Source organism: Stenotrophomonas maltophilia group sp. vghtpe118 (assembly GCF_052605195.1).
In genome coordinates this window covers 1409387-1467057 of the sequence record NZ_CP199672.1, presented here as the reverse complement: position 1 = coordinate 1467057, position 57671 = coordinate 1409387, and the positions used below count along the sequence as shown (strand labels likewise).

Here is a 57671-nt window from a genome sequence, read left to right as displayed (position 1 = left end):
GTCGGAGCTTCGGGCTTGGCGTGCAGGGACGGGGAAACACTGGCCAGGGCCGCCAGCAACAGGGTTCGCTTCATTGCAACCTCGGAATGCAGTGGCAGCTGCCTGTGGAAAAGGCAGTGCCTGAAATGGAACCGCCGCCCCGAAGGGCGGCGGTTGCAGGGAGCAGGATCAGAACGAACGCGTGATGTTCAGGAAGTAGCTGCGACCGAAGTAGTCAAAGCCGCTGTACAACAGCGCGTTGCCGACGGTGCTGTAGACACCCTGGGAGATGGTCGGCGGCTTGCGGTCGGCGAAGTTGCGCACGCCACCGGTGACCGACCACTTATCCGCTTCATACTTCACCGAGATGGCCTGCAGGAAGTAGTTCGGGGTGTACAGCTTGTACGCCGAGGTAGCCGGATCGAAGTCACCCGGGTTGCGCTCCTCGTAGTACGCGTAGCTGTCCATCTTGTCGATCCAGTCCAGGCCGTAACGCACCTGCCAGTTCTTCCACTTGTAGCTCAGGTCCAGCGAGGCGGTGTTTTCCGGACGCGACAGCATGCCGTTGTAGTCCACCAGCGGATCGTCGGAGAAGACCTTGCTGGCCTGTTCCAGGTAGTGGGTGAACTGCAGCGTGGTGCGCAGGGTGCCCGGGCCGATTTCGCGGACATAGCGGGTGGTGAAGTCCAGGCCACGGACCTTGTCGGTGGACAGGTTGATGAAGCCGTTGGTCACCACCAGCTGGTTGTTGACCGGGTTGCGGGCCACCAGGCGGCACAGACCCGAACCGGAGGAGAAGTCGGCACTGCCGCTGTCATAGCAGCGCGACAGGATGTTCGCGCCGCCCGCGCTGTCGACGCCGTTCTTCACTTCGATGTCGAAGTAGTCGGCGGCGAAGGACAGGTCACCGAAGCCGCTGCCGAATTCTGGCTGGATCACCACGCCCAGGGTCTTGGCCTTGGAGGTTTCGGCTTCCAGGCCGGCCTCGGCACCACCCTGGGTGACCACGGTCACGCCCTGGGTGGCTAGGTAGTCCGGTGCCAGGCCCAGCGATGCGCAGTTCTGGTAGCGCGGCGAGCTCGGGTTGCGATCACCATACTCGTTGCAGGGGTCGGCACTGCTGCTCAGGAAGCCGGTGGTGCCGCCCAGGAACTGTTCGAACAGCGCCGGTGCGCGGTAGGAGGTGCCGTACGAAGCACGGAACGACAGCCACTTCACCGGCGTCCACAGCGCGCCGATCTTGTAGGTCTCATCCGAGCCGTAGGACTTGTAGTCGGTGTAGCGGCCGGACAGGTTGACCGTCAGTTCCTCGGCAGCGGTGACGCCGGACAGCAGCGGCAGTTCCAGTTCGCCGTAGGCCTCGAGCACCGAGTCCGAACCGCGGGTCGGGGTGGCGTTGGTCAGGTTGTACAGGTCGGCATTGATCGAGTAAGGCGACGGGGTGTCGTCGATCCGTGCCTTGCGGTACTCGACGCCGAACGCGCCGCCGGCCGAGCCGTAGGGCATGTCGAACAGCGGGCCGTTGACGTTGAAGTTGACCGTCGTTTCCTTGTACAGCGTGTTGCCGGTGACCGGCACGAACACCCAGTCCTTCCAGTCTTGCGGCAGCTTGCCGCCGATGGTGTTGGTGTTCAGCGCCGGCGCGGCGATGCAGCCGTTGGAAGCGTCGCGGCAGACATAGCCACCCGCACCGTTGGAGACCACGTCCAGGCTCTGGCGCAGGCGGCTGGTCAGGAAGCTTTCAAAGGTGTAGTCGGCGTCGCTGCGGGCGTGCATGACGTTGAAGTCATAGTTCCACTCCGAGCTCAGGTGGCCACGCAGGCCGGCATTGAAGCGCAGGAAGTCGACGTTCTGCTTGTTGGTGTCGTTGCCGAAGCCGATGAACGCACGCACGCCCAGGTTCCTGCCGCTGGTCTGGTCGGTCGGGGCGCCGGCTACGCTGTCACGCAGGTTGGCCGGGATCAGCGGGCTGCCCACGGCGTAGTCCAGGGTCAGCTGGCGGTAACCGGTCTGGGTCGACTTGCGCTTGTTGCCCAGGAACTCGTAGTACAGCTCGGCATCACCCAGTGCATTGAGGTCGAAGCCGCCCTGGAAGTACAGGGTGTGGGTCTTGGTCGGCGAGATCAGCGACTCGTTGCGCATGGCCGGGTCGAAGGTGTCGCGGGTGTTCAGGTCCACGCCTTCGTAGCCGACCAGGCCGGTGGTGATCGCCGCGTTCGGGCGCCAGCGGTTGAAGCGGGTGCCGACGCCGCCCGGAGCGGCCACACCGGTACGGGTGTTGGTGCCGATGGTGTTCAGGGTGGTGCCGCCGGCATCGAGCGACCAGCACTTGGGCTTGCCGGTCAGCGGATCGATGAAGTCACCGCTGCCCCAGGAGTCGCCGGCCTCGATGTCACGGTACATGTCGGTCGGGCAGCCGCCTGCCCAACTGCGGTCGGCCAGGGTCAGTTCGTTGCGGGTGTAGTACTCATACGAACCGGAGAAGTGCGAGCGCTCGCCGGTGGAACCGAACATGATCGAGTAACGGCGCTCTTCACCGCCGCCACCGTCGGTGGCGTTGTGCTGCGCTTCGAAGGTGACACCGTCGACCTTGGTCTTGGTGATGATGTTGATCACGCCGGCCACGGCGTCGGAGCCGTAGATGGACGAGGCGCCGTCCTTCAGGATCTCGACGCGGTCGACGATCGAGTTCGGCAGCACGTTCAGGTCGGTCGAGCCGACCGAGCCGCGGGTACCGGCCGGCGATACGCGGCGGCCGTTGAGCAGGATCAGGGTGCGGGTCGGGCCGAGGCCGCGCAGGCCCAGGGTGTTGGCGCCCGGGCCGCCGTCGGTGACGTAGCCGCCGTAGGCGTTGTTGATCTGTGCCGCACCGGCGGTGACCGCCGTGCTCTGCAGGGCGGCGGTGGTCGAGTTGAAGCCGGCCAGGGTGGTTTCTTCACGGGTGACGACCTGCACCGGCGAAACCGAGTTGAACACGTCGCGGCTGATGCGCGAACCGGTGACGGTCACCGTGTCCAGGTTGGTGGCCTTCGACTTGGGCGCTTCCTCGGTCTGCGTCGTGCTGGAGGCGTCCTGGGCGATCGCCGGGGCGGCTGCGGCGAGCAGCACGGCAGAGGCGAGGGCGAAGCTCAGCGGATGCTTGCTGAGCGACTTGCGATTGATCATCTGAAATCCCCTTGAATCGAATGATTGCGTCGTACACCGGGACTGGTCCTTGTCGACGTCTCCGTGTGTCCCTTGCCCAGTGTCGGCAGCGTGCCGCCGCCCGGCGCTGGTACCGGCTTCACGTGCCGATGACTCGAGATTAACATCACATTAACCAAGGCTGTCAAGCATTCATGATGCAGTCATGGAGGTGTGATTCGTCAGCCGCGCTGACTGCGAGAACGCGCGTCGAAATCAACGTATCTGGTTGATCTGTATCGCATTGTCACCATTCCGTTCGAAAGTGACTTTTTTCTGAACGGGACGGTTCGGCCTGATCGTAGGCAAAAAAAAGGCCCCGCCGAAGCGGGGCCTGGTCCAGACACGGTCCGGAATACGACGGGATCAGAAGTCGTACTTGACCTGGGCCGAGATCTGACGGCCGTAGACGCTGTAGAAGCCGTCGTTGAACGGGGTCGATTCGTTGCCCGGGTAGTTGTAGCGCTGGCCTTCCGGCAGCTTGTTGAACACGTTGTTGACCATCAGCGACAGGGTCAGATCGTCCTGTGCCTGGTAGTTCAGGCTCATGTTGTACGTGGTGTACGAGCCCCACTTGCCGGCCTTGGCGCCGGAGGAGTGGACGTAGTCATAGCTGCGGCCGGTGTAGGCCAGGTAGTTCGGGGTGCTGCCGACGTAGTTGGCGTACAGGGTGGTGGTGAACTTGGAGATGGCCCAGCCCACCGACACGTCGCCGCGTACCTTGGCGAAGTTGTCGTAGTACCACATGTTGTACGGATCGCTCAGCAGGTCCAGCTTCTGCGCACCCGGCAGGGCCACCACTTCACGCTTGAGCATGTTGGTGTAGTTGCCGGAGAACATCAGCGAACCGAAGCGGCCCAGGTCCTGCTGGTACTTGGCACCGACGGTCACCGCTTCCAGGTTCTGGCTGGCCACGTTGAGCTTCGGGGTGTACACGCGGGTCAGGTTGCCACCGGCGTCGCGGGTGACCCAGTCGGTCACGTTCTGGCAGCTGGCCGAGGTGTTGTTCGGCAGGCCGTTGTGGCACTGGTACTCGGCCAGCAGCAGCTGGTCGGTGCTCAGGGTCTTGACCTCGTTCTTGATCTTCCAGTTGTAGTAGTCGACCGACAGCGAGAAGTTGCTCACCGGGGCCCACACCACGCCTGCGCTCCACACGTCGGCGGTGATCGGCTTCAGGTCCGGGTTGCCGGACTTTTCGCTGTACACCGAGGTGGTCTTGTAGAACGAGCAGGCTTCGTCACGCAGCGCGTAACCCATCTGGCTGCAGCGGTAGTAGTCGTTCTGGCCGGAGGCGAACGAGCCGCTCATGCCCTGGAAGGCATCGGACAGGGTCGGCGCGCGGAACGCGGTGCCGTACTTGCCGCGCAGCAGCAGGCTTTCCACCGGACGGTATTCCAGGCCGATGCTGTAGGTGGCCTTGTCGACGGTCTTGTCGGCGATCTTGAAGGCGTCATAGCGGCCCGAGGCGCTGATGGTCAGCGACTCGAACACCGGCATGCGCAGTTCGCTGGTCACCGCGTAGTTGCTGCGGTGGCCGGCACCGGCCACGGCGCTGGCGCCCCACGCGTTGCCATCGACGAAGGCCTGGTCGGGCGAGTAGTCCCAACCTTCGCTGCCGCCTTCCAGCACGACGGCCAGGCCGGCGTCGCCGCCCGGCAGGGAGAACAGCGAACCGTTGGTCACCTGCACGCGACCGAGGTTCTGCCAGGTCTTGCTGCGGTGGGTGCCATAGCCGGTGAAGCTGGCGAACTGGTCCGGGGTGATCGGCGAGTAGAAGGCGGTGTAGTTCGGGTTGTAGATGCCGAAGCCATCAGCAGTGGTGCCCAGGCGCGGGCCCAGCACGGTGTCGCCGAAGAAGCCTTCGATCTTGTCCTTCCAGCGCGCGAAGCGGTTCTGGTCCAGACGGTATTCGCCGCGGGTGAAGCTGGCGCTGTAGTCCCAGTCGCCGACCATGCCCTTGCCGCCCAGGGTGACCTGGTAGGAACGGCTCTCATCGGAGTTCAGGATGTTGTTGTAGTGGCCCGGGCCGATTTCTTCCGGCGCGAAGGCGCGCTGCAGGTTCACGACCTTGCCCAGGCCCTGGTCGTAGAAGCCGCCCATCACCGACTTGGTGCCCCACCACAGGGCGCTGGAGCCGGAGGTGAATTCGGTCTTTTCCTTGCTGTACAGCACGTCGGCGAACAGCTGGAAGTTGTCGTTCACGTCGAAGGTCATCGACGAGTAGAACTGGCCGCTGTTCTTGCCGTTCTTCAGGGTCTTGTAGCCGGCGCTGTACACCGAGCCGCACGATTCGCCCGATGCACGCTTGCCGACGGTGGTGGTGCCGTCGTACAGGCCTGCCACGTTGGCGCAGCGGGTCGGGTCCATCATGTACAGCTTGTTGTCGGCGTTGCCGATGACAGCAAAGTCGTTCGACGGCAACTGCGCGGTGTAACCGACCGGGTTGTTCTGCTTGGTGATGTCACGCTGGTAGCCCCAGATCGGGCTGCCGTTTTCGATCTGCACGTTGACCAGGGCGTGGAAGCGGTCGTCGAACGCGTTGAAGCCCTTGGCGGCGCTGAAGCGGATGTTGCTGCCACCACCTTCGGTGTAGGTACCGCCACGGATCGACATCGTGCCGCCGTCCATGCGTTCCTTCAGGATGATGTTGACCACGCCGGCGATCGCGTCCGAGCCGTACAGCGACGACTGGCCGCCCGGCAGGACTTCGATGCGCTCGACGATGTCGATCGGAATGCCGCTGATGTTGTTGAACGACTCGCTGCCGTTGTACAGCGCCGGATAGGAGAGCATCGGGCGGCCGTTGATCAGGTACTTGGTGTAGCCCGGATTCAGGCCGAACATGCCGGCGGCTTCGGCGCCCTGGGTGAACGCACCCGAGGTCTGGCCACCCTGCAGGCCGCCGGTGGTCAGCGATGACTGCTGCAGCACTTCAGCAACACTGCTGAAGCCGCGGGTCTGGATGTCTTCGGCGGTGATGGACATCACCGGGGTCTGGGTTTCGACCTGGGTCTGCGGGATCAGCGAACCGGTGACGGTGATCTTGTCCAGGTTGGTCGCCTTGTCCTGGGCCATTGCCGGGGCGGCGGCCATCAGAGCGGAAATCAGGGCGACGGCGAGCGTGTTGCGACGTGCGGTATTGCTGACGTGTTTCATGTAGTTCCAATGGAGAGCAAAAAACAAAAACGGCACTGCGCATGCGCCATCGCGCGGGCCGGAACAACGGGCTCCGCAGCTCAAAACAGTGCTGATCGAACGTAACATGAACTTAACAATCTGTGCACGAATCCGTGGCAATCCTGAATTTCAGTCAGGTTACGTCCAGCTTGTATGATGTCGGGTTATCCCCCTGACTCCGCCGGTGCTCGTTGTGAACAGTTCTCCCCGCCGTCCCCATGCCAGCCAGGTCCAGAAGGGACTTACGCCGCATGCCCGCATCCGCAATGTCATCGCGGTCGGTTCGGGCAAGGGCGGCGTCGGCAAGTCCACCACCTCGGTGAACCTGGCTGTGGCGCTGCAGCAGCTCGGTGCGCGGGTGGGCGTGCTCGACGCCGACATCTACGGCCCCAGCGTGCCGGCCATGCTGGGGCTGTCCGGCCGCCCGGAAAGCCCGGACAACAAGAGCATCGAGCCTCTGCGTGCGTTCGGCGTGGACACCATGTCGATCGGCTACCTGATCGAAGAAGACACCCCGATGATCTGGCGCGGCCCGATGGCCACCTCGGCGATGACCCAGCTGTTCAACGATACCCTGTGGGACGACCTGGATTTCCTGCTGATCGACCTGCCGCCGGGCACGGGTGACATCCAGCTGACCCTGACCCAGAAGATTCCGTTGGCCGGTGCAGTGATCGTCACCACGCCGCAGGACATCGCCACGCTGGATGCGAAGAAGGCGCTGAAGATGTTCGAGAAGGTCGAGGTGCCGGTGCTGGGCATCGTCGAGAACATGGCGGTGCACACGTGCAGCAGCTGCGGGCACATCGAGCACCTGTTCGGCGAGGGCGGCGGCGAGCGCATGGCCGCGCAGTACGGCGTGCCGCTGCTGGGGTCGCTGCCGCTGCAGATCGGCATCCGCGAGCAGGGCGATGCAGGCACGCCGATCACCGTGGCCCAGCCGGATTCGGCACCGGCCCAGGCCTACCGCCATGCCGCGCAGCGCCTGATCGAGGAAGTCGGCAAGCGCCCGCGGGCCTCGATCCCGATCCTGTCCTCGCTGCTGTAAGTGCTGGGGCAGGGGCCGCCGGCGCAGGCCGGCCCCCTGCTAGAATCCTCGCGCCCCCTCGTACCCCCAGGACAAAGCATGAGCATCAAGAGTGACCGTTGGATCCGCCGCATGTCCGAGCAGCACGGCATGATCGAGCCGTTCGAGGCCGGGCAGGTCAAGCAGGCCAACGGCCAGCGCATCGTCAGCTACGGCACGTCCAGCTATGGCTATGACGTGCGCTGCTCGCGCGAGTTCAAGGTGTTCACCAACATCAACTCGACGATCGTCGATCCCAAGCACTTCGATCCGGGCAGCTTCGTGGATATCGTCGGCGATGAGTGCATCATCCCGCCCAACAGCTTCGCGCTGGCGCGTACCGTGGAGTACTTCCGCATTCCGCGCGATACCCTGGTGGTGTGCCTGGGCAAGAGCACCTACGCGCGCTGCGGCATCATCGTCAACGTGACGCCGCTGGAGCCGGAATGGGAAGGCCACGTCACCCTGGAATTCAGCAACACCACGCCGCTGCCGGCGCGCATCTACGCCAACGAAGGCGTGGCGCAGATGCTGTTCTTCCAGGCGGCCGCCGATGACATCTGCGAGACGTCGTACCGCGACCGTGGCGGCAAGTACCAGGGCCAGACCGGCGTGACCCTGCCGCGGACCTGAAGATTGCAGGCGATTTGTAGAGCCGAGCCATGCTCGGCTTCAAGGCAGGGCAGCCGAGCATGGCCCGGCTCCACATGAAGGAAGGCGGCGCAATGCGCCGCCTTTCTTATTTGCCGCGACCGAACAGCATCGCGATGCCGACACCCACCAGGGCCACCGGCCACCAGGTCAGCAGCAGCTTGGACAGGTTCAGGTGCGTCCAGCCGAGATTGCTGGCGAGCATGAACAGGCCGATCAGGATCAGCAGGACGGCGGCAACGAGGTTGAATCGCATCGGGTCGGCGAAGGCTCAGGACAGGGCCGGATATCCTAGCCGTTCCTTCCAGTAGGCGACATGCTGGTCCAGCGCCGCCGGCTCGTAGCGGTGCGCCGGGCCGCTGCCCCAGACCGGGCCCGGCCAGGCCGGATCACCGTCATGGCGGCCGATCACATGGAAGTGCAGCTGGCGCACGATATTGCCCAGCGCCCCGATGTTGATCTTTTCCACCCCGTCGGAGCCCTTCAGGGCCTTGCAGGCGCGGTTGAGCTCGGTGCGCAGCTTGTCCTGCTGCTCGCCGTCCAGCTCGATCCACTCGGTGACCCCGGCCAGGCGCGGTACCAGCACCAGCCAGGGGAATCGTTCGTCGTTCATCAGCCGCACTTGCGACAACGGTCCTTCCGCCACCAGCACGCTATCGGTGGCCAGGCGTGAATCGAGTTCGAATTCGCTCATCCAAGATGCTCCGAGAAGAAGTCCAGGGTGCGTTGCAGCGCCAGGGCGGCGCTGTCTGGATCATACGCATGTCCGACCTCCCGGTTGAAGGCATGATCGGCCGGATAGACGTAGGTGGCCATCTGCGGCAGCTTCTCGCGGTGGGCCTGCACGGCTTCCGGTGGGATGCTGCGGTCCTGGGCGCCGAAGTGGAAGATCACCGGCGCCTTGGGTGTCTCATCAAGGAACTGGACGTTGCGGGCGCCGTAGTAGCTGACCGACGGCAGCCCCAGGCGCACTGCGGACAGCATCGCCACCGTGCCGCCCCAGCAGTAGCCGACGGTGCCCACCTTGCCGTAGGGGGCCAGCCGGGTGGCCGCCGCGCGGACCACTTCCAGCGCCCGCTCCATGCCCAGCGCGCCGACCCGTTCCAGGCCCTGCTTCACGCCGTCGGCGTCGTAGGGCAGCGCGTCCGGATCGGCGTCGGGGCCATCGAGCAGGTCAAAGAACGAGGGCGCCAGCACCGCATAGCCTTCCGCCGCGAAGCGCTCGGCCACGCTGCGGATATGCGGATTGGCGCCGAAGATTTCCTGCACCACCACCAGGCCGCCGCGCGCGGTGCCTTCCGGCAGGGCCTGCCAGGCCCGTACCGGGCCGTGATGCGTATCCAGGGTGATCCACTCGGCCATCGTCATCTTCCTCGTTGCTGGAAACAGAACTGCATTGTCGGTGCTGCGCCGGTTAGCGCGGCGTCAGTGGCTGTGCCGTATCGGTCGGCTGGGCATTCAGAGCGCGGCCGCCAACCCCGGTATACTGGCGCCCTTTCAGGCCCCGGCCCCCAGGAACCCCTGCCATGGCGGCAGGGGCCCAGGCCCCCAGAGTCCCGCGATTTCCATGTCCCAGCTGAACCCCAAAGTCGGCTTCGTCAGCCTTGGCTGCCCGAAGGCCCTCGTCGATTCCGAGCGCATCCTCACCCAGCTCCGCTCGGAAGGCTACGACATCGTCCCGTCCTACGATTCGGCCGACGTGGTGGTGGTCAACACCTGTGGCTTCATCGATTCTGCGGTGACCGAGTCGCTGGACGCGATCGGCGAGGCGATGAACCAGAACGGCAAGGTGATCGTCACCGGTTGCCTGGGCAAGCGCCCGGAGCAGATCCGCGAGGCGTACCCCAACGTGCTGGCGGTGTCCGGCCCGCAGGATTACCAGAGCGTGATGGAAGCGGTGCATGAAGCACTGCCGCCCAAGCACGATCCGTTCGTGGACCTGGTGCCCGACTACGGTATCAAGCTGACCCCGCGGCACTACGCGTACCTGAAGATTTCCGAGGGCTGCAACCACAAATGCAGCTTCTGCATCATTCCGTCGATGCGCGGCAAGCTGGTTTCGCGCCCGGTCGACGAGGTGCTGCGTGAAGCCGAGCGCCTGGTGCGTGGCGGCGTGCGCGAGCTGCTGGTGGTTTCGCAGGACACCTCGGCCTACGGCGTGGACGTGAAGTACGCCGAAAAGATGTGGCGCGACAAGGCCTACCAGACCCGTTTGAAGGCGCTGTGCGAAGGCCTGTCGGAGCTGGATGCGTGGGTGCGCATGCACTACGTCTACCCGTATCCGCACGTGGATGAAGTGGTGCCGCTGATGGCCGAGAACCGCATCCTGCCGTACCTGGATATCCCGTTCCAGCACGCCAGCCCGCGCATCCTGCGCCTGATGAAGCGCCCCGGCGCGGTGGAGAAGACCCTGGAGCGCGTGCAGAACTGGCGCCGTATCGCGCCGGACATCACTGTGCGTTCGACCTTCATCGTCGGCTTCCCGGGCGAGACCGAAGCCGAGTTCGAGGAACTGCTGTCGTTCCTTGACGAAGCGCAGCTGGATCGCGTCGGTGCGTTCGCCTACTCGCCGGTCGAGGGTGCCACCGCCAACGACCTGCCTGACGCCGTGCCGGAAGAGGTGAAGCAGGAACGCCTGGCCCGTTTCATGGAGAAGCAGGCGCAGATTTCCGCCGCGCGCCTGGAGGCCAAGATCGGCACCGTGCAGCAGTGCCTGGTCGACGGCATCGAAGGCGACATCGCCGTGGCCCGCTCCAAGGCCGATGCCCCGGAGATCGACGGCCTGGTGCACATCCAGAATGCCGACCAGGTGCCGCTGCGCGTGGGCGAATTCGTCGACGTGGAGATCACCGAGAGCGACGAGCATGACCTGTACGGTGACGCGCTGGCGGCCGCCCCCCGTCCGGTGTTCGACCTCAAGGTGCTGTGATCGCAGCGACGGCCGCCACCGGCAACGGCGGCGGTTCACGGCGCTTCGTACCGCCGCCACGTGCGGCGGTAGCTGCACGGCGGTTCGAGCACCCGCTGTTTGCCGGGCTTCAGGACTTCGGTGACCTGCTGGACGGCACCGCGTGGCCGTCCATCGCGGCGCTCGATGCACGTCTGGCCGTGCCTGGCAAGCGCCTGGTTGAACAGGACGCCGCGCTGCTGGCCGATGGCCTGCATTATGAGGCGCGTATCGCGCAGGGACGCATCGCCACCCGTGCCGGCAACTGGCACGACCTGTTCAATGCGCTGGTGTGGGCCTCACAGCCGCAGCTGAAGCGCGCGCTCAACGTGCGGCAGTGCCTGCATATCGAGGCGATGCCACCCGGCCAGCGCAACCGCGCGCAGGCCGCCTTGACCCAGTTCGACGAAACCGGCGTGATCGTGCGTGTGCGCGATGACTCACTGCGGGCTGCCTGGGACGCACACGACTGGCCCGCGTTGTTTGACCCGGTGAACTGGCAGAGCGGTGACATCGCCATCACTGTGGTATTCGGGCATGCGCTGATGGAACAGGCCCTGCTGCCGGGGCGATTGCTGGTCGGCAAGTGCGTGGTGGTGCAGAGCGATGTCGAAGCCGCCTGTGTCGACGTGGTGAGCGCTGCCATTGCCGAGGGCAGGGCAGTGACCGATCCGCTGCAGCTGCGTCCGCTGCCGTTGGCTGGAATCCCAGGCTGGCACGACGTGCAGGATTCCGCCTTCTACCGCAATGCCGACTATTTCCGCCCGCTGCGTGCAGGGCGCACGTACCCGCCACCGTTGTAGAGCCGAGCCCATGCCCGGCTGCGCGGCGCTTCAGCCGAGCATGCGCTCGGCTCTACAACGGCGGCGAGGTCGGGCATGGCTCGACGCTACACAGGCTCGTACTCCACGCCGATCACTGCAAAGGTGAACTGCCCGCCGGGCAGCTCCACCGAGAACTCATCATCCAGCCGCTTCTTCAGCAGCGCACGCGCCAGGGGGGAATCGATGCTGATCCAGCCCAGGCCCGCATCGGTCTCATCCGGGCCGACAATGCGGTAGCGGCTGGTGTCGCCGCTGTCCACGTTCTCCAGTTCCACCCACGCGCCGAAGAACACTGCCAGCGGATCGGTTGGCGTGGTATCGACCACGCGCAGCGATTCCAGCCGCTTGGTCAGGTAGCGCACGCGGCGGTCGATCTCGCCCAGTTGCTTCTTGCGGTAGGTGTACTCGGCGTTCTCGGAACGGTCGCCTTCTGCGGCAGCGGCGGCGAGCGCTTTCACCACCTCCGGACGGCGCACGCGCCATAGCTCATCCAGTTCGGCCTTCAGTCGCGCATGCCCGGAAGCGGTGATCAGGGCGGTGCTTTTTTCTGCGGGGGGACGCCAACGGGACATGCAATACGACTTCTTTTCTGGATGACGAATGGGGAGCGGGGTCGGAGCCCTCCCTTGCGGGAGGGCTCTGACCCCAGCAGGGGTATCTAGCGCTTGCCGCCGAAGATGCCACCGAGGATGCCACGCACGATCTGGTTGCCCAGCTTGGTGCCGACGGTGCGCGTGGTCTGCTTGGCCATGGTCTCGATCATGCCCTGGCGGCGCTTGGTGCCGAAGATCGCGTCCTTGATGGCCTGGCCGAAACCCCCTTCCTGAGCTTCGTCCTGCTCGCGGCTGCGCGCGGCCGGCGCCTGTGCCTGCTCGATGCTCTTCTGCGCGCGCTGGGCCAGCAGTTCGGCGGCCGATTCGCGGTTGATCGCGGTGTCGTAGCGGCTGCCGACCGGGCTGCCGGCGCGTACCTGTGCACGCTCGGCCTCGGTGATCGGTCCCATCCGGCAGCGCGGCGGCGCGATCAACGTCTGCTGTACGGGCATCGGCACGCCCTTGTCCTGCAGCGTGGATACCAGTGCCTCGCCGGTGCCGAGCTGGCTCAGCACCTTGGCCACGTCCAGCTTGGGATTCGGCACGAACGTCTCGGCCGCGGTTTTCACCGCCTTCTGGTCGCGCGGGGTGAACGCACGCAGTGCGTGCTGAACGCGATTGCCCAGCTGGCCGAGAATGTTGCCCGGCACGTCGTCGGGGAACTGCGAGCAGAAGTAAACGCCCACGCCCTTGGAGCGGATCAGGCGCACCACCTGCTCGATGCGCTGCACCAGCGACGGCGGTGCATCATCGAACAGCAGGTGCGCCTCGTCGAAGATGAAGACCAGCTTCGGCTTGTCCAGGTCGCCCACTTCCGGCAGCTGCTCGAACAGTTCCGAAAGCAGCCACAGCAGGAAGGTGGAATAGAGCTTGGGCTTGAGCACCAGCTGGTCGGCGGCGAGGATGCCGATCATGCCGCGGCCGTCGTGGTTGACCCGCATGATGTCGGCCAGTTCAAGCGCCGGTTCGCCGAAGAAATTCTCGCCACCGTCCTGCGCCAGGCGCAGCACCGAACGCTGGATCGCCGCGATCGACTGCGCACTGACCAGGCCGTACTCGGTGGAAATGTCCTTGCGCTCCTCGGCAACCAGGCCGAGCAGGGCGCGCAGGTCGTCCATGTCCAGCAGCAGCAGGCCGCGGTCGTCGGCCAGCTTGAATACGATGTCGAGTACCCCGGCCTGGGTGTCGTTCAATTCGAGGATGCGCGCCAGCAGGGTCGGGCCCATCTCGCTGACCGTGGTGCGCACCGGGTGGCCCAGCTTGCCGTACAGGTCCCAGAAGATGGTGGGGCTGGCGGCCGGCGCATAGTCGGCCACGCCGATCTCGACGGCACGCTGGAGCAGGTTCTCGGCGCCGCTGCCGGGCACGGCCAGGCCGGAGACATCGCCCTTCACATCGGCCAGGAACACCGGCACGCCCCGTCGCGAGAAGCCCTCGGCCAGGGTCATCAGGGTTACGGTCTTGCCGGTACCGGTGGCGCCGGCCACCAGACCGTGGCGGTTGCCGAGTTTCGGCAGCAGGGTGACGGCCACATCGTCGGTAATGCCTTTGCCGAGCAGAATCGGATCCATTGTCCAGCCCTTGTGATGAATAGCCCAATGTTAACCGCCGGCAGTGACGGTCCGAAGGTCGGCTTGCCCGGACCTTGGCGGCGCCGCTACTCTGCCTGCCTGTTTTGCACACAGTGCCATCAATGCCCGTTCCTGTCCTGATTTCCCGCGGTTGGCCGCTGCTGGCCCTGGCCGGCCTGGTTTCCCTGGCGCCCGACGCCCACGCACAGCGGGTTTCGGCCCGGGACAAGGTGAAGGTGGATGCGCTGCAGCAGCGCATGACCGCCGCCGAAAAGCGCTACGGCGATGCCCTGCTGCTGGTCGCCAATGCCGACCCCAAGGGCAGCAACGAGGCCGATGCCGCGCTGGAGGACATGGAAGATGTCCTCAACGACTGCGTGAAGCAGAAGGGCTGCCAGATGGGGACCCTGCTGGCCAGCTACAAGCGGCTGCTCAAGCACGACGCCGATGCCGCCGCCAGCGATGACGTGGCCGACGAGAGCGGTGACCGCCTGGAAGCCGACCCGGATCACATCGGCCCGCTTACCGCCGACGTGCCCGAGGCCGCACGCGCTGCCGCGCTGCTGAACGACAAGCGGCACGCCTTCGACACGATGGTCGAGTACAACCCGGCGGTGCAGGCCGGCATCCGCCGCTGGCTGACCGACATGCGCCCGGCGCTGCTGACCAGCTACGAGAATTACCAGAACCTGCGCGCGGTGATGTGGCCGGAGTGGGAAAAGCGCGGCCTGCCCGAGGCGCTGCTGTTCGGGATCATGGCCAAGGAATCCAATGGCCGCGTGCATGCTTCCTCGCGCGCCGGCGCCGCCGGCCTGATGCAGTTCATGCCAGCCACTGGCCGCCGTTTCGGCCTGGGCCCGGACGGCACCGGCTTCGATACCCGCTTCGACGCGCGCAGCGCCGCCGAGGCCAGCGCCAGCTACCTCAACGAGCGCCTGCGCGAACTGAACAACAACGTGGAAATGTCGGTGGCCGCCTATAACGGCGGCGAAGGCCGTGCTGCGCGCGTGTTCAAGCAGAGCGGTGGGCAGAGCTTCTGGACCGACAGCGTCTACAACCAGTTCCCGGGCGAGACCAAGGACTACGTGCCGATGGTGATTGCCGCGGCATGGATCTTCCTGCACCCGCAGCAGTACGGCGTGGAGTTCCCGAAGATCAGCGCGCAGCCGGCCACGCTGCGGCTGGCCAAGTCCACCACCATCTATGAACTGACCATCTGCCTGGGCAGCCACGGTACCCGCGATGGCTACATGCGTGCGTTGCGCAACCTCAACCCGCGCTATGAGGCCGATGGCTGGATCCCGGCCGGCACGCTGATCAATGCCACCACCCGCATCGCCGGCCTGTACCAGCGCAACTGCGTCAGTGGCCCGCGTGCCGACCTCGCCCGCACGCTGATCACCGCTGATCTCAACGCGGCGATCAAGCGCCCGGCCGCGTCGAGCTATACCGGCAGCGTGGCGGTGGGCGGCGTGGTGCCGGTGGCCGACGCGGCTGCATCCACCAGCGTGCCGACCGCACCGGTGGCTGCAGTGGCGGCACCGCGCCCAGCGCCGGCCGCCCGGCCGAAGCCGGCGCGCAGCCACAAGGTGGGCCGGGGGGAGACCCTGGGGGCCATCGCCGCCAAGTTCCAGTGCGACCTGCCGACCCTGGCCCGCGCCAACGGCCTGAAGGCGCCGGCCTACAGCCTGCGCCAGGGCCAGACGCTGAAGCTGCAGGGCTGCGACAAGTAATTCCCGAGACCACTGGAATTTGTATGGACCTCGAAGCCACCCGCAACCTGTTCGCCAACCTCCGCGAGAACACCGACTGGGACATCAACGGCCCGTTGCTGTGGGGGTATTTCTTCGTCCACGCCAGTGCCGAGCCGCTGCAGGCGCTGGCCCAGCACCTGCAGGCACAGGGCTACACCTTCGTGGAACTCTTCGAGCAGGAACCGGAAGAGTGCGACGCGCCGTTCCACGTGCTGCACGTGGAGCGCGTGGAAATCCACGACGAAGCCTCGCTGGACCGCCGCAACCAGGAATTCGCGGCGCTGGCCGCGGAGCACGGCGTGGAAGACTACGACGGCATGGACGTCGGACCGGCCCCGGTCCTGCAGTAACGCGCGACCGGTAGTGCCGGCCGCTGGCCGGCATTCCGTTGTGGAAAAAGGGGACGGAGGGGATTAAGTCGTTTATGCATAAACGACTTAATCCCCTCCGTCCCCTTTTTGTCAGCGCAGCTTTGCCAGCGCCTGGCCCAGCTGCACCGGATGCTCGGCATCCAGATGCGGGGCGAATTCGGCTACGCCCGGCGGCAGCAGCACCACCACGGTCGAGCCGTAATTGAAGCGTGCCATCTCGGCAAAACGCTCCAGCTTGATGCCCTTGCCGCGGTAGTCCTTGCGGGTGATGCGATCGCCGTAGGCCGGGATCTCCTCGCCACTCCACACGGTTTCCACGCCGGACACCAGCAGCGCGCCGACCATCACGCTGACCATCGGGCCGAAGCTGGTGTCGAAGTGGCAGACCAGGCGCTCGTTGCGTGCGAACAGGCGCGGTACGCCGTTGACGGCCGCAGGACCGACACTGAACAGGCGTCCTGGCACGTGCACGGTTTCACGCAGGGTGCCGGTCCACGGCATGTGCACGCGGTGGTAGTCGCGCGGCGACAGGTACACGGTGGCGTACAGACCGTCGTTGTACGGCTTGGCGTCCTCGTCGCTGCCCAGCAGCTCGGCGGCGGTGAACGACTGGCCCTTGGCCTGGAAGATGCGGCCGGCCTCGATCTTCCCCAGCTGGCTGATGCGGCCGTCGGCCGGCATCACCAGGCTGCGCGGATCGGCATCGGCCACGCGCGCGCCCGGCTTCAGCGCGCGGGTGAAGAACTGGTTGAAGGTTGCGTAGCTGCGCGGGTCCGGGTTGGCCGCTTCGTCCAGATTGACGTTGAACTTGCGGGTGACGGTGTCGATCAGCCAGCGCGACACGCGCGGATCGTCCGAGTACGCCAGCGAGCGTGCCATCGAGGACAGCAGGCGATGGGGCAGGGCGTACGTCAGGGCGGTGGTGAGGCTCATGGGGCGGTTTTCTCGGTCAGCTTGTGCAGGTCGCGGGCGATCGCCGGCGCATTGAACGGGGGGCGCACCAGGCCGGCAAGGCGGCCCTGCGGGTCGAGCACGGCCAGGCTGGCCGAATGCTCGACGGTGTAATCCTCGGGGTTTTCGTCGAAATGCTTGCCCGGCACTTTCTGGAACACGAAACCCAGCGAGGTGGCGAAGCGCTCCAGCGAGGGGATATCGGCGGTGGCGGCCAGGGTGTCCTTGTGGAAGCCGTGCACGTACTCGCCAAGGCGGGTGGCGCTGTCGCGGTCCGGGTCGACCGAGATGAACAGCACGCGTGGGCGCAGGCTGTCGGGCAGGGCTTCCCACTGGTTCTGTGCGCCGGCCAGCTCGGCCAGGGTGGTCGGGCAGACGTCCGGGCAGAAGGTGAAACCCAGGAACACCAGGGTCCAGTGGCCCTTCAGTTCGCCCGGGATCAGGCGGGTGCCGTCGGACTGGGCCAGGTTGAAGTCGGGCAGTTCACGCGGCTGCGGGTACAGGGTGATCGCTTCGGTGGCCGGGGCGTTGGCCGGCGGCTTCGGCGCGAACACCTGCTGGGCGGCGAGCAGGCCGAGCCCCGCGGCCAGGGCGATCAGCAGGATGATGCCGGCGTTGCGATTGAACATGGGGGCTCCCGCGCGAAATGGGCTCCATCATACCGGCTGTGGCCCGATTGTTTCCGCCGCAACGGATGCCGCCACGGGCGCCAGCCCCTATAATCGGGGGCCACTTTGCCCGCAGTACCGCCATGACCGCTGAAACGGCCGCCGAACTCCATACGATCATCGATCTGATCCGCTACGGCACCAGCCGTTTCAACGAAGCCGGGCTGACCTTCGGGCACAGCTACGACAATGCGCTGGACGAGGCCACCCAACTGGTGCTGCACAGCCTGCACCTGCCGCACGACCTCGGCCCGGCCTACGGCCAGGCACGCCTGCTGCAGGCCGAAAAGCTGCGCGTGCTGGAACTGTTCCAGCGTCGCATCGACGAACGCATCCCCGCTGCCTACCTGACCGGTGAGGCCTGGTTCGCCGGCCTGAGCTTCAAGAGTGACACGCGCGCGCTGGTGCCGCGCTCGCCGATCGCCGAACTGATCGAATGTGGTTTCGAACCGTGGCTGGCCGGCCGCGATGTCAGCCGCGCGCTGGATCTTTGCACCGGTTCGGGCTGCATCGCCATCGCCATGGGCCACTACTACCCGAACTGGGAAGTGGACGGCGTCGACCTGAGTGACGACGCACTGTCGCTGGCCGAGGAGAACAAGGAGCGCCTGCAGGCGCACAACGTCACCCTGATCAAGTCGGACCTGTTCAATGGCCTGACCGGCCGCCACTACGACCTGATCGTCACCAACCCGCCGTACGTCACCAACGACGAGACTGATGCCCTGCCGCAGGAATATTCCTACGAGCCGGAAATGGGCCTGCGTGCCGGTGACGATGGCCTGGACCTGGTGCTGAAGATCCTGCGCGACGCCCCGCTGCACCTGAGCGAAGACGGTCTGCTGATCTGTGAAGTGGGTGAGTCCGAACAGCATCTGGTCAAGCTGCTGCCGGAAGTCGATTTTTCCTGGATCGAGTTCAAGGTCGGCCAGATGGGCATCTTTGCGGTCGAATGCCGCGAGCTGATCGCCCACAGCGCACGCATCACCGAACTGGCGGCGCAGCGCCCGTGAGCTCCAATTCGTTCGGCAAGCTGTTCACCGTCACCACGTTCGGCGAGTCGCACGGGCCGGCCATCGGCTGCGTGATCGATGGTTGCCCTCCGGGGCTGGCGCTGGACGCGGCCGAATTCGCCCACGACCTGCAGCGCCGTGCGACCGGCAAGAGCCGGCACACTTCCGCGCGGCGCGAGGCCGACGAGGTCGAGATCCTGTCCGGCGTATACGAGGGCCTGACCACCGGCACCCCGATCGCGCTGCTGATCCGTAACACCGACCAGCGCAGCAAGGATTACGCCAATATCGGCCAGCAGTTCCGCCCGGGCCATGCCGACTACAGTTACTGGCACAAGTACGGCATCCGCGATCCGCGTGGCGGTGGCCGTTCCTCGGCACGCGAGACCACCATGCGCGTGGCCGCTGGCGTGGTCGCCAAGAAGTGGCTGGCCGAGCGTTTCGGCGTGACCGTGCGTGGCTACCTGTCGCAGCTGGGCGACATCACCCCGGCCGGTTTCGACTGGTCGGCGGTGGAAGACAATCCGTTCTTCTGGCCGCACGCCGCACAGGTGCCGGAACTCGAGGCGTACATGGATGCGCTGCGCAAGTCCGGTGATTCGGTCGGTGCGCGCGTGGACGTGGTCGCCGACAACGTGCCGCCGGGCTGGGGTGAGCCGATCTACGGCAAGCTTGATGGCGAACTGGCCGCTGCGCTGATGAGCATCAATGCGGTGAAGGGCGTGGAGATCGGCGACGGATTCGCCAGCGCCGCGCAGAAGGGCACTGAACACCGCGACCTGCTGACCCCGCAGGGCTTCGCCAGCAACCATGCCGGCGGCATCCTCGGTGGCATCTCCACCGGCCAGCCGGTCGTTGCGTCGATCGCCCTGAAGCCGACGTCCAGCCTGCGCCTGCCGGGCCCGTCGCTGGATACGGACGGCAACGTGGTCGAGGTGGTCACCACCGGCCGCCACGATCCCTGCGTCGGCATCCGCGCCACGCCCATCGCCGAAGCGATGGTGGCGCTGGTGCTGATGGATCAGGCGCTGCGTCATCGCGCGCAGTGCGGCGATGTCGGCACGATCACCCCGCGCATTCCCGGGCAGATCGATGGCTGACACGCGGCCGACCGTGTGGGTGAGCCAGCCGCTGATCGAGGCGGCCATCGCGCCGCTGCGCGATCGCGTGCAGCTGCGCAGCACCGACACCGTCACCGCCTGGTCGCCGGACCAGATCGCCGCACAGCTGGCCAGCGCCGACGGCGCGATCATCACCCTCAACGAGCGCATCGGTGCGGCGCAGGTGGCCGATGCCACCCAGCTGCAGGTGATCGCCAATGTCGGCGTCGGCTACAACAACCTGGATGTCGACGCGCTCAGCGCGGCCGGCATCCTGGCCAGCAACACGCCGGACGTGTTGACCGAAACCACCGCCGATCTCGGTTTCGCGCTGCTGATGGCAACCGCGCGCCGGATCACCGAGTCCGAGCGCTGGCTGCGTGACGGGCAGTGGCAGCAGTGGTCGTTCCAGACCATGCTGGGCGCGGATGTCCATGGCAGCACGCTGGGCATCCTTGGCATGGGCCGCATCGGCCAGGGCATCGCCCGCCGCGGCGCGCACGGTTTCGGCATGAAGGTGCTGTACCACAACCGTTCACGGTTGCCGGCCGACACCGAGGCGTCGCTCCGCGCGACCTACGTGGACCTGGATACACTGCTGGCACAGTCCGACCATCTGGTAACGGTGCTGCCCTACACGCCGGCCTCGCATCACATCATCGACGCAGCTGCGCTGGCGAAGATGAAGCCGACGGCAACCCTGGTGAACATCGCCCGCGGCGGCATCGTCGACGAACTGGCGCTGGCCGACGCACTGGCCAACGGCCACCTGGCGGCCGCTGGCCTGGATGTGTACGAGGGCGAGCCGAAGGTGCGCCCGGAGCTGCTGGCGCTGCGCAACGTGGTGCTCACGCCGCATATCGGCAGCGCCTCGCTGGCCACGCGCACGGCGATGGTACAGCTGGCCGTGGATAATCTGGCTGCCGGGCTCGGCCTGGACGGCGGCCCGTCGCGCATGCCGAGCTCGATCAACGCTGACGCGGCGATGGCCGCGCGCGTGATGCTGGGCAAAAAAACCGGGAAACGATAGGGAACCTCCGCGCGCCCCGCTTGAGGAGGTTCCCCGAACCCAGCTGTCGTGCGTGTTTTCCCCCATTCCCCGTTTTCGTGAGAGTTCCCCATGAGCAATGCACAGCGCAGTTTCCACGTCGCCGTCGTCGGTGCCACCGGCGCCGTTGGCGAGACCATGTTGTCGATCCTGGCCGAGCGTGATTTCCCGGTCGGCACCCTGAGCGTCCTCGCCTCCGAGCGTTCGGCCGGTGGCGAGATTGAATTCAACGGCCAGAAGGTCAAGGTCCAGGACCTGGCCACCTTCGATCCGACCGGTGTCGAGATCGCGCTGTTCTCGGCTGGCGGCAGCGTGTCCAAGGAATACGCACCGAAGTTCGCCGCCGCCGGTGCGGTGGTGATCGACAACTCCTCGGCCTTCCGTTACGACGATGACGTGCCGCTGGTGGTGTCCGAGGTCAACCCGGAACAGGTCGCCAACCGTCCGCGCGGCATCATCGCCAACCCGAACTGCTCGACCATGCAGATGCTGGTGGCGCTGGCGCCGCTGCACCGCAAGTACGGTATCGAGCGCATCAATGTGTCCACCTACCAGTCGGTGTCCGGCGGTGGCCGCTCGGCGATGGAGGAACTGGGCAAGCAGACCGGCCAGCTGCTCAGCTTCCAGGAGATCGATCCGCAGCGCTTCCCGGTGCAGATCGCCTTCAACCTGATCCCGCACATCGATGACTTCCAGGACAATGGCTTCACCAAGGAAGAGATGAAGCTGATCTGGGAGACCCGCAAGATCCTCGGTGACGACAGCATCCTGGTGAACCCGACCGCGGTGCGCGTGCCGGTGTTCTACGGCCACTCCGAGTCGGTGGCGATCGAGACCCGCGACAAGGTCACCGTCGCTGAAGCGCGCGCGCTGCTGGAGCAGTCGCCGGGCATCGAAGTGGTGGATCGTCACGAGGCCGGTGGCTATCCGACTCCGGTTACCCATGCTTCGGGGACCGATGCGGTGTATGTCGGCCGTATCCGCGAGGACCTGTCGCACCCGCGTGGCCTGAACCTGTGGATCGTGTCGGACAACGTGCGCAAGGGCGCTGCCCTGAACGCCGTGCAGCTGGCCGAGCTGGTCGCCGCCGAGCAGCGCTGATCACAGCGGTTGCCTCACCGGTAGTGCCGGCCGCTGGCCGGCATTGCCGTGATGTGTGGACGTGCGTGTCTGCTGGCCAGCGGCCGGCGCTACCGAAGGTCCCCTCGGTGGGTGCGGACCCCGGTCCGCACGCTTTATAGTGTCGCCCATGAATAAACGGGCCAGGGGCGCGAAGCGCCCGCTCCTCTATCTTTCCACCGCGCTGCTGGCCCTGGCCAGCAGTTCGGCGCTTGCCCTGGGCTTGGGTGACATCCGTGTCCTGTCCAAGCCGGGCCAGCCCCTGCTGGCCGAAATCCCGGTAGTCTCGGCCGATCCATCCGAACTGGAGAACCTGCGCGTCGCGCTGGCCTCTGCGGTCACCTTCGAACGCGTCGGCCTGCAGCGGCCGGCCGGGCTGGTCAGCGAGCTGCAGTTCGAACTGACCCGCAATGCGCAGGGCAGGGCGGTGGTGCGGGTGACCTCGCAGACGCCGGTCGAAACCCCGTCGCTGAGCTTCCTGATCGAGGCCGACTGGGGCCAGGGCCGCTTGGTGCGCGAATACTCGGCACTGGTTGATGCGCCCTCCAGCGCACTGGCGGTGGCCGAACCGGAAATCGTCGCGCCGGCCGGTACCCTCTCCAACACCATCGTCCGTGACGTTGCACCGGCACCGGCCGCTGCGGAGAGCGCAAGCGCACCTGCGCCGTCCACTGCGGCAGCGCCGGCACCTGCATCGGCTCGCCCGCGTGCAGGGGCTGCACCCGCTGCCGCGCAGGCAGCCGATGGCAGCGTCATCGTCCAGCGTGGGCAGACCCTGTCGCAGATCGCCAGCGCGGTGGCCCGCGGCAACCAGGTCAGCCGCGACCGCGCGATGATCGCCCTGCTGCGGGCCAACCCGGAGGCCTTCATCCGCGGCAACGTCAACTTGCTCAAGCAAGGCGCCGTACTGCGCATGCCCGGCAGCGATGCACTGGCGGCGGTCGATGCCGCCGAGGCCGCAGCGCTGGTGCGCGAGCACGCCGCGCAGTGGCGGCAGGCGCGCACCGTGCCGCAACCGGCGGGTACCGTCGCCCCGGTGGCCGCGGCGGCAACCACGAACGCTTCTTCCCCGGCCGCGGCCAATGGGGCACGACTTGAAATCGCTCCGGCGCTGGCTTCCGACGCCGCGCGCGCGGGCACAACCACCGGCACTGGAGCCGGCAGCGAGGGTGACATGCTGGGCAACGAACAACTGCGCCAGGCACGCGAGGACATCGCGACCCGCGATGCCGAGATTGGCGAGCTGAAGCAGCGCGTCGCCGACCTGGAAAAACTCAAGGAACAGCAGCAGTCGCTGATCGCGATGAAGGACAACGACCTGGCCGCCGCGCAGCAGCGACTGGCGCAGGCACCGGATACCCGCGATGCGGCAACGCCGTGGTACTGGCTGGGGCTGCCGGTGCTGCTGCTGGCGGCCGGTGCAGCCTGGCTGCTGCGTCGTCGCAAGCCATCGCCGCTGCCGCCGCTGCGCGACGAAGACGATGCCGCCGGCCTGACCGCTGCGGTACCGGCGGGCGCGGCGCTGGATACGCTGGCCGAGCAGTCTTCATGGTCGTCTGTGGTGCCCGAAGCGGGCCGCCAGGAGCCGGCGATGCCGGCTTGGGCGAGCGAAACCGGGGGGCAGGATGACGTGGCTGCCGAACCGGTCGCCGACGTCGCCGCCCAGGCTGACTGGCAGGCGCAGACGCTGCGCGATGACGAAGTGATGGAGCTGCCCGAGGCAGTGACCGACCTGCCGCGCTGGGACGAGCCGGTGGTCACGCAGGAGGATTCCGCGCCGGCCGCCGCCGCGCAGGATGAGCCGCTCGCGCAGGCGGCCCCTGGCGAGGTGGCAGTGCCGGACTACGCGCTGCACGCCGAACAGCAGCCGCAGTTCCGCGGCGTGTTCGACCTGCCGGCCGAGCACCATGACGGCGAGGCTTCGGGCGCAGCGCCGCATGACGCGCTGGCCGCGGCGGCGCATGAAGACGGTACTGCGCCGCCGGCCAGCGATGCCGGCTGGGCGCCGCGCGCCGGCCAGGAACGCCTTGAGCTGGCCATCGCCTACCTCGACCTGGGCGATGCCCAGACCGCGCGTACGTTGCTGCAGGAAGTGGCCGAGGGCGGCGACCTGCACTGCCAGGCCCAGGCCCGCGAACTGCTGGCCCGCCTGCCGTGATCGAACCCGCCGACAAGGACCCCGTCATGAGCCGCGAGCGCCGCATCGACTACGTTGAATTCGCTTCCACGGATCCTGCAGCCAGCCGCGCCTTCTTCGAGAAGGCGTTCGGCTGGTCGTTCGTAGACTATGGCAGCGACTACACCGCGTTCGACGACGGCCGCCTGCAGGGCGGCTTCTTCCGCGGCCAGCCGCTGCGTGCCAGCGATGCCGGTGCCCCGCTGCTGGTGCTGTACGCTGACCAGCTGGCACCGATCGAAGCGGCGGTGCTTGACGCTGGCGGTGAGATCGTGCGGCCGGTGTTTTCCTTCCCCGGCGGCAGCCGTTTCCAGTTCGTCGAGCCTGGTGGCAACGAACTGGCGGTGTGGTCCGAACGCGATCCGGCCTGAGCGCCGCCCCTCCCGCAACATCTGAGGTAGCACATGCGTTACGCGCTTGGCGTCGAGTACGACGGCAGCGATTTCAGGGGCTGGCAGAACCTGGGCGAGGGTGGCCCGAGCGTGCAGGCCAGCCTTGAGCAGGCCCTGTCGTCGGTGGCCGATGCGCCGCTGCAGGTGGTCTGTGCCGGCCGCACCGATGCCGGCGTGCACGGCCAGTGCCAGGTCGTGCATTTCGATACCGACGTGGTGCGCGATCCGCGCGCGTGGATGCTGGGCACTACCACCCGCCTGCCGCGCTCGATCGCAGTGCGCTGGTGCGTGCCGGTGGCCGAGGATTTCCACGCGCGTTTCTCCGCGCGCGCACGCCGCTACCGCTACCGCCTGCTCAACCGCGAAGTGCGGCCCGCGCTGGACCGGCAGACCTTGAGCTGGGAGCGCCGCGCGCTGGACGAGACCCTGATGCACGCCGCCGGCCAGGCCCTGCTCGGTGAGAACGACTTCAGCGCGTTCCGTTCGGTGCAGTGCCAGGCGCTGCACGCCCGGCGTGAGCTGCAGTCACTGCAGGTCAGCCGCCAGGGCGAGGTGATCGAGGTCGCCGTGCAGGGCAATGCATTCCTTCATCACATGGTCCGCAATATCGTCGGATCGCTGATCCTGGTGGGCAGTGGCGAGAAGCCGGTGGAATGGATCGCCGAACTGCTGGCCGGGCGCGATCGCACCGTAGCCGGTCCCACCGCACCGCCGCAGGGCCTGGTGTTCCTTGGGCCCCTGTACCCCGACAACTGGCACTTGCCCGCCGAGGTCACGCTATGAGCCGTTCCTACTACCGCACACGCATCAAGTTCTGTGGCATGACCCGGGCCGGCGACGTCCGCCTGGCCGGTGAGCTGGGCGTGGACGCGGTGGGTTTCATCTTCGCCCGTGAAAGCAGCCGCCGGGTCGCTCCGGCCGAGGCACGCGCGATGCGCCAGGCGATCGCGCCCATGGTCGACGTGGTGGCGCTGTTCCGCAACAACAGCAAGGAAGAAGTGCGCGAGGTGCTGCGCACGGTACGACCGACCCTGCTGCAGTTCCACGGCGAGGAAGACGAGAGCTTCTGCCGCAGCTTCAACATGCCGTACCTGAAGGCGATCGCCATGGGCGGCCGTGAAGAGATCAACGCCCGCACCCTGCAGCTGCGCTATCCCAGCGCCGCCGGCTTCCTGTTCGACAGCCACGCGCCGGGCGGCGGTGGCGGCACCGGCGTGGCTTTTGACTGGGGCCGGATCCCGACCGGCCTGCATCGCCCGTTCCTGCTGGCCGGTGGCCTGAACCCGGAAAACGTCTACGACGCGGTGCTGGGTACCCTGCCGTGGGGCGTGGATGTCTCCAGTGGCATCGAACTGGAGCCGGGCATCAAGGACGGCGACAGGATGCGCACCTTCGTCGAGGAAGTGCGCCGAGCCGATTGCACGGTTCTCGAGTGATTGGCGTCATTATTTGCCGTGATTTGGACCTGGATTTGAGCCTGCACGCATTCTTCACATAGGATGGTCCCAAGCGCGCCTGCCATGAGGGCTGGCGCGGGGATCGACGGGACGCACTCGGCGCGCCCCGAACGGGCGGCCGCAGCCCACAGCCCAGGAGGGCAAGCGATGCAGGAGTTCCTCACCGTCGTGTTCGGTTTTCCGACCCTGCCGTACAGCATCGTGCTGGCGGTGGCGGCGCTGTATTGGGCACTGGCGGCCTTCGGTCTGGTCGACGACGGGTTTGGCGATGCCGGCGCCGATGGGGCGCTGCATGGCGACCCACAAGATCTGCAGGGACTGTCCGCACTGCTGGCGCGTTGGGGCCTCGGTGGGGTTCCCCTCATGCTTGTGGTGACGCTGCTGGGTTTCTTCGCCTGGATCGTCACCTATTTCGTCCATCTGTTCGTGCTGTTGCCGCTGCCGGACCTGCTGCGCTGGGCGATAGGTGCGGTCGTGGCCCTTCTGGCGCCGTTGCCGGCGGTTCCGTTCACCGCGCTGCTGCTGCGCCCCGTCCGCAGGTTCCTGCTGCGCCTGCGCCCGGTGGCGCAGGCCTCGCTGCTGGGGCGTACCGGCGTGGTTGCCTCGCCGAAGGTGGATGCCCGCGGCGGTCACGCCACCTTCGACGATGGCGGCGCCGGACTGGTGCTGCAGGTGCGCAGCGAGATCGAACTGCAGCGTGGCGAGCGCATCGTGCTGGTCGAACACGTGGCTGATCAACACCATTACCGGGTGGTCCGCGCCGACGCGGTCGCCCTCGACTTCCAGGACAACCTGCTTCCGGGCAACAAGGAGAATCACTGATGACGTTGGCAACCATGGCCCCCTTCCTGATCGGCGTAGCCGTGCTGCTGGTCGCACTGCTCGGCCTGGCCGGCCTGTTCAAGGCCTTCTACCGCAAGGTCGACCAGGGCGTGGCCCTGATCGTCAACGACATGAGCTCCACGCCCAAGGTGCACTTCACCGGTGCGCTGATCATCCCGGTGCTGTACCGCGCCGAGCTGATGCGGATCAGCCTGATCACGCTGCAGATCGACCGCCGCGGCAAGGAAGGCCTGATCTGCCGCGACAACATGCGTGCCGATATCGCCGTGGCTTTCTACCTGCGGGTCAACGAGACCCAGGCCGACGTCCTGCGCGTGGCCAAGGCCATCGGTGCCGACCGTGCATCGGACAAGCATGCCGTCGACGAGCTGTTCAACGCCAAGTTCTCCGAAGCGCTGAAGACGGTCGGCAAGAAGTTCGACTTCACCGAACTGTTCGAGAAGCGCCAGGAGTTCCGCGACGAGATCATCGCGGTGATCGGCAATGATCTGAACGGCTACGTCCTTGAGGACGTGGCGATCGACTACCTGGAGCAGACCCCGAAGTCGCTGCTGGACCAGTTCAACATTCTCGATGCGCAGGGCATCCGCAAGATCACCGAATTGACGGCCGCGCAGAACGTGGTGACCAACGAGCTGGAGCAGAACGAGAAGCTCGCCATCACCAAGAAGAACGTGGAAGCGCGCGAAGCGCTGCTGGCCCTGGAACGCCAGCAGGCCGAAGCCGAAGCACGGCAGAAGCGTGAGATCGAGACCATCCGCGCACGCGAGGAGGCCGAGACCGCCAAGGTGCAGGAGGAGCAGCGCCAGTTGTCCGAGAATGCCCGCATCGAAGCGCAGCAGCTGATCGAGATCCGCGACCAGAACCGCCTGCGCGAAGTGGAAGTGGCCGAGCAGAACCGCCAGCGTGCCGTGGCCATCGAGGCCGAGCGCGTGGAGCGCGCACGCCAGCTGGAGCAGGTCACCACCGATCGTGAAGTGCAGCTGCAGGGCGTGGAGCGTGACAAGGTGGTCGAGCAGGGCAAGATGGACGTGGCCAACATCACCCGTGAACGCATCTCCATCGACAAGACCGTGGCGCAGGAAGAGGAGCGCATCAAGGAAGTGCGCGAAGTCTCCGAGGCCGACCGCCAGAAGCAGGTGCTGATCCTGGAAGCCGAGGCCAAGGCGCAGGAAGCGCTGGTGCGCGAAGTCAAGGAAGCGCAGGCGCGCGAGACCGCTTCAAAGCATCGCGCGGTGGAACTGACCACGCTGGCCCAGGCCGAGCATGAAGCGGCCGGCAAGCAGGCCGAAGCCAAGCGCCTGTTGGCCGATGCCCTGCGTGCCGAACAGGCAGCGCCGGGCCTGGCCGAAGCGCAGGTGCGTGAAGCTTCGGCGCTGGCCATCGAGAAGGTCGGCATTGCCGAAGCGCGCGTGATCGAAGCCAAGGCCGAAGCCAGCCTGAAGCAGGGCAGCAACGAAGCCCGCGTTCTGGCCGAGACCCTGCAGGCGCAGGCGCAGGGTGAGGAAAAGATGGGCCTGGCCCGTGCCACCGCCACCGAGTCGCTGGGCAATGCCGAAGCCGGCGTGGTGCAGAAGAAGCTGCTGGCCGAGGCCGAGGGCCTGGTGCGCAAGTTCGAAGCCATCGCCTCGCTGAGTGACCAGGCACGTGGCCATGAAGAGTTCCGCATGATGCTGGACAACAGCCTGAAGCAGGCGCTGGCCTCGATCGAAGCCGGCAAGGAAGTCTCGCGCGAGAACGCCAATGTCATCGCCAGCGCGCTGCGCAACGCCGATATCGACCTGGTCGGCGGCGACGGCGGCATGTTCGAGAACCTGGTCAAGGCGGTGTCGCTGGGCAAGTCGATCGAAGGCTTCGCCGGCAAGAGCCCGATCGTGCAGGAGCTGATGCAGCGCTACCTGGGCGTGGCCGTGGCCGAACCGGCGCCGCGCCAGATCGCCGAGGATGCCGAAGCGGTACCGACCGTGTCGGCTACCGTGGTCGACAGCGCCCGTTGATGCATCGGGCGATGGCCGCCGCCATCGCCCGCCCGCGCCGGTCGCAACCGCGGCCGTCCGCCCGTGAGCCGGAAACCTGCTGATGTCTGAAACCCATCCGTCCGCCGAATCCACTGCGCCGGAGGCCGGCGGCAGCACCGTCGACCAGGCTGTCGCCCAGGGCGGCGCCTACGAAGTCCTGCGCCGCCGCCTGGCCGAGCAGGGCCAGCGCCTGCAGGGCCTGGCCGAAACACTCAACCGCCAGCGCCTGGCCGAGTTCGGCGACAGCCGCCTGGAGGTGGTCGGGCGCTTCCGCATCCGCAGCGACAACAACTGCGTCGGCCGTGACATCGTGCAGGTGGGCCCGGACCGCCTGCTGTTCGGCTACAACGTGTTCATCGGGTTGAAGACCCAGACCCGCATCGAGGATGTGTTCGGCCTGTACCGGCTGGTGCAGGGCAGCGATGGCTACGACGTCGCTGCCCTGGAGCTGAAGGGCAGCTTCCTCGACCAGCCCGGCTTCGTGCACGATTTCAACGAGCTGTATGCCTACTACAAGCACGCGCGCCTGCTGCAGCTGATCGTGGTCGGCGACAAGCTGCTGGCCTCGTTCCAGATCGGCGAGCGCAGCAGCGACGTGCGCGTGTTCCGCTGGGCGCTGTCGCGCGAGGGCGAGCTGACCTACCTGGATGCGCGCGGTGAGCGCGATATCGCGCTGCCGCCGCCGTTCGACTTCGAATGGACCCGGGCGACCCGCGACCTGGCGGTCAACGGCCGCCATTCGCACCTGAACATCCTCGACACCCTGTTCGTGGAGACCACCGGTGGCGACCTCACCATCAAGGTCGAAAACAACACCGAAACCGGACAGGGCATCTACAGTGAACCCGTGGAGGACAGCACGCAGTCGCTGGACGACGCCCAGTTCGAGTTCGCCCGGGTCGGCTCGCTGGTATTGCTGAAGGTGCTGCCGTACCGCGAGACCGAATGGCGCGGCCTGATCTACAACACGCTGACCGGCGGCATCGTTCGCAATGATGCGATCGTGCAGGCCTGCGTGCAGCTGCCCGAAGACCATGGTGTGATCTTCCCGGGTGGCTATTACCTGCAGGGCGGCGAGCACAAGGCGTTTGATGCCTCGATGGCCGGCATGCAGTTCAAGCGCAGCATCCGTTCGCCAAACGGCGAGGACGTGCTGTACATCTTCTACGAGCGCGAAGGCGGGCGCTCGGCGCTGTTCGTCTACAACACCATCCAGCGCGTGCTGCAGAACCCGGTGTTCGGCCATGGCTACGCCTTGATGCAGGACGGGCGCATGGTGCTGTTCCATGCCGAGGGCAGCGAACCGACCCGCATCCATCCGATGCAGGTCTGGCAGACGCCGTTCAGCAGTGACGAGTTCGCCGCCAACCGGCCGCCCGGCAACACGTTCATGGGCCGCATCGGCAACGCCGAGCTGGTGCGCGGCATTTCCAACCTGTTCAACCTGGCGCGCGAGATCGATGGCCAGGACGTGTCGGTACAGCGCTACCAGCGCCTGGTGGCCGATACGCGGCGTCTGTTCGATGCGCACCACTGGCTGGGTGACGCGGCCTGCGATGGCGCCGAGGCGCTGCTGCGGCAGATCAGCGCGACCGGCGAATCGGTGCTGGACGAGTACGAGAAGGTGCAGTCGATCCGTCAGCAATCGGCACAGGCGATGCGGGAGGCCGAGGCCGCGCACAAGGCGCTGCTGGGCCGGCTGCAACCGCAGAACTGGAGCGAGGTGCAGGCCTTCGTCGAGGCCCTCAACGCGATCACCGCATTGCGCGGGCGGCTGCTGACCCTCCGCGAGCTGCGCTACATCGACACCGCGCGCATCGAGGCGATGACCGTCGAACTGGTGGAGGCACAGGACCGTGTTGGCGCCGCCACCGGTGACTTCCTCGCTGGCGAGGAAGCGCTGGCGCCGCTGGCCACGCGCCTGCAGGCGCTGGATGATGCCGCGCAGCAGGCACAGACGGCGCGCCAGCTGGACGAGCAGTTGGAAGGCCTGCGTGGCATGGCGTCCGACCTGGACATGCTGTCCGAGCTGATGGCCGGCCTGAAGGTGGACGATGCCACTGCCCGCACCCGCGTGGTCGAGTCGATCTCGGTGCTGTACGGTCGCCTCAACCAGGCGCGCGCGCGTGCTGACCAGCGCCGCAGGTCACTCGGTTCGGCCGAGGCCGTGGCGCAGTTCGCCGCCCAGTTCGCGCTGTTCTCGCAGTCGATCACCAGCGCGCTGGCGCTGGCCACCGATCCCGAACGTGCCGACGAGCAGTTGTCGCGCCTGCTGGTGCAGCTGGAGGAACTGGAGAGCCAGTTCGGCGAACACGAGCAGTTCCTCGGCGACATCCTGAGCAAGCGCGAAGAGCTGGTCGAGGCCTTCGAAACGCACAAGCAGGCGTTGCTGGATGACCGCCAGCGCAAGGCGCGCTCGGTACTGGATGCGGCCAATCGGATCCTCGACGGCCTGGCCAGGCGCACCGACCGCTTCGACACCGCCGATGAGCTCAACGCGTTCTTTGCCGGTGATCCGCTGATCCTCAAGCTGCGTGAGCTGGCCGAGCGCCTGCGCACGCTGCACGACAACGTCAAGGCCGACGACATCGAGGCGCGGCTGAAGGGCGTGCGTGACCAGGCGGTGCGCCAGCTGCGCGACCGCAGTGACCTGTACGAAGCCGGCGGCAACGTGGTGCGGCTGGGCCCGCGCCATCGCTTCAGCGTCAATACGCAGGCACTGGACCTGACCCTGTTGCCGCGTGGCGACACGTTGGCCATCCATCTGACCGGCACCGACTTCCTGGAGACCCTGCACGATCCGGAGCTGGACGCACTCAAGCCGTTCTGGCCGGTCACCCTCGACTCGGAATCGCCCACGCTGTATCGCGGCGAGTATCTGGCCGGCAGCCTGCTGCTGGCCGCGCAGGAGGGGCGCGATGGCCTCGATCTGGCTGCGCTGCAGCACGACGTCGCCAACCCGGAAGCGCTGGATCAGCGTGTGCGTGCGTTCGCCGCACCACGCTATCGCGAAGGCTACGAGCGTGGCATCCATGACCACGATGCGGCACTGATCCTGCGTGCGCTACTGCCCTTGCAGCAGGCGGCCGGCAGCCTGCGTCACGCACCGCGGGTGCGTGCGCTGGCGTTGCTGTTCTGGGCCGCTGAGCAGCGGCGCGAAGCGGTGGCGCAATGGCCGGCGCGGCAGGTGGGCGCCGAGGCGCTGGCACGCCTGCTGGGGTCCGACGAAGGGCGCCTGGCGTTGCGCACAGAAATGGCCGAGGCGCTGCTGGGGTATGCGCAGTCCCACGCGTTGCCGTTCGATGCCGATGCCGCGGAGGCTGCAGCCGCCTATCTGGGCGAAGAACTGGCGGCGGGCGATCCGGTGTTCAGCAGCAGCCGCCACGCGGTGGCGCTGCTGGAGGCATTGGCCGAGCAGCTGGAACAGGCGGGGCAGCGTGAGGCGGTCGAGCGTGCCCTGCAGCGCGGCCAGGATCCACTGGCTACGCGTTGGTCATTGGCTGGGCAGTGGCTGCGCGCAGTGGCGCGGATGCCGGCGCATGCGCAGCATGCCGGCTATGTCGACGAAGCCGCCGCGTTGCTGCTGGTGCAGCGCCAGTTGCGCACCCGTGCCAGCGATGCCGCACTGCAGGCGGAGGTCAATGGCCTGCTGGGTGAACACGCACGCATCAGCAATGGCGCGCTGATGGTATCGCTGGATGATTTCCTCGCGCGCCTGCAGCAGCACCTGCGTCATTTCGTGCCAGCGTTTCATGCCTACCAGGCGCTGCGCCAGGGCATCATCGGTCGCGAGCGCGAGACCCTGCGGCTTTCCGAGTTCAAGGCGCGGCCGCTGTCCTCGTTCGTACGCAACAAGCTGATCAACGATGTCTACCTGGGCGTGATCGGTGACAACCTGGCCAAGCAGATGGGCACGGTCGGCGAGAACAAGCGCAGCGACCTGATGGGCCTGCTGATGATGATTTCGCCCCCGGGCTATGGCAAGACCACGCTGATGGAATACGTGGCGCACCGCTTGGGCCTGGTCTTCATGAAGATCAACGGCCCGGCGCTGGGCCACGAGGTGCGCTCGCTGGACCCGGCCCAGGCACCGGACGCGACCTCGCGGCAGGAGCTGGAGAAGCTCAACCTGGCGCTGGAAATGGGCAACAACACCATGCTGTATGTGGACGACATCCAGCACACCCATCCCGAGTTCCTGCAGAAGTTCATCTCGCTGTGCGATGGCACCCGCCGTATCGAGGGCGTGTGGCGCGGTCGCACCCGCACCTACGACATGCGCGGCAAGAAGTTCTGCGTGGTGATGGCCGGCAACCCGTACACCGAGTCCGGCGAGGTGTTCAAGATTCCGGACATGCTGGCCAACCGTGCCGACATCTACAACCTCGGTGACGTGCTCGGTGGCATGGAGGCCGCCTTCACCCTCAGCTACATCGAGAACAGCCTGACCTCCAATCCGGTGCTGGCGCCGCTGGCCACGCGCGACATGGCCGACCTGTATGTACTGGTCGACCGCGCGATGGGCAAGGAGGTCTCGACCAACGGCCTCAGCCACGCCTACAGCAGCGCGGAGATCAACGAGATCACCGCCACCCTGCAGCGCATGCTGCGTGTGCGTGACGTGGTCTACCGGGTCAACCAGCAGTACATCGCCAGCGCCGCACAGGACGACCGCTACCGCACCGAGCCGCCGTTCCGCCTGCAAGGCAGCTACCGCAACATGAACAAGCTGGCCGAGAAGATCTCCCCGGTGATGAACGAGGACGAACTGCAGCAGTTGATCTCCGACCACTACCTGGGCGAGGCGCAGCTGCTGACCACCGGTGCCGAAGAGAACCTGTTGAAGCTGGCCGAACTGCGCGGCGTACTGGATGACACGCAGGCGCAGCGCTGGGCACAGATCAAGCGCGACTTCCTGCGCAACAAGGCCATGGGGGCCGACGACAGCGATGTCGGCGGGCGCGTGGTGGCGCAGCTGGCCGATATCGCCACCGCGCTGCAGCTGCCACCGCCCGCGCCGGAAGCGATCGCCGTTGCGGACCCGGCGCCGTGGCCGGCGCTGCTGGAGGCCCTGCATCGCCTTTCAGAGGCGCGTCCGGCCGCTGCGCCGGCGCCGGTCGCGGCAGCCCCCGGCGTGCCGGCCACGGCCTTGGCCGACGACCTGCAGGCGGGCCTGGCGCCGCTGGTGGAGCTGCTGGCGGCATCGCAGGCGCAGCAGGTGCAGGTGTCGCAGACCCTGGCCGCGTTCGCCGGCTGGGCGCGACAGCAGGTCGAGCGGGGCACGCCGAGCGCTGTGGTGGCGCAGCGCGCGCGCGTGCGCCGCGCCGCGACGCCGGAGGAGCGGGCGCTGGATGAGGCGCTGATGCGCCACTTCTACGGCGAGTCATTGCCACCGGAAGACGGCGATGGCATGCCGGCATCCACGCCGAAGCCGCCGCCGCTGCCGTGACCACGCGCGTGCCACTGCCGCCACCGATGCTGCCGGATACGGTCGATGTCGCTGCGCTGGCCGACTATGGTGCGCCGTTGCTGCAGGCGCTGGCGCGGCGCGAAACGCCGTTGCCACCGGGTGCGGGCGAGCGCCTGGTGGCTGCGCTTGCGCGCATCGCGCTGGCCCTGCAGGCCGGCAACCCGGCGCAGATCCGGCAGCAGGAAGGCTGGTGGGGACGGCTGCTGGGGCGCGATGTCGCTCGCGAAGCAGAAGGGCACGCGCTGCAGTCGCAGCTGGGCGTACTGGCCCTGCAGGCGCGTGAGCAGGCCCAGCACCTGAAGCAGCACATGCAGCTGCGGGCCATGGCCATCGTTGAGCATTCCGCGGCGGCCGCGGCGCTGGACGGCTGGGCCGAACTGGCTGCGTCGCGGCTGACGACGCTGGATATCGCCGGTCAGGCCGCGCTGTCGCACCGGCTGGACCATCTTCGCCGGCTGGCCTCGCTGCGCCGCCTGGAAGCCGGCCAATGGCAGCTGCTGCAGGACCAGGACAACATGCTGCTGCAACGCTTCGCGCGCATCCATGACGTGCTGCTGCCAGCCTGGCGGCAGGCTGCACTGGCGGGCCAGGCCGCTGCGGGCGCTGCGTTGGCCGGCAAGGCTGCCACGTTGCACGCACAGATCGATGACGAGGTGGCCGCGGCTCAGGCTAGACTGCCTTGAGCCGGCCGCCGCTGCCGCTTACCCAACTGCAAGGAGACTGCCCGATGACCCAGGACAGCCAGACCCCCGGTGCCCTCGTACCCGGCACGACCACCGCCACTGCGCTCGACGAAGGTGCACTGCAGGCGCTTGGGCTGGTCCGCGAGGATCTGCCGCGCATCGCCGAGATCCGTCTGGAACTGGACGATCTGCGCCCGGGCAACCTGCAGGTGTTCGGCCGCGAGGCGGCCACGCGCACCGCCGCGTTCTCCAGCCAGTTGCTGGACCAGGTGCGCAATCGTGACCTGGATGCCAGTGGCGAGAAGCTGGGCGAGGTGGTGCGCATCGCGCGCAGCCTGAAGCTGGATGGCTTCGCCCAGCGTTCGAAGGTGCCGGTGATCGGTGGCCTGATCGACCGCATGCGCGCCTCCAAGGGCGAGCTGGTGCAGAAGTTCAGCGACACCAACGCGCAGATCGAACAGCTGCTGGCCGACGTCGGCGTGCAGCAGGCGTTGATGGACAAGCGCGTGGGCGAGTTCGACCGCATGCACGATATCGTCCGCGAAGAACGTCGTGCGCTCGGCCTGTATGCGGCAGCGGGCAAGCAGCGGCTGGCCGAACTGCAGGCCGAACAGCTGGCCGGGCAGGCCAGCGAGGACCCCCAGCAGCGCATCCGCCAGGGCGAGATCGACAATGCGATCCGGTTGATCGAGAAGCGCGTGTCCGACCTGCAGCTGATGCAGCACGCCGCCGATCAGTCGCTGCCGATGATCCGCCTGATCCAGGCCAACGCGCTGCAGCTGATCGAGAAGTTCAACACCGTCCGCGACATCACCATTCCGTCATGGAAGCGCCAGTTCGCCATCCAGCTCTCGCTGGGCGAACAGAAGGCTGCGGTCGAACTGTCCACGGCCATCGATGACGCCACCAACGAACTGATGCGCCGCAATGCCGACCTGCTGCGCCAGGCCTCGGTGGATACCGCGCGCAGCAACCAGCGCGGCGTGATCGACGTTGCCACGCTGCGCCATGTACACGACCAGCTGATCGCCACGGTGGAAGAAGTGCGCAGCATCCATCGCGAAGGGATGCAGCAGCGGCAGCAGGCGGAAGCGGAGCTGTCGCGCCTGCGCGAAGACCTGCAGCAGCGCCTGGCCACACCGACCGCCAGCTGAAAAAAGGGGACGGAGGGAATCAGGTCGTTTGTGCCACTTGCGACTTAATTCCCTCCGTCCCCTTTTTGTTGTCATCGGAGTTGCTGGCCCAGCCAGTCGGCGAGCGCATCCACGCGCGCATCAGGTGGTCCGTCCGGTTGCGCCAGCACCCAGAAACCACCAGTGGCGGCAAACCCCCACGGCGCGACCAGTCGTCCGGCGGCCAGGTCCTCGGCCACCAGTGGCTCGGGTGCGATCGCCGGGCCCAGCCCGGCCACCGCTGCCTCCAGCAGGTAGTACAGATGCTCGAAGGCCGTGCCCAGCTGCAGCTTCGCGGGGTCCAGAGAGTGCGCCTGCGCCCACGCCGGCCACGCCTGCGGCCGTGAGCGGGTGTGCAGCAGCGTCTCCTGCAGCAGCGCCGAGGGCGGTGCCTGCCGCAGGCGCTGCGCGGCCGGATGCGAGGGGGCCACCACCACGCCCACCCGTTCCGGGGCCAGCTCACGCACCTGCCAGCCCCGGGGCCACGGCCCCTGTGCCAGCAGCAGTACCGCATCCAGTGCCGCCTGTGCCTCGGTGAAGCTGCCATCCAGCGCTGACCACTGCAGGCGCACGCCGGGCAGGGCGGCCTGCAGCGCAGGCAGGCGCGGGATCATCCAGCGCGCCAGCACGCTGCCGCTGCAGCCCAGTACCAGCGCCGGGGCCGCCGCCGGCCGCCGCAGTTCGCGCACGCAGTCTTCGATGCCGCCGAAGGCCTCGCTGCACGCTGCCTGCAGCCGCGTGCCCGCAGCGGTCAGGCGCAGGCCGCGACCGGCACGCTGGAACAGCGCCAGGCCGAGATGGTCTTCCAGCAGCTTCAGCTGCCGGCTGACCGCACCGTGGGTGACATGCAGGTCGTGTGCGGCGCGGCCGACGCCGCCGAGACGGGCGGTGGCCTCGAACGCACGCAGCGCATTGAGTGGCGGCAGCAGGGAACGGCTCATGTGAGATTTCCTGACGATATGCGCCAGATAATATCCATTTTCCGGTCAAGACCCGTGCGCTAGAGTATCCACCTGTCTCGAACCAGCGGTCGCTTCCATGTCTGCCTCCCCCATTGCCGACTACCACGCCTTCCCGGATGCCCAGGGCCATTTCGGCCGCTACGGCGGCAGCTTCGTTGCCGAAACCCTGGTGGGTCCGCTGCAGGAACTGGCCCAGGCCTATGACCAGGCCCGCCAGGACCCGTCATTCCAGGCTGCCTACGACCGCGACCTGGCCCACTACGTGGGCCGGCCGAGCCCGATCTACCACGCCCAGCGCCTGAGCGACCATGTCGGCGGCGCGCAGATCCTGCTCAAGCGCGAAGACCTGAACCACACCGGCGCGCACAAGATCAACAACACCATCGGCCAGGCGCTGCTGGCCGCGCGGATGGGCAAGAAGCGCATCATCGCCGAGACCGGTGCCGGCCAGCACGGTGTTGCCAGTGCCACCGTTGCCGCCCGCCTGGGCCTGGAATGCGTGGTGTACATGGGCGCCACCGACATCGAGCGGCAGAAGATCAACGTCTACCGCATGAAGCTGCTTGGCGCGACGGTGGTGCCGGTCACCTCCGGCTCGGCCACCCTGAAGGACGCGCTCAACGAAGCGATGCGCGACTGGGTGACCAACGTGCAGGACACCTTCTACATCATCGGCACCGTGGCCGGCCCGGATCCGTATCCGCGCATGGTCCGTGACTTCAACGCCATCGTTGGCCGCGAGGCACGCGAGCAGATGCTGGCCGAGTATGGCCGCCTGCCCGATGCGATCACCGCGTGCGTCGGCGGCGGCAGCAACGCCATCGGCCTGTTCCACGCCTTCCTCAACGATCGCCAGGTCGAGATCGTCGGCGCCGAAGCCGCCGGCGACGGCATCGGCACCGGCCGCCACGCCGCATCGATCGCCGCCGGTCGGCCGGGCGTGCTGCATGGCAACCGCACCTATGTGCTGTGCGACGACGACGGCCAGATCATCGAGACCCACTCGGTGTCGGCCGGCCTGGACTATCCGGGCGTCGGCCCGGAGCATGCTTTCCTGGCCGATACCGGCCGTGCGCGCTACCTCGGCATCACTGATGAAGAAGCGCTGCAGGCCTTCCACCTGCTGGCGCATACCGAGGGCATCCTGCCGGCACTGGAGTCCAGCCACGCACTGGCACAGGCGATCAAGCTGGCGCGTGAGCGTCCGCGTGACCAGATCGTGCTGTGCAACCTGTCCGGCCGTGGCGACAAGGACGTGCACACCATCGCCGCTCGCGAAGGGCTGGTGCTGTGAGCGCGCTGCTGCGGAACAGCGGGGTGCTTCTGCTGGTGCTGGGCCTGGCCGCGTGCCAGCCGCCGGAACCGCCAGTGCTTGCGCCGGCTGCCAAAGCCACCGCGCAGCCCGCACGGCAGCCGGCCGCCAACGATGACCTCGACCCGATGGCGCGTACGCCGATCGTCGATCCGCCGTCTGCGGAAGAGAGCAACGGCGACAACGCCCCCGCCGTCGCCTCGGTTGCACTGGACCATGCCGGCGAAGTGCTGGTTGGCCAGCACATGGGGGACCTGAAGTCACTGGGGCCGTGGAAGGCACAGGGCGCGAAAGAGTTCTTCGAAGGCGACTGCGAGTACTACGACGGCAGGGGGTTGCCGCCGGGCGTGTCGATGATGACCGACGACGACCGCGTGGTCCGATTTGATCTGAAGCCGGGCGACGACCCGGAGCTGCCGGTTGAACAGCCCGGTCCCTTCGGCCTGCGCATCGGCATGACCCGTGCCCAGGCCATGGCGCAGTTCCCGAAGCCGCCGGTATCCAGCCCGCATGCCTACGACGGTGACCAGGGCGAGTACCTCACCTGGCAGGACCCGGGTTCGGACCTGGGCATCCGCCTGGAACTGTTTGAAGGGAAGGTCACCCGGATGTACTGGGGAACCAGCGATGCGATTGAACTGATTGAAGGATGTGCCTGAAATGCCCGTATCCCGACTCGATGCCTGTTTCCTGCGTCTGCGCGAACAGCAGCGCAAGGCGCTGATTCCCTTCGTCACCGCCGGTGATCCCTCGCTGGAGGCGACCGTGCCGGTCATGCACGCACTGGTCGAGGCCGGCGCCGACGTGATCGAACTGGGCGTGCCGTTTTCCGACCCGATGGCCGATGGCCCGACCATCCAGCGCAGCTCCGAGCGCGCGCTGGCACGCGGCGCCGGCAGCCGCTACGTCCTGCAGGCCGTGGCGCAGTTCCGCCAACGCGATGCGCAGACCCCCGTGGTGCTGATGGGCTACCTCAACCCGGTGGAGATCCATGGCTACGCGGCCTTCGCCAAGGCCGCCGTCGACGCCGGCGTGGACGGCGTGCTGCTGGTCGACCTGCCGCCGGAAGAAGCGGGCGATGCCCAGCAGGCGTTCGACGCAGCCGGCCTTGCACTGGTCCTGCTGGCGTCGCCGACCACCAGCGAGGCGCGAGCCGACAAGCTGCTGGCGCTGGCCCGTGGCTATCTCTACTACGTCAGCTTTGCCGGTGTCACCGGCGCGTCCGAGCGCCTGGACAGCGATGCCGCCAGTACCCGCCTGCAGGCGTTGCGCGCGCGCGCATCGGTGCCGGTGGTGGCGGGCTTCGGTATCAAGGATGCCGCCAGTGCCGCGGCCATGGCCCGCCAGGCCGATGGCGTGGTGGTCGGAAGCGCGCTGGTGGCGGCGCTGGCGGAAGCGGGCTCGGCGGAAGACGCGGTGCAGCGCGCCCGGGCCTTCCTCGCCCCGCTGCGGCAGGCGCTGGACGCGGAACGGTAGTGCCGGCCGCTGGCCGGCATCCTCCCGAGGGCTCGCGTGCAAGGGCTGCCGGCCAGCGGCCGGCACTACCCATAGGTCTGCACGCAAGGGCTGCCGGCCGGCGGCGGGCACCGTCCAGCACCTAAACGTACGTCCCAGCATGGTTTTTTCCCGCTGCCCCGCGGCTGGCAAGGGGGTGCACGGGCGGGGAAAGCGGAGCTAGACTGTCCGCCTTTGCGGCCCCAGGGCCGCCCTGAACGGAAGTGTCCTCCCGCATGAGTTGGCTCAGCAAGTTGATGCCGTCCGGCATCCGCACCGACAACACCCCCAGCAAGAAGCGCAGTGTCCCCGAGGGCCTGTGGGAAAAGTGCAGCAACTGCGGCAGCGCGTTGTACCGTCCGGAACTGGAAGAGAACCTGGAAGTCTGCCCGAAGTGCGGCCATCACATGGCGATCCGCGCGCGCGCGCGCCTGGCCGCCCTGTTCGACGCCGACAGCACCACCGAGATCGGTGCGCGCCTGGGGCCGACCGACCTGCTCAAGTTCAAGGACCAGAAGAAGTACAGCGAGCGCATCAAGATCGCGCAGAAGAATACCGGCGAGTACGACGCGCTGATCGCCATGCGCGGCCTGCTCAAGGGCCGTGCGCTGGTGGCATCGTCTTTCGACTTCGCCTTCATGGGCGGCTCGATGGGCTCGGTGGTCGGCGAGCGTTTCGCACTGGCCGCAGAAACCGCAGTCGAGATCGGGGCGCCCTACGTGTGCTTCTCGCAGAGCGGTGGCGCCCGCATGCAGGAAGGCCTGTTCTCGCTGATGCAGATGGCCAAGACCTCGGCCGCGCTGGGCAAGCTGCGTGAAGCCGGGCTGCCGTACATCTCGGTGCTGACCCATCCGACCACCGGGGGTGTCTCGGCCTCCTTTGCGATGCTGGGCGACATCAACATCGCCGAACCGCAGGCGCTGATCGGCTTCGCCGGCCCGCGCGTGATCGAGCAGACCGTGCGCGAGAAACTGCCGGAAGGCTTCCAGCGCTCGGAGTTCCTGCTCGAACATGGTGCCATCGACCAGATCTGCGATCGCCGCGAGCTGCGCGACCGCCTGTCCGACCTGCTGGCGATGCTGGGCCGTCAGCCGGCGCCGGAGGTGGCTTGATGGGAGGCCGCAAGTACTTTGGTACTGATGGCATCCGTGGCCGGGTCGGCCAGGGCGTGATCTCGGCCGACTTCGTGCTGCGCCTGGGCAACGCCCTGGGCCGTGTCCTGGTCGCCCAGCGCGGCCAGGACGGGCGCCGGCCGATCGTGGTGATCGGCAAGGACACCCGCATTTCCGGCTACATGTTCGAGGCGGCGCTGGAAGCCGGCCTGGTGGCCGCCGGTGCCGACGTGCAGCTGCTGGGGCCGATGCCGACGCCGGCGGTGGCGTTCCTGACCCGTACGCTGGGCGTGGATGCCGGCATCGTCATCAGTGCCTCGCACAACCCGCACTACGACAACGGCATCAAGTTCTTCTCCGCCCAGGGCGAGAAGCTCGACGATGCCACCGAGCTTGCCCTCGAAGCGGCGCTGGACGTTCCGTTCACCACCGTCGAATCAGAGAAGCTGGGCAAGGCGTCGCGTGGCCGCGAGGCGGTCGGCCGCTACATCGAGTTCTGCAAGGCCAGCGTGCCGCGCGCGTTCGACCTGCGTGGCGTACGCCTGGTGCTGGACTGCGCGCACGGCGCCACCTACCAGATCGCACCGCTGCTGTTCCGCGAGCTGGGTGCCGAGGTGATCGGCATTGGCGCCGAGCCAAACGGCGTCAACATCAACGCCGGCGTGGGCTCCACCCATATCGACAATCTCGCGGCCAAGGTCCGCGAAACCCGCGCCGATCTCGGCATTGCCTTCGACGGCGACGGCGACCGCGTGCTGATGGCCGACGACCAGGGCAACCCGGTCGACGGCGACGACCTGCTTTACATCCTGGCCCGGGCATGGAAAGCCGAAGGCCGCCTGCGCGGCCCGGTGGTCGGCACGCTGATGAGCAACTACGGCGTGGAGAAGGCCTTCGCCGATCTGCAGATTCCGTTCGTGCGCAGCAATGTCGGTGATCGCTATGTGCACCAGGCGCTGATCGAAGGCGGTGGGGTGCTCGGCGGCGAAGCCTCCGGCCACCTGCTGTGCCTGGATCGGGCCACCACCGGTGACGGCATCGTCAGTGCGCTGCAGGTGCTGGTGGCGTTGCGCAACAGCGGGCAGACCCTGCGCCAGGCATTGAAGGGGCTGGTGCGGGTGCCGCAGAAGACGGTCAACGTGCGGCTGGGCAATGTCTCGGCCAAGGCCACCGTGCAGGCCGACAGCGTGCAGGCCGCGCTGGCCGTCGCGCAGCAGTCAGTGGCCGGCCGTGGCCGTGCGTTCCTGCGCCCGTCCGGTACCGAGCCGGTGGTGCGTGTCACGGTCGAGGCCGATGATGCAACGCTGATGCAGGACACGCTGGACCGCCTGTCTGCAGCGGTCCGTGAAGCCGCCGCCTGAGGCAGCTGTGCATTTGCCCAAACAGAAACGCCCCGCAATGCCGGGGCGTTTTTTCGTTCAGGCGGCAAGGCTGCGCGAGGCTCACGGCCCCGGCACCATCTTCTTCTGCCGCGCCTTGAAGCCATTGAACAGCGGCGCGATCAGGGGGGTGGCTCTGGGCGATGCGCTTGCGCAACCAGCTCGCCGGGCGGTTGCGGATCGCGAAGCGGTAGATGCGTTCCGGATCGCCGCCGACCACGTTACGGCCGAACGGGTGGGTGGTGTGCAGGTAGCGGAAGCCGTGCTCGCGTGCCACCTCGATGTGGTCCTGGTCGAAATCGCCGTAAGGCCAGCACAGCGTATCGGACACCTCGCCGAGCTTGTCCCGCAGGACTTCGCGCGAGACTGCCAGGTCGTGGCTCAGGCCCGCACGGCGCTGTGCGCGGTCCAGGTCGTCGCGGCGCAGCCAGCGGGTGTGGGTATGGGTGTGGCAATGCACTTCGAAGGTGCCGGCGGCGATGGCCGCGCGCGCTTCGCTCCAGCGCATCATCACGTCGTCGCTGCGGTTCTGCTCGTAGATGGCCGCTTCGCAACCGCGGTGGTCCGGCGTGGCAGGCAGCACTGCTCCGGCAAGCCCCGCATGGGGCCGCTCCGGGCCTTCACCCATCCAGCCGGTGACCACGAACACCACTGCGTGCATGCCGTACTTCTGCAGGATCGGGTGCGCATACACCCAGTTGTCCAGGTAGCCATCGTCGAAGGTGATCACGATCGACTTGCGCGGCACCGGCTTGCCGGCCAGGAAGCCGGCGTACTGGTCCAGTGTCAGCGAAGTCCAGCCGTTGCCGGCCAACCAGGCGATCTGGCTTTCGAAATTCTCCGGTGACACGGTGATCATGCCCGGCGACGGACTGACGTGGTGGTGCATGAGCACCGGTACGGTTCGGGCATCAGCCATGTCCCAGCTCCTTCAGCCACTGGCGGTAGTAGTGTTCGGTGGTCTCACCGTGGCCATCGGGGGTGAACCGGTGCGCGCTGTGCATCCAGTCCCACCCGGCGCGGCCCATCTGCCGCCGCCGTTCCGGATCTTCCACCAGCAGGCGCAGTGCGCCTGTCAGGGCTGCATTGTCGCCCAATCGGGTGAGGATCGCATTGCTGCCATCGACCACCATCTCCGGCACGCCACCTACGCGCGTGGCCACGATCGGTACCCCGACATAGGCAGCCTCCAGCAACACGGTACCGGCCGCTTCCTTGTGCGAAGCCAGCGCGAAGATGTCGAAGCCGGCCATCAGCCGGCACGCGCCGTCACGATAGCCGAGCAGGTGGACCTGTTGCTGCAGCCCATGCTCGTCGCGCAGCGCCTGCAGCCGATCCATGACCGGCTGGCCATCGCCGATCACCACCAGGTGCAGGTTCGGATGCGTCCTGCACAGCGGCACCATCGCCTGCAGGAGGTCGGCATGCCCCTTGGGTCCGCGCAGCACCGCCACGCAACCGACCACGATGTCCTGCTCGCTGAAACCGAGCTCGGCGCGCACCTCCGCGCGCACCTCCTGCAGGCATTGCCAGGGATCGGCCTTGCGGATCTCGCTCCAGCGCGGCGGGACTGCAATTGGCGGCACGATACCGATGTGCTCGGCCGGAATGCCGCGCTCGGTCAGCAGCTGCTTGACGAAGCTGCTGACGGTCATCACCCGGTGCGGCAGGCCGGTATAGGTCAGCAGCGAGTTGACCGGGCTCATCAGGTGGCGCGAGCGTATTACCAGCGGTGTGCCGCCCAGGCGTGCACCGGCGGCGGCGATCAGCGCGTCACGGCGGCTGGTGGTGTTGACCACGTCGTAGCGCTCGCGACGCACCAGGCGCGAGACCGACCAGATGCCGCGCAGCAGGCGCAGCAGGCCCCCCATGCGCAGGGTGTACACGGTGAAACCGTCGTCGCGTGCCAGCTTGGCCAGGCGCGCTTCGGGCTGGCACAGCAGCGCCACCTCATGGCCACGCGCGCGCATCACCTGCATGTGGCGGAAGATGTAGATCTCCTGTCCGCCCATTCCCTTGGCGGCTTCGGTGTGCAGGATGCGCAGCGGACGGTTCATGCGGGATCGATCCTTGAAGGTCAACGATTGCGGAAGCGGGTCAACGCTTCCCATGCAGTGCGTACGGCAGCCGCATCAGGGGCCTGCTGGGGCAGCGGGAGGTAGTGCCGGTCCAGCGCTGTGGCGTTGCCGAACTTGTCGAACACGTAGATCGCGTCGCCATGGCGTATCGCGCGCTGCGACCAGCTTTCGACCACCAGGGCACGCGGGCCCTGCGGTTCGGCCAGCAGGTCCTGGCCGGTGCTGTAATCGCTCAGCGCGTTCTCGCAGCCCAGCGCATGGCGCATCAGTGTCGGTACCCAGTCTTCGTGCGAGCTGGTGCGGGCGTCGCGGCCAGCGGCCCTGCCTGGCCAATGCAGCACGAACGGGACCTGCAGCTGGTAGTCGGAGAAGTTGCCGTTGTGGCCCCAATAGTTCAGCTTGAGGTCGTTGAACTCTTCGGCATGGTCGCCGGTGACCAGCACGATGGTGTCCTCGGCCAGGCCCTGTGCGCGCAGGTCGTCCAGCAGCGAGCCGATCAGGCTGTCTGCGTAGTGCACGGCGGTGCGGTAGCGGTTGAGTTCCGGCGTCGGGTCATGCTCCGGGCCGAATTTGAGGAAGTCGATGTCCGCAGCCATCGGCGTCGCCACGGGCGGGTAACCATCGGGCATGTGGTACGGCGCGTGGGTGGAGTCGAGGAACACGAAGCCAAACCACGGGCGCTGCGCCGCCTGGCTGGCGCGGATGTCCTGCTGCAGTGCACTGATGATCGCGCGGTCGCGGCCGTCGGACTTCAGTGCCGATGGCCCCTGGTGCAGCTGGTCGCGCACATCGGCGAATGCCGTGCGATCGAATTCCGGGCTGTACAACGGCGCACTGCCGTACAGGTGCAGGTCGTAGCCCTGCTGGCCCAGCACCTGGAACAGCTGCGAGCCGCGCTGCTCGTCGAGCATGCTTGGCCAGTAACCACCGGGCAGGCCGTACAGCAGCCCGAACAGGCCGTAGCGGGTGGCATTGCCGGTGCTGAAGTGCTGGTCGAACACGCGCGCGTCCTGCGCCAGCGCCGACGTGTTGGGCATCAGCTGCGGTGTCAGCACGTCCTGGCGCAGCGATTCCAGCACCACCATCAGCACATTGGGACGATGCGGGTTCTGGCACCGCAGCGGGTGCAGTGGGTACTGCAGCTGCGCATGGCGCGGGTCGGGCAGGCCGGCCTGCTGCTGGCTGACCACGCCCAGGCGCCGCATGAAGCTCTTGGCGGTGATCGGTTGCGCCCACGGCAGGTAGTTCCACTGCGCGATCACATCGCGGTCGCCGCGGGCGTCGTAGTAGGCGGTGGCCACCTGGCCGCCGGCCATCAGAAGCGCGACCGCTGCCCACGCCTGCAGCACCCGTCGCCGGCGCGGCACTGCCGGCAGCAGCTTCCAGCACGCCCAGGCCAGCAGGCCTTCGGCGGCGAAGACCGCGGCGACCAGCAGCGCGACCTGCAGCCAGGTCTTCCAGGACAGGGCGACCTGGTCCTGCAGGGCGCCGCCGAACACCATGTTCACGACCATGGCGTTGAGGTGGAAGCGGTACAGGGTGAACACCTTGGCGTCGACCAGCAGCAGGCACAGCCACAGGCCCTGCAGGAGAACGGCGCTGATGCTCAGCGTACGGGCAGTGCGTGGCCACAGCCCCAGCAGCAACGGCAGCAGGCCGGCCAGCGCGCCGAACGCGAGCAGGTGGCCGGGCAGGGCGATCGCGAGGTAGGCCAGGCCCGCGCTGCCGCCTGGATTGTCCCGCAGCGGCACGTTGCCCAGTGCGATCGCCGCAGCCAGGACCGCATTGCCGGCGACGAACAGCGACCACCAGGCCAGCCGGCGCCAACGCCGGGTGAAGCCTTCAAGGGCGAGTGCGGCAGGGGCGGCTGCAGACATGGCGAAGCGGATTCAGGGAGCGGGGAAAAGGTCGGGCCCCACGTGACGGAAGCGTTAATCCGCGCGCGGGTCGCGCATTGTATCGGTTTGTTTCTTCGTATCGAGTGGCGTCCCCCGGGCGATCTGTCACAATGTTCAGGCGGGCCATGAATGCGCTGGCCCCCCAGACCCAATGACAAGCCAGGAACCGCTGTGAGCCAGATCCCCACCCTCGACATCACCCGTTTCGACAGCGACCGCGAGGCCTTCGTGGCCGAGCTGGGCGCGGCCTATCGCCAATGGGGATTCGCGGGCATCCGCAACCACGGCATCCCGCAGGCCGACATCGACGCGGCCTACGATGCCTTCAAGGCCTTCTTCGCCCTGCCGGAAGAGGTCAAGCGCAAGTACCACGTGCCTGGCAGCGGCGGGGCCCGCGGCTATACCCCCTTCGGCGTGGAGACCGCCAAGGGCTCCAAGCACTTCGACCTGAAGGAGTTCTGGCACATCGGCCGCGAGATCGCCGACGACTCCAAGTACCGTGACGTGATGGCGCCGAACCTGTGGCCGACCGAAGTAGAGGGCTTCCGCGAGCGGGGGTACGGCCTGTACCAGGCGCTGGACAACCTGGGGTCGCGCGTGCTGTCGGCGCTCGCCCTGCACATCGGCCTGCCGGAGAATTTCTTCGCCGACAAGACCAACTTCGGCAATTCGATCCTGCGCCCGATCCACTACCCGCCGATCACCACCGACGACATCCCGAACGTTCGTGCCGGTGCTCATGGCGACATCAACTTCATCACCTTGCTGGTGGGTGCCAGTGCCGCGGGCCTGGAAGTGCAGTCGCACGACGGCGAGTGGGTGCCGTTCACCTCGGACGCGGACACCATCGTGGTCAACATCGGCGACATGCTGCAGCGCCTGACCAACCATGTGTATCCGTCGACCATCCACCGCGTGGTCAATCCTCCGGGCGAGCTGGCGCGCCAGCCGCGCTACTCGGTGCCGTTCTTCCTGCACCCGAACCCGGACTTCCTGATCGACGTGCTGCCCTCGTGCATCACCCCGGAGAACCCGAGCCGGTACCCGGAGCCGATCACCGCCCACGGCTTCCTCGAGGAGCGCCTGCGCGAGATCAAGCTGAAGTAAAGAGAAGTGAGGCCGCCGAAAGGCGGCCTTGTTTTTTGCAGGGTCGCACCCTGCGCCCGCGGTAGTGCCGGCCGCTGGCCAGCAAGCCCAAAGCCAAAGCGGCTCTGGATTCGTGCCGGTTGAGCGGGGCGGCGTGGGTTGGCAGGACACGCCGTGAACCCGTCCATGGGGGCTCGATGGCGCCATCCATGGCGCCAACGGTCCTGCCAACCCACACCGCCCCACCCCCGACAGTTTCCCGGTGACGGTGGGTAAATCCCGATTCTCGGTAGGTGTCGACCTTGGTCGACACGGTAGATCCACGCCATGCGTGGATGAGATCTGTCAGATCGAAGTGGGGCAGGGCACCCGGAATGCCGCTTTTGCTCTTGCTCTTCTTTTTTCTTTCCGTGGCGGGCGGAACCGTCGGAATGTGTCAGAGGCCGGGCGGGCGGGGATGACGGGGGTGTTCGCGGCATCCATGCCGCGGCCAAGCCCCAGATCCAGCCGGGCTCTCCGCGACCAACCCGACCCCCGCCACGAGGGGCTGCGCCGTTGGCTGAAAATCCATGTAACCGCTTACACGGAAACGGATTTTTGCCGTAGCGGGTATCATGACCGGCTGACTTCACACAGGAGCCACCCGCTCATGCGCCGCAAGATCGTCGCCGGAAACTGGAAGCTGCACGGCAGCCGTCAATTCGCCAATGAACTGCTGGAGCAGGTGGCCGCCGGGCTGCCGCTGGAGGGCGTGGACGTGGTGATCCTGCCGCCGCTGCCGTACCTGGGCGAGCTGGTCGAGGACTTCGGCGCGACCGGCCTGGCCTTTGGTGCACAGGACGTCAGCAGCAACGAGAAGGGCGCCTACACCGGCGAGGTCTGCGCAGCCATGCTGGTCGAGGTCGGGGCCCGCTATGGCCTGGTCGGCCACTCCGAACGCCGCCAGTACCACCATGAAAGCAGCGAGCTGGTCGCGCGCAAGTTCGCCGCCGCCCAGCATGCTGGCCTGGTCCCGGTGCTGTGCGTGGGCGAGACCCTGGAACAGCGGGAGGCCGGGCAGACCGAAACGGTCATCGCCAGCCAGCTGGCGCCGGTACTGGAACTGGCCGGTGCGGCCGGTTTCGCCAGCGCCGTGGTCGCCTACGAGCCGGTCTGGGCCATCGGCACCGGCCGTACCGCCAGCAAGGAGCAGGCGCAGCAGGTGCACGCGTTCATCCGTGGCGAAGTCGCGCGTATCGATGCTAGAATCGCCGATTCACTGCCCATTGTTTACGGCGGTAGCGTGAAGCCCGACAATGCCGGGGAACTGTTCGCGCAGCCGGATGTCGATGGTGGGCTGGTCGGCGGCGCCTCCCTGGTGGCCGCGGACTTCCTGGCCATCGCACGGGCGGCGGCCGCGAACTAATCCTAGAAGTATTGTCCGAGGGCGGTTTCCAATGCTGATGTTGATCCTCAATGTCGTCTACGTGCTGGTCGCTGTGGCCATGATCGCGCTGATCCTGATGCAGCGTGGCTCGGGTGCGGCGGCAGGTTCGGGCTTTGGTGCCGGTGCCTCGGGCACGGTGTTCGGTGCGCGTGGCGCCTCGAACTTCCTGTCCAAGTCGACCAAGTGGCTGGCTGTCGTGTTCTTTGGCATCAGCCTCTTCATGGCCTGGTATGCCGGTCACGGCACCCGTCCGGCGGCCGACCAGGATCTGGGTCTGATGTCCGCCCCGGCAGCGACCGCTCCGGCGGCGCCGGCGGGCGAGCTGCCGGCCGTCCCGAAGGCCGATGCGGTCCCGGCAGCCCCGGTTCCGGCCGCCAATGTGCCGGCTCAGGCGGAATCTTCGGTTTCTGGTGAAGAAAAGCCTTCGGAAGGCTCCCAGAAAGACTGAAGCCGGTTACAATACGCGGCGCATCGGAAAGATAGTCTGATGTGATCGTTTGCCCAGGTGGCGGAATTGGTAGACGCACTACCTTGAGGTGGTAGCGACGCAAGTCGTAGGGGTTCGAGTCCCCTCTTGGGCACCATTTGTAAGTAAAGCGGGTTCGTCTGGCGCGCAAGGCGCCAGGCAGGTTCCCGTCCACTCCCCCATGCCAAAGCGCCTGCAGGCGCAGCGGCAGAGGCAAGAGAGAATCGCTGTGCTGGCCGAATATTTGCCGTCTCTGCTGTTTCTGATCGTTGCCACCGGTATCGGCGTTACGCTGATGCTGGTTGGTCGATTCCTCGGTCCCCGCCGCCCCGATCTGGAAAAGCTGTCGCCGTATGAGTGCGGCTTCGAAGCCTTCGAAGACGCGCGCATGAAGTTCGACGTGCGCTACTACCTGATCGCGATCCAGTTCATCGTCTTCGACCTGGAAATCATCTTCATCGTGCCGTGGACCCAGGTCTTCATGGAACTGGGCGCCCGTTCGCTGGTCACCATGGGCCTGTTCGTCGGCATGCTGTTCCTCGGTTTCATTTACGTCTGGAAGAAGGGAGCGCTGGAATGGGAGTGATTCAGACGCTCGATGGCCTCATGAACAATCCGTCGCCGGAAGGCCGGGTTGATGACATCCTGCGGCCGGAAGGCGACAACCCGCTGCTGGAAAAGGGCTTCGTCACCACCAGCGTCGACGCACTGCTGAACTGGGCGCGCACCGGCTCGATGTGGCCGATGACCTTCGGCCTGGCCTGCTGCGCCGTCGAGATGATGCACGCCGGCGCCGCGCGCCTGGACCTGGATCGCTACGGCGTGGTGTTCCGCCCGTCGCCGCGTCAGTCCGACGTGATGATCGTGGCCGGTACCCTGGTCAACAAGATGGCCCCGGCGCTGCGCAAGGTCTACGACCAGATGCCGGACCCGAAGTGGGTCATCTCGATGGGTAGCTGCGCCAACGGTGGCGGCTACTACCACTACTCCTATTCTGTGGTGCGCGGCTGTGATCGCGTGGTGCCGGTGGACGTCTACGTCCCGGGCTGCCCGCCGACCGCCGAGGCGCTGGTGTACGGGATCCTGCAGCTGCAGAAGAAGATCTGGCGTACACAGACCATCGCCCGCTGACCCCTTCACCTGACTAGAGCGCGCCAAGCCCCCATGGCAGAGCAAGCATCCTTCATCGACCGACTCTCCGCACGTTTCGCTGGTGCGAAGGTCATCGTGGTCGAACCCCGCGGCGAAGTGACGCTGGAAGTGCCTGCCGCCGAGTGGCACGCCACCGCCCTGGCGCTGCGTGACGAGTTTGGTTTCGAGCAGGCCGTGGATCTGTGCGGCGTCGACTACCTCGGTTATGGCTCCGACGAATGGGACACCGCCGATGTGTCCTCGCAGGGCTTCAGCCGAGGCGTCGAAGGCAAGGCCCAGGGCCGCTTCGCGTGGGGCGAGTTCCCCACCGAGGAAAACGGTGCCGACGGTGCCCGCCCGCAGCACATGCCGACCCAGCGCTTCGCCGTGGTCGCGCAGCTGCGTTCCTACCAGCACAACCTGATGATGCACCTGCGCTGCTTCGCTCCTGACGAAGCGCTGCCGGTGGTGTCCTCGCTGACCAGTATCTGGCCGGGCCTGAACTGGTTCGAGCGCGAGGCGTTCGACCTGTACGGCGTGATCTTCGAAGGCCACCCGGACCTGCGCCGGATCCTGACCGACTACGGTTTCGTCGGCCATCCGTTCCGCAAGGACTTCCCGCTGATCGGCAATGTCGAAGTCCGCTACGACGAAGAGAAGAAGCGCGTGATCTACGAACCGGTCACCTCGGTGGAGCCGCGTGTCGGCGTGCCGCGCGTGATCCGCGACGACGCCCGTCTGCAGACCGCAGAAGGTGAGCGCGCGCAGGAGGCAGTGAAGTGAGCCACGTACACCAGGCCGGCGAAGCATTCGCCAGCAACGCCGCCGAGAGCCGGCAGGAAATCCGCAACTACACCATGAACTTCGGCCCGCAGCATCCGGCCGCTCACGGTGTGCTGCGCCTGATCCTGGAAATGGACGGTGAAACCATCATGCGCGCCGACCCGCACGTGGGTCTGCTGCACCGTGGTACCGAAAAGCTGGCCGAGTCCAAGCCGTTCAACCAGTCGATCGGCTACATGGATCGACTGGACTACGTGTCGATGATGTGCAACGAGCACGCCTACGTACGCGCGATCGAGACCCTGATGGGCATCGAGGCGCCGGAGCGTGCCCAGTACATCCGCACCATGTACGATGAAATCACCCGCATCCTCAACCACCTGATGTGGCTGGGCTCCAACGCGCTCGACCTGGGCGCGATGGCGGTGATGCTGTACGCCTTCCGCGAACGCGAAGAGCTGATGGACTGCTACGAAGCGGTTTCCGGCGCGCGCATGCACGCGGCGTACTACCGTCCGGGCGGTGTCTACCGCGACCTGCCGGACCACATGCCGAAGTACAAGGAATCGCGCTGGCACAAGGGCAAGGCGCTGAAGCAGCTCAATGCTTCGCGCGAGGGTTCGCTGCTGGACTTCCTGGAGAACTTCACCGTCGAGTTCCCCAAGCGCATCGACGAATACGAAACCCTGCTGACCGACAACCGCATCTGGAAGCAGCGTACCGTCGGCATCGGCGTGGTCACTCCCGAACTGGCCCACCAGTGGGGCATGACCGGCGTGATGCTGCGCGGTTCGGGCATTGCCTGGGACCTGCGCAAGAAGCGTCCGTACGCCAAGTACGATGCCGTCGATTTCGACATCCCGCTGGGCAAGGAAGGCGACTGCTACGACCGCTATCTGGTCCGCGTTGCCGAAATGCGCGAATCCAACCGCATCATCAAGCAGTGCGTGGCGTGGCTGAAGGCCAACCCGGGCCCGGTGATGGTGAAGAACTTCAAGGTCGCTCCGCCCAGGCGCGAGGACATGAAGGACGACATGGAAGCGCTGATCCACCACTTCAAGCTGTTCAGCGAAGGCTACTGCGTGCCGGCCGGCGAGACCTACTCGGCGGTGGAAGCCCCGAAGGGCGAATTCGGCTGCTACCTGGTCTCCGATGGCGCCAACAAGCCGTTCCGCGTGCACCTGCGTGCGCCGGGCTTCGCCCACCTGTCCTCGATCGATTCGGTCGTGCGCGGCCACATGCTGGCTGACGTGGTGGCGATGATCGGCACCTACGACCTGGTGTTCGGCGAGGTTGACCGGTAATGCCGTCCGCCACGCCAACGCCCGCTGCAGGCAGCCGGCGCAAGCCGGCGCCGCAGTTTCTGGAATTTCACGTTATGCATTTCGCTGAGGTCGGCCGATGAAGGCGACAGGTAATTTCGAGGCGGCGCGCGACGTCGACCCGATGGTGGTGCTGAGCGACAAGACCCGCGCTCACATCGATCACTGGCTGTCCAAGTTCCCGCCGGACCGCAAGCGCTCTGCCGTGCTGCAGGGCCTGCATGCGGCCCAGGAGCAGAACCAGGGCTGGCTGACCGACGAACTGATCGCCGGCGTGGCCAAGTACCTGGACCTGCCACCGGTGTGGGCCTACGAGGTCGCCAGCTTCTACTCGATGTTCGAGACCGAGAAGGTGGGCCGCAACAACGTGGCCATCTGCACCAACATCAGCTGCTGGCTCAATGGCGCCGAGGACATCGTGCGCCATTGCGAGAAGAAGCTGGGCATCAAGCACGGTGAATCGACCCCTGACGGCCGCGTCTACCTCAAGCGCGAGGAAGAGTGCCTGGCCGGCTGCGGTGGCGCGCCGATGATGGTCATCAACGGTCACTACCATGAGCGTCTGACCCTGGAAAAGGTCGACGAGCTGCTGGACGGGCTGGAGTAAGGGCATGGCACATCACCACGAATCCAAGGGTCCGGTCGGCCCCGCGCCGCTGCCGCACCAGGTGGTCTATACCACCCTGCATTACGACACCCCGTGGTCGTACGAAAGCTACCTGAAGACCGGTGGCTACGCTGCCCTGCGCAAGATCCTCGAAGAGAAGATCACGCCGGAGCAGGTCATCGAGATGGTCAAGGCCTCGGGCCTGCGCGGCCGCGGTGGCGCCGGCTTCCCGACCGGCCTGAAGTGGTCGTTCATGCCCAAGGGCAACATGCAGAAGTACATCCTCTGCAACTCGGACGAATCCGAGCCGGGCACCTGCAAGGATCGCGACATCCTGCGCTACAACCCGCATTCGGTCGTGGAAGGCATGGCGATCGCCTGCTACGCCACCGGTTCGACCGTGGGCTACAACTACCTGCGCGGTGAATTCCACCACGAGCCGTTCGAGCACTTCGAGCAGGCCCTGGCCGACGCCTATGCGAACGGCTGGCTGGGCAAGAACATCCTCGGCAGCGGCGTGGACATCGACATCTACGGCGCGCTGGGCGCCGGCGCGTACATCTGCGGCGAAGAAACCGCGCTGATGGAATCGCTGGAAGGCAAGAAGGGCCAGCCGCGCTACAAGCCGCCGTTCCCGGCCAACTTCGGCCTGTACGGCAAGCCGTCGACGATCAACAACACCGAAACCTACGGTTCGGTGCCGGCGATCATCCGCAACGGCCCGGAGTGGTTCAAGGGCCTGAGCCTGACCGCCAACGGTGGCCCGAAGTGCTTCTCGGTGTCCGGCTGCGTGCAGAACGGCGGCAACTTCGAAGTGCCGCTGGGCACCACCTTCGACGACCTGCTGGAAATGGCCGGTGGCCTGCGTCCGGGCCGCAAGCTCAAGGGCGCGATCCCGGGCGGCGTGTCGATGCCGGTGCTGACCGCGGCCGAGCTGAAGGGCCTGCCGATGGACTACGACACCATCCGTGCGCTGGGCTCCGGCCTGGGCTCGGGTGCGATCGTCGTGCTCGACGACAGCGTCTGCTGCGTCAAGTTCGCCTGCCGCATCAGCCAGTTCTTCCACAAGGAATCCTGCGGCCAGTGCACCCCGTGCCGTGAAGGCACCGGCTGGATGCACCGCGTGCTGGAGCGCATCGTCGCCGGCAAGGCCACGATGGAAGACCTGCACCAGCTGAAGGCAGTGGCCGGGCAGATCGAAGGCCACACCATCTGTGCGTTCGGCGAAGCGGCTGCATGGCCCATCCAGGGCTTCCTGCGCCAGTTCTGGGACGAGTTCGAGTACTACATCGTCAACGGTCATTCGATGGTTGACGGCAAGAAGGTGGAGGCAGCCGCTGCATGAGCGCGCAACCCGTAAATCCGAGCGTCCCACCCGATCACGTCACCATCGAGATCGATGGCAAGTCGCTGGTCGTGCCCAAGGGCTCGATGATCATCCAGGCGGCCGACAAGGCCGGCATTCCGATTCCGCGCTTCTGCTATCACGAGAAGCTGCCGATCGCCGCCAACTGCCGCATGTGCCTGGTGGACGTGGAGAAGTCGCCGAAGCCGGCGCCGGCCTGTGCCACCCCGGTGATGGACGGCATGAAGGTCGCCACCCGCAGCGAAAAGGCGCTGAAGTTCCAGCGCTCGGTGATGGAGTTCCTGCTCATCAACCACCCGCTGGACTGCCCGATCTGTGATCAGGGCGGCGAGTGCGAGCTGCAGGACGTGTCGCTGGGCTATGGCCGTTCGGTCAGCCGCTTCAACGAGCGCAAGCGCGTGGTGCCTGACGAGGACATGGGTCCGCTGGTTGCCACCGAGATGACCCGCTGCATCCAGTGCACCCGCTGCGTCCGCTTCACCGCCGACGTTGCCGGTACCTACGAACTGGGTGGCATGTACCGCGGTGAGAACCTGCAGATCGGTACCTTCGACGGCAAGCCGCTGACCACCGAGCTGTCCGGCAACGTCGTCGACGTCTGCCCGGTCGGCGCGCTGACCAACAAGGTGTTCCAGTTCCGCGCCCGCCCGTGGGAACTGACCGCGCGCGAGTCGCTGGGCTATCACGACGCGATGGGTTCGAACCTGTTCCTGCACGTGCGTCGCGGCGAAGTGCTGCGCACCGTGCCGCGCGACAACGAAGCCGTGAACGAGTGCTGGCTGTCCGACCGTGACCGCTACTCGCACCAGGGCCTGTACAGCGAAGACCGTGCGGTCAAGCCGCTGCGCAAGGTCAACGGCGAGTGGAGGGAAGTGAGCTGGGCCGAAGGCCTGGCCGCGGCCGCCGAAATCCTCAAGGCCAACCAGGGCGACAACCTGGGCTTGCTGGTGCACCCGTCGACCTCGAACGAGGAAGGCGCACTGCTGGCCCGCCTGGCCAAGGGCCTGGGCTCGGGCAACATCGACCACCGCATCAACAACCGCGATTTCTCCGACGCCGCAACCGCCGAAGTGTTCGGCCTGCCGCTGGCCGAGATCGAGGGCGCCGACCGCATCGTGGTCCTGGGCAGCAACATCCGCCACGAACTGCCGCTGCTGCACGCTCGCCTGCGCAAGGCGCAGACCACCAAGGGCGCGAAGATCCACGTCGTCAATCCGGTGGACTTCGACTTCGCCTTCAGTGTCGCCGGCAAGCAGATCGTTGCCCCGTCGAAGTTCGTCGACGCGCTGGCCAACGCCGAGCTGCGTTCGGCAGTGCAGGGCGGCAACAACACCGTGCTGATCGTTGGTGGCATCGCCGAGAACCACCCGCAGGCTGCCGCGATCCGCGCTGCCGCGCGTGACTTCGCTGCCGCTACCGGTGCCAAGCTGTGCCGCATCCCGCAGGGCGCCAACGCCGTTGGCCTGACCCGCGCCGGCGTGCTGCCGGCTGGCAAGGACGTCGCCGCGATGCTGGCGCAGCCGCGCCAGGCCTACGTGGTGTACGGCCTTGAGCCGGGCCTGGACTTCGCCGACGCCCCGGCCGCCCGCAAGGCGCTGGCCGGTGCGCAGGTGGTGGCCTTCAGCCAGTTCGCCTGCGCCTCGACCCGCGACGTTGCCGACGTGATCCTGCCGATCGGTGCGCTGCCGGAAATCGATGCCACCCTGACCAACCTCGATGGTCGCGAGCAGTCGGCCCGTGCCGGCGGCAAGCTGCCGGGCGAGGCCCGCGAAGGCTGGCGCGTGCTGCGCGCACTGGGCGGCGACATGGCCCTGGCCGGTTTCGACTTCACCGACCTGGCCGGCCTGCGTGCCAGCCTGGCCCCGGTGTCGGTCACCGTCGCTGCTTCGGCGCAGCCGGCAGTTGCCGGTGAAGGCCTGGAAGTGGCTTCGACCGCCGCGATCTACCGCACCGATGCGGTGGTCCGTCGCGCGCCGGCACTGCAGTCGCATCCGCTCAACAACGCCCCGCGCATCGTGCTGAACGCAGAAGATGCCGCTCGCCTGCAGCTGCAGGAAGGGCAGATGGCCAAGGTCGGCACCGACGCCGGCAAGGCCACCCTGCCGGTGGTGGTCGACGCCCGCGTCGCTGCGGGTTCGGTCTGGATTGAATCGGGCCACGGCGCGACCGCGCCGCTGGGTGCCGCTCGCGTATCGGTGGTGGCTGCATGAACGAATTGCTGTTGAACGCGGTCGACCCGCTGCACCAGTGGCTGCTGGGCCTCGGTGACATCGGCGCGCTGATCTGGATCATCCTGAAGATCCTGGTGATCGCCGTGCCGGTGATCATCTCGGTGGCCTTCTACGTGGTCTGGGAACGCAAGCTGATCGGCTGGATGCACGTCCGCCACGGCCCGATGTACGTGGGCATGGGCATCTTCCAGGCCTTCGCCGACGTCTTCAAGCTGCTGTTCAAGGAAGTGGTCCAGCCGAGCAGCGCCAACAAGGCGATCTATCTGCTGGCCCCGCTGATCACCCTGGCCCCCGCCTTCGCGGCCTGGTCGGTGGTGCCCTTCGATTCGCAGATCGTGCTGTCCAATGCCAACGCCGGCCTGCTGTACCTGCTGGCGATGACCTCGCTGGGCATCTACGGCATCATCCTGGCCGGTTGGGCATCGAACTCGAAGTACGCGTTCCTGGGTGCCATGCGCGCCTCGGCGCAGATGATCAGCTACGAAATCGCCATGGGCTTCGCCCTGGTCGGTGTGATGATCGCCGCCGGCAGCCTGAACCTGAGCAACATCGTCGCTGCGCAGGCCGGCAGCTCCGGTTTCTTCGACTGGTTCCTGCTGCCGCTGTTCCCGCTGTTCGTCATCTACTGGGTGTCGGGCGTGGCTGAAACCAACCGCGCGCCGTTCGACGTGGTGGAAGGCGAGTCGGAAATCGTTGCCGGCCACATGGTCGAGTACTCCGGCGGCGCCTTCGCCCTGTTCTTCCTGGCCGAATACGCGAACATGATCCTGATCAGCTTCCTGATCTCGATCT

48 protein-coding genes, 1 tRNA gene and 1 pseudogene (2 of these 50 running past the window's edge) are annotated in these 57671 nt (G+C 66.8%); 36 read left to right on the top strand and 14 right to left on the bottom strand.

What is annotated here, in order from left to right:
- From ACUDTM_RS06910 to ACUDTM_RS06900, 3 genes are all read right to left on the bottom strand, one after another.
- Positions 1 to 74, bottom strand: partial view of an alpha/beta hydrolase family protein gene (locus ACUDTM_RS06910; RefSeq protein ID WP_072168515.1) — the 5' end (the start) only. 1954 nt of this gene lie to the left of the window's left edge; only the first 74 of its 2028 coding nucleotides appear in the window; its start codon is at positions 72 to 74; its stop codon lies beyond the left edge, outside the window.
- A 94-nt stretch (positions 75 to 168) separates the two neighbouring features.
- Positions 169 to 3144 (bottom strand): TonB-dependent receptor plug domain-containing protein, encoded by a 2976-nt coding sequence (locus tag ACUDTM_RS06905; protein ID WP_005418015.1) that lies wholly within the window; start codon positions 3142 to 3144, stop codon positions 169 to 171.
- A 384-nt stretch (positions 3145 to 3528) separates the two neighbouring features.
- On the bottom strand, positions 3529 to 6318 hold the full coding sequence (locus ACUDTM_RS06900; RefSeq protein ID WP_151355076.1) for a TonB-dependent receptor plug domain-containing protein: 2790 nt from the start codon (positions 6316 to 6318) through the stop codon (positions 3529 to 3531).
- Between the two features lie 214 nt (positions 6319 to 6532).
- Here ACUDTM_RS06900 and apbC point away from each other — a divergent pair, with 214 nt between their 5' ends.
- Together apbC and dcd are read left to right on the top strand one after the other, a co-directional pair.
- Entirely contained in the window at positions 6533 to 7387 is an 855-nt protein-coding gene (apbC, locus tag ACUDTM_RS06895) for an iron-sulfur cluster carrier protein ApbC (protein WP_005418013.1), read from the top strand.
- Positions 7388 to 7465: 78 nt separating this feature from the next.
- Complete coding sequence (gene dcd, locus ACUDTM_RS06890) at positions 7466 to 8038, top strand: dCTP deaminase (RefSeq protein WP_005418012.1); 573 nt, start codon at positions 7466 to 7468, stop codon at positions 8036 to 8038.
- Positions 8039 to 8144: 106 nt separating this feature from the next.
- Here dcd and ACUDTM_RS06885 read toward each other — a convergent pair whose 3' ends face one another.
- The 3 genes from ACUDTM_RS06885 to ACUDTM_RS06875 are packed head-to-tail and all read right to left on the bottom strand — an operon-like array spanning position 8145 to position 9418.
- Positions 8145 to 8312 carry a LiaI-LiaF-like domain-containing protein gene (locus tag ACUDTM_RS06885; protein ID WP_005418011.1) on the bottom strand — a complete coding sequence of 56 codons (168 nt, stop codon included), beginning with the start codon at positions 8310 to 8312 and terminating at the stop codon, positions 8145 to 8147.
- Positions 8313 to 8327: 15 nt separating this feature from the next.
- A complete protein-coding gene (locus ACUDTM_RS06880; RefSeq protein WP_049414742.1) occupies positions 8328 to 8750 on the bottom strand; it encodes an HIT domain-containing protein in 423 nt (140 codons plus the stop codon).
- Positions 8747 to 9418 carry a dienelactone hydrolase family protein gene (locus tag ACUDTM_RS06875; RefSeq protein WP_065179170.1) on the bottom strand — a complete coding sequence of 224 codons (672 nt, stop codon included), beginning with the start codon at positions 9416 to 9418 and terminating at the stop codon, positions 8747 to 8749. The genes ACUDTM_RS06880 and ACUDTM_RS06875 overlap by 4 nt, the downstream gene beginning before the upstream one ends.
- A gap of 205 nt (positions 9419 to 9623) precedes the next feature.
- Between ACUDTM_RS06875 and rimO the strand changes: the two genes are divergently transcribed.
- On the top strand, positions 9624 to 10985 hold the full coding sequence (gene rimO / locus ACUDTM_RS06870) for a 30S ribosomal protein S12 methylthiotransferase RimO (protein WP_111201698.1): 1362 nt from the start codon (positions 9624 to 9626) through the stop codon (positions 10983 to 10985).
- Positions 10982 to 11806, top strand: a complete 825-nt coding sequence (locus ACUDTM_RS06865) for a DUF3025 domain-containing protein (protein ID WP_353080254.1) — start codon at positions 10982 to 10984, stop codon at positions 11804 to 11806. Before rimO ends, ACUDTM_RS06865 begins: the two co-directional genes overlap by 4 nt.
- Positions 11807 to 11892: 86 nt before the next feature.
- Here the strand turns inward: ACUDTM_RS06865 and greB are convergent, their stop codons facing one another.
- Together greB and ACUDTM_RS06855 are read right to left on the bottom strand one after the other, a co-directional pair.
- Positions 11893 to 12399 (bottom strand): transcription elongation factor GreB, encoded by a 507-nt coding sequence (gene greB, locus ACUDTM_RS06860; RefSeq protein ID WP_005418006.1) that lies wholly within the window; start codon positions 12397 to 12399, stop codon positions 11893 to 11895.
- A gap of 86 nt (positions 12400 to 12485) precedes the next feature.
- Positions 12486 to 13991 (bottom strand): helicase HerA-like domain-containing protein, encoded by a 1506-nt coding sequence (locus tag ACUDTM_RS06855; RefSeq protein WP_353080255.1) that lies wholly within the window; start codon positions 13989 to 13991, stop codon positions 12486 to 12488.
- A 122-nt stretch (positions 13992 to 14113) separates the two neighbouring features.
- On the opposite strand from ACUDTM_RS06855, the gene ACUDTM_RS06850 reads away from it, so the two are divergent.
- Both ACUDTM_RS06850 and ACUDTM_RS06845 read left to right on the top strand, forming a co-directional pair.
- Positions 14114 to 15724, top strand: a complete 1611-nt coding sequence (locus tag ACUDTM_RS06850; protein ID WP_252745397.1) for a transglycosylase SLT domain-containing protein — start codon at positions 14114 to 14116, stop codon at positions 15722 to 15724.
- A gap of 23 nt (positions 15725 to 15747) precedes the next feature.
- Positions 15748 to 16095: a ribonuclease E inhibitor RraB gene (locus ACUDTM_RS06845; protein WP_353080256.1), complete on the top strand. Its 348-nt coding sequence runs from the start codon at positions 15748 to 15750 to the stop codon at positions 16093 to 16095.
- A 111-nt stretch (positions 16096 to 16206) separates the two neighbouring features.
- Here the strand turns inward: ACUDTM_RS06845 and asd are convergent, their stop codons facing one another.
- Positions 16207 to 17049: an archaetidylserine decarboxylase gene (gene asd, locus ACUDTM_RS06840; protein WP_069139587.1), complete on the bottom strand. Its 843-nt coding sequence runs from the start codon at positions 17047 to 17049 to the stop codon at positions 16207 to 16209.
- Positions 17046 to 17696, bottom strand: a complete 651-nt coding sequence (locus tag ACUDTM_RS06835; RefSeq protein ID WP_072168509.1) for an SCO family protein — start codon at positions 17694 to 17696, stop codon at positions 17046 to 17048. Before ACUDTM_RS06835 ends, asd begins: the two co-directional genes overlap by 4 nt.
- Before the next feature lie 122 nt (positions 17697 to 17818).
- Between ACUDTM_RS06835 and prmB the strand changes: the two genes are divergently transcribed.
- The 13 genes from prmB (at position 17819) to ACUDTM_RS06770 (ending at position 36208) form a co-directional block, all read left to right on the top strand.
- Entirely contained in the window at positions 17819 to 18748 is a 930-nt protein-coding gene (prmB, locus tag ACUDTM_RS06830; protein ID WP_069139585.1) for a 50S ribosomal protein L3 N(5)-glutamine methyltransferase, read from the top strand.
- The gene (gene aroC, locus ACUDTM_RS06825) at positions 18745 to 19848 is read left to right on the top strand and encodes a chorismate synthase (protein WP_061480026.1); all 1104 of its coding nucleotides are present in this window, start codon (positions 18745 to 18747) and stop codon (positions 19846 to 19848) included. The genes prmB and aroC overlap by 4 nt, the downstream gene beginning before the upstream one ends.
- Complete coding sequence (locus ACUDTM_RS06820; protein ID WP_088497831.1) at positions 19841 to 20878, top strand: 2-hydroxyacid dehydrogenase; 1038 nt, start codon at positions 19841 to 19843, stop codon at positions 20876 to 20878. The genes aroC and ACUDTM_RS06820 overlap by 8 nt, the downstream gene beginning before the upstream one ends.
- Before the next feature lie 90 nt (positions 20879 to 20968).
- Positions 20969 to 21997 carry an aspartate-semialdehyde dehydrogenase gene (locus tag ACUDTM_RS06815; protein WP_019660602.1) on the top strand — a complete coding sequence of 343 codons (1029 nt, stop codon included), beginning with the start codon at positions 20969 to 20971 and terminating at the stop codon, positions 21995 to 21997.
- Positions 21998 to 22145: 148 nt separating this feature from the next.
- Complete coding sequence (locus tag ACUDTM_RS06810) at positions 22146 to 24173, top strand: FimV/HubP family polar landmark protein (RefSeq protein ID WP_072168505.1); 2028 nt, start codon at positions 22146 to 22148, stop codon at positions 24171 to 24173.
- Positions 24174 to 24199: 26 nt separating this feature from the next.
- Positions 24200 to 24562: a VOC family protein gene (locus ACUDTM_RS06805; RefSeq protein WP_049414720.1), complete on the top strand. Its 363-nt coding sequence runs from the start codon at positions 24200 to 24202 to the stop codon at positions 24560 to 24562.
- Positions 24563 to 24595: 33 nt separating this feature from the next.
- Positions 24596 to 25366, top strand: a complete 771-nt coding sequence (gene truA, locus ACUDTM_RS06800) for a tRNA pseudouridine(38-40) synthase TruA (protein ID WP_088497829.1) — start codon at positions 24596 to 24598, stop codon at positions 25364 to 25366.
- A complete protein-coding gene (locus tag ACUDTM_RS06795; protein ID WP_072168503.1) occupies positions 25363 to 26019 on the top strand; it encodes a phosphoribosylanthranilate isomerase in 657 nt (218 codons plus the stop codon). The genes truA and ACUDTM_RS06795 overlap by 4 nt, the downstream gene beginning before the upstream one ends.
- A gap of 168 nt (positions 26020 to 26187) precedes the next feature.
- Positions 26188 to 26862 carry a DUF1449 family protein gene (locus ACUDTM_RS06790; protein WP_072168502.1) on the top strand — a complete coding sequence of 225 codons (675 nt, stop codon included), beginning with the start codon at positions 26188 to 26190 and terminating at the stop codon, positions 26860 to 26862.
- Positions 26862 to 28880 carry a hypothetical protein gene (locus ACUDTM_RS06785; protein ID WP_005417967.1) on the top strand — a complete coding sequence of 673 codons (2019 nt, stop codon included), beginning with the start codon at positions 26862 to 26864 and terminating at the stop codon, positions 28878 to 28880. The genes ACUDTM_RS06790 and ACUDTM_RS06785 overlap by 1 nt, the downstream gene beginning before the upstream one ends.
- A gap of 82 nt (positions 28881 to 28962) precedes the next feature.
- Positions 28963 to 34350 carry a DNA repair ATPase gene (locus ACUDTM_RS06780; RefSeq protein ID WP_445391223.1) on the top strand — a complete coding sequence of 1796 codons (5388 nt, stop codon included), beginning with the start codon at positions 28963 to 28965 and terminating at the stop codon, positions 34348 to 34350.
- Positions 34347 to 35054, top strand: coding sequence for a hypothetical protein (locus ACUDTM_RS06775; protein ID WP_151355406.1), 708 nt, complete (start codon positions 34347 to 34349; stop codon positions 35052 to 35054). The genes ACUDTM_RS06780 and ACUDTM_RS06775 overlap by 4 nt, the downstream gene beginning before the upstream one ends.
- Before the next feature lie 44 nt (positions 35055 to 35098).
- The gene (locus ACUDTM_RS06770; protein WP_445391222.1) at positions 35099 to 36208 is read left to right on the top strand and encodes a toxic anion resistance protein; all 1110 of its coding nucleotides are present in this window, start codon (positions 35099 to 35101) and stop codon (positions 36206 to 36208) included.
- Positions 36209 to 36279: 71 nt separating this feature from the next.
- Here ACUDTM_RS06770 and ACUDTM_RS06765 read toward each other — a convergent pair whose 3' ends face one another.
- The gene (locus ACUDTM_RS06765; RefSeq protein ID WP_252745399.1) at positions 36280 to 37167 is read right to left on the bottom strand and encodes a LysR family transcriptional regulator; all 888 of its coding nucleotides are present in this window, start codon (positions 37165 to 37167) and stop codon (positions 36280 to 36282) included.
- Positions 37168 to 37264: 97 nt separating this feature from the next.
- Here ACUDTM_RS06765 and trpB point away from each other — a divergent pair, with 97 nt between their 5' ends.
- The 5 genes from trpB (at position 37265) to glmM (ending at position 42467) form a co-directional block, all read left to right on the top strand.
- Positions 37265 to 38482, top strand: a complete 1218-nt coding sequence (gene trpB / locus ACUDTM_RS06760; protein ID WP_072168497.1) for a tryptophan synthase subunit beta — start codon at positions 37265 to 37267, stop codon at positions 38480 to 38482.
- Positions 38479 to 39159, top strand: coding sequence for a hypothetical protein (locus ACUDTM_RS06755; RefSeq protein WP_072168496.1), 681 nt, complete (start codon positions 38479 to 38481; stop codon positions 39157 to 39159). The genes trpB and ACUDTM_RS06755 overlap by 4 nt, the downstream gene beginning before the upstream one ends.
- 1 nt (position 39160) lies before the next feature.
- The gene (trpA, locus tag ACUDTM_RS06750) at positions 39161 to 39976 is read left to right on the top strand and encodes a tryptophan synthase subunit alpha (protein ID WP_445391221.1); all 816 of its coding nucleotides are present in this window, start codon (positions 39161 to 39163) and stop codon (positions 39974 to 39976) included.
- A 254-nt stretch (positions 39977 to 40230) separates the two neighbouring features.
- A complete protein-coding gene (gene accD, locus ACUDTM_RS06745) occupies positions 40231 to 41106 on the top strand; it encodes an acetyl-CoA carboxylase, carboxyltransferase subunit beta (RefSeq protein WP_005417947.1) in 876 nt (291 codons plus the stop codon).
- Complete coding sequence (glmM, locus tag ACUDTM_RS06740; RefSeq protein ID WP_072168494.1) at positions 41106 to 42467, top strand: phosphoglucosamine mutase; 1362 nt, start codon at positions 41106 to 41108, stop codon at positions 42465 to 42467. Before accD ends, glmM begins: the two co-directional genes overlap by 1 nt.
- An 81-nt stretch (positions 42468 to 42548) precedes the next feature.
- Here the strand turns inward: glmM and ACUDTM_RS06735 are convergent.
- The 3 genes and pseudogenes from ACUDTM_RS06735 to ACUDTM_RS06725 all read right to left on the bottom strand — a co-directional run bounded on the left by ACUDTM_RS06735 (position 42549) and on the right by ACUDTM_RS06725 (position 46440).
- Positions 42549 to 43404 (bottom strand): annotated as a pseudogene (locus ACUDTM_RS06735) (polysaccharide deacetylase family protein).
- Positions 43397 to 44542, bottom strand: a complete 1146-nt coding sequence (locus tag ACUDTM_RS06730) for a glycosyltransferase family 4 protein (RefSeq protein WP_227836936.1) — start codon at positions 44540 to 44542, stop codon at positions 43397 to 43399. The pseudogene ACUDTM_RS06735 and the gene ACUDTM_RS06730 overlap by 8 nt, the downstream one beginning before the upstream one ends.
- Positions 44543 to 44562: 20 nt before the next feature.
- Positions 44563 to 46440, bottom strand: coding sequence for a DUF3413 domain-containing protein (locus ACUDTM_RS06725; RefSeq protein ID WP_072168492.1), 1878 nt, complete (start codon positions 46438 to 46440; stop codon positions 44563 to 44565).
- A 150-nt stretch (positions 46441 to 46590) separates the two neighbouring features.
- On the opposite strand from ACUDTM_RS06725, the gene ACUDTM_RS06720 reads away from it, so the two are divergent.
- The 12 genes from ACUDTM_RS06720 to nuoH all read left to right on the top strand — a co-directional run.
- On the top strand, positions 46591 to 47568 hold the full coding sequence (locus ACUDTM_RS06720; RefSeq protein WP_049414703.1) for an isopenicillin N synthase family dioxygenase: 978 nt from the start codon (positions 46591 to 46593) through the stop codon (positions 47566 to 47568).
- Positions 47569 to 48196: 628 nt separating this feature from the next.
- The gene (tpiA, locus tag ACUDTM_RS06715) at positions 48197 to 48952 is read left to right on the top strand and encodes a triose-phosphate isomerase (RefSeq protein ID WP_072168490.1); all 756 of its coding nucleotides are present in this window, start codon (positions 48197 to 48199) and stop codon (positions 48950 to 48952) included.
- Positions 48953 to 48983: 31 nt separating this feature from the next.
- On the top strand, positions 48984 to 49421 hold the full coding sequence (gene secG / locus ACUDTM_RS06710; protein WP_049415231.1) for a preprotein translocase subunit SecG: 438 nt from the start codon (positions 48984 to 48986) through the stop codon (positions 49419 to 49421).
- A gap of 51 nt (positions 49422 to 49472) precedes the next feature.
- Positions 49473 to 49557, top strand: a tRNA-Leu gene (locus tag ACUDTM_RS06705).
- A gap of 111 nt (positions 49558 to 49668) precedes the next feature.
- Positions 49669 to 50025, top strand: a complete 357-nt coding sequence (locus ACUDTM_RS06700; RefSeq protein WP_005417937.1) for an NADH-quinone oxidoreductase subunit A — start codon at positions 49669 to 49671, stop codon at positions 50023 to 50025.
- Entirely contained in the window at positions 50016 to 50570 is a 555-nt protein-coding gene (locus ACUDTM_RS06695) for a NuoB/complex I 20 kDa subunit family protein (RefSeq protein WP_005417936.1), read from the top strand. The genes ACUDTM_RS06700 and ACUDTM_RS06695 overlap by 10 nt, the downstream gene beginning before the upstream one ends.
- Positions 50571 to 50603: 33 nt before the next feature.
- Entirely contained in the window at positions 50604 to 51353 is a 750-nt protein-coding gene (locus ACUDTM_RS06690) for an NADH-quinone oxidoreductase subunit C (RefSeq protein ID WP_010486428.1), read from the top strand.
- Entirely contained in the window at positions 51350 to 52657 is a 1308-nt protein-coding gene (locus tag ACUDTM_RS06685) for an NADH-quinone oxidoreductase subunit D (protein ID WP_005417935.1), read from the top strand. Before ACUDTM_RS06690 ends, ACUDTM_RS06685 begins: the two co-directional genes overlap by 4 nt.
- A gap of 97 nt (positions 52658 to 52754) precedes the next feature.
- A complete protein-coding gene (nuoE, locus tag ACUDTM_RS06680; protein WP_005410460.1) occupies positions 52755 to 53282 on the top strand; it encodes an NADH-quinone oxidoreductase subunit NuoE in 528 nt (175 codons plus the stop codon).
- A gap of 4 nt (positions 53283 to 53286) precedes the next feature.
- Positions 53287 to 54627, top strand: a complete 1341-nt coding sequence (gene nuoF, locus ACUDTM_RS06675) for an NADH-quinone oxidoreductase subunit NuoF (RefSeq protein WP_072168489.1) — start codon at positions 53287 to 53289, stop codon at positions 54625 to 54627.
- Positions 54624 to 56858 carry an NADH-quinone oxidoreductase subunit NuoG gene (nuoG, locus tag ACUDTM_RS06670; protein ID WP_111007443.1) on the top strand — a complete coding sequence of 745 codons (2235 nt, stop codon included), beginning with the start codon at positions 54624 to 54626 and terminating at the stop codon, positions 56856 to 56858. The genes nuoF and nuoG overlap by 4 nt, the downstream gene beginning before the upstream one ends.
- Positions 56855 to 57671, top strand: the 5' portion of a protein-coding gene (nuoH, locus tag ACUDTM_RS06665) for an NADH-quinone oxidoreductase subunit NuoH (protein ID WP_072168488.1). 278 nt of this gene lie beyond the right edge of the window; 817 of the gene's 1095 nt are visible here — the first part of the coding sequence; the start codon lies at positions 56855 to 56857; the stop codon falls past the right edge of the window. Before nuoG ends, nuoH begins: the two co-directional genes overlap by 4 nt.

Coding starts and splice junctions, on each gene's coding strand:
- ACUDTM_RS06905 (WP_005418015.1), bottom strand. CDS start 3,144: ATGATCAATCGCAAGTCGCTCAGCAAGCATCCGCTGAGCTTCGCCCTC.
- ACUDTM_RS06900 (WP_151355076.1), bottom strand. CDS start 6,318: ATGAAACACGTCAGCAATACCGCACGTCGCAACACGCTCGCCGTCGCC.
- dcd (WP_005418012.1), top strand. CDS start 7,466: ATGAGCATCAAGAGTGACCGTTGGATCCGCCGCATGTCCGAGCAGCAC.
- ACUDTM_RS06885 (WP_005418011.1), bottom strand. CDS start 8,312: ATGCGATTCAACCTCGTTGCCGCCGTCCTGCTGATCCTGATCGGCCTG.
- ACUDTM_RS06880 (WP_049414742.1), bottom strand. CDS start 8,750: ATGAGCGAATTCGAACTCGATTCACGCCTGGCCACCGATAGCGTGCTG.
- ACUDTM_RS06875 (WP_065179170.1), bottom strand. CDS start 9,418: ATGGCCGAGTGGATCACCCTGGATACGCATCACGGCCCGGTACGGGCC.
- rimO (WP_111201698.1), top strand. CDS start 9,624: ATGTCCCAGCTGAACCCCAAAGTCGGCTTCGTCAGCCTTGGCTGCCCG.
- greB (WP_005418006.1), bottom strand. CDS start 12,399: ATGTCCCGTTGGCGTCCCCCCGCAGAAAAAAGCACCGCCCTGATCACC.
- ACUDTM_RS06855 (WP_353080255.1), bottom strand. CDS start 13,991: ATGGATCCGATTCTGCTCGGCAAAGGCATTACCGACGATGTGGCCGTC.
- ACUDTM_RS06850 (WP_252745397.1), top strand. CDS start 14,114: ATGCCCGTTCCTGTCCTGATTTCCCGCGGTTGGCCGCTGCTGGCCCTG.
- ACUDTM_RS06845 (WP_353080256.1), top strand. CDS start 15,748: ATGGACCTCGAAGCCACCCGCAACCTGTTCGCCAACCTCCGCGAGAAC.
- asd (WP_069139587.1), bottom strand. CDS start 17,049: ATGAGCCTCACCACCGCCCTGACGTACGCCCTGCCCCATCGCCTGCTG.
- ACUDTM_RS06835 (WP_072168509.1), bottom strand. CDS start 17,696: ATGTTCAATCGCAACGCCGGCATCATCCTGCTGATCGCCCTGGCCGCG.
- prmB (WP_069139585.1), top strand. CDS start 17,819: ATGACCGCTGAAACGGCCGCCGAACTCCATACGATCATCGATCTGATC.
- ACUDTM_RS06820 (WP_088497831.1), top strand. CDS start 19,841: ATGGCTGACACGCGGCCGACCGTGTGGGTGAGCCAGCCGCTGATCGAG.
- ACUDTM_RS06815 (WP_019660602.1), top strand. CDS start 20,969: ATGAGCAATGCACAGCGCAGTTTCCACGTCGCCGTCGTCGGTGCCACC.
- ACUDTM_RS06810 (WP_072168505.1), top strand. CDS start 22,146: ATGAATAAACGGGCCAGGGGCGCGAAGCGCCCGCTCCTCTATCTTTCC.
- ACUDTM_RS06805 (WP_049414720.1), top strand. CDS start 24,200: ATGAGCCGCGAGCGCCGCATCGACTACGTTGAATTCGCTTCCACGGAT.
- truA (WP_088497829.1), top strand. CDS start 24,596: ATGCGTTACGCGCTTGGCGTCGAGTACGACGGCAGCGATTTCAGGGGC.
- ACUDTM_RS06795 (WP_072168503.1), top strand. CDS start 25,363: ATGAGCCGTTCCTACTACCGCACACGCATCAAGTTCTGTGGCATGACC.
- ACUDTM_RS06790 (WP_072168502.1), top strand. CDS start 26,188: ATGCAGGAGTTCCTCACCGTCGTGTTCGGTTTTCCGACCCTGCCGTAC.
- ACUDTM_RS06785 (WP_005417967.1), top strand. CDS start 26,862: ATGACGTTGGCAACCATGGCCCCCTTCCTGATCGGCGTAGCCGTGCTG.
- ACUDTM_RS06780 (WP_445391223.1), top strand. CDS start 28,963: ATGTCTGAAACCCATCCGTCCGCCGAATCCACTGCGCCGGAGGCCGGC.
- ACUDTM_RS06770 (WP_445391222.1), top strand. CDS start 35,099: ATGACCCAGGACAGCCAGACCCCCGGTGCCCTCGTACCCGGCACGACC.
- ACUDTM_RS06765 (WP_252745399.1), bottom strand. CDS start 37,167: ATGAGCCGTTCCCTGCTGCCGCCACTCAATGCGCTGCGTGCGTTCGAG.
- trpB (WP_072168497.1), top strand. CDS start 37,265: ATGTCTGCCTCCCCCATTGCCGACTACCACGCCTTCCCGGATGCCCAG.
- trpA (WP_445391221.1), top strand. CDS start 39,161: ATGCCCGTATCCCGACTCGATGCCTGTTTCCTGCGTCTGCGCGAACAG.
- accD (WP_005417947.1), top strand. CDS start 40,231: ATGAGTTGGCTCAGCAAGTTGATGCCGTCCGGCATCCGCACCGACAAC.
- glmM (WP_072168494.1), top strand. CDS start 41,106: ATGGGAGGCCGCAAGTACTTTGGTACTGATGGCATCCGTGGCCGGGTC.
- ACUDTM_RS06730 (WP_227836936.1), bottom strand. CDS start 44,542: ATGAACCGTCCGCTGCGCATCCTGCACACCGAAGCCGCCAAGGGAATG.
- ACUDTM_RS06725 (WP_072168492.1), bottom strand. CDS start 46,440: ATGTCTGCAGCCGCCCCTGCCGCACTCGCCCTTGAAGGCTTCACCCGG.
- ACUDTM_RS06720 (WP_049414703.1), top strand. CDS start 46,591: ATGCGCTGGCCCCCCAGACCCAATGACAAGCCAGGAACCGCTGTGAGC.
- tpiA (WP_072168490.1), top strand. CDS start 48,197: ATGCGCCGCAAGATCGTCGCCGGAAACTGGAAGCTGCACGGCAGCCGT.
- secG (WP_049415231.1), top strand. CDS start 48,984: ATGCTGATGTTGATCCTCAATGTCGTCTACGTGCTGGTCGCTGTGGCC.
- ACUDTM_RS06695 (WP_005417936.1), top strand. CDS start 50,016: ATGGGAGTGATTCAGACGCTCGATGGCCTCATGAACAATCCGTCGCCG.
- ACUDTM_RS06690 (WP_010486428.1), top strand. CDS start 50,604: ATGGCAGAGCAAGCATCCTTCATCGACCGACTCTCCGCACGTTTCGCT.
- nuoE (WP_005410460.1), top strand. CDS start 52,755: ATGAAGGCGACAGGTAATTTCGAGGCGGCGCGCGACGTCGACCCGATG.
- nuoF (WP_072168489.1), top strand. CDS start 53,287: ATGGCACATCACCACGAATCCAAGGGTCCGGTCGGCCCCGCGCCGCTG.
- nuoG (WP_111007443.1), top strand. CDS start 54,624: ATGAGCGCGCAACCCGTAAATCCGAGCGTCCCACCCGATCACGTCACC.